This is a genomic window from Nostoc sp. NOS(2021) (assembly GCF_017115025.1).
Classification (GTDB): domain Bacteria; phylum Cyanobacteriota; class Cyanobacteriia; order Cyanobacteriales; family Nostocaceae; genus Nostoc.
On record NZ_JABXKM010000033.1, the window covers coordinates 1 to 57,018 of the forward strand.

Sequence of the window (57,018 nt, forward strand, 5' to 3'; positions counted from 1 at the left end):
TAATTGTTTTTCCTAATTTATTAGTCTATCTTGATCAAGAGACATTGATATTTTATTTTGAGTGCAGGTTTTGCCCGTCCAAACTTGCATCAAAAACAGTCCTTAAGCATTGCCTACATTGCTTTGAGGTTGAGTGCAGAAATACCAGAACCCCACCTCGGAAATGCTAGAACCCCGTCCCAAAAACACTAGCACCCATACCCCAATGAATTTTTGTAAGACTTATCAGGTGGGAATTACAGGCTTTGAGTACTATTCTAATGAATTTAATAATCTTAACAGGGCTGGGGTAAACTGTTTTGTGGAGAGCGGCTGATATAAATCGTATAGGATTTACGCAGAGATTCCCCTCTACCCCCCAACATTCCTGAGCGAAAGCTTAGTGAACTAGGGGGGACTTCTTAATCTCTTTTTTGAGAGTAGAATGAAACCACATTCTTTGAATCTGAGTGCATTATTTCTGACTGATTAATCCTACATTTTGTGAAAAGCTTGGTAACTTTTTAGTTGTCAGTGGTCAGTGGTAATTAGAAAAACAACTAACAACTAACGATTGTGAAAATTACCGATTACACATATTTTAATATCAAAACTGTTTGAGAAGTAGAAATATATAGCTACTTTAGATAAACAGCAAAAGATATTTTCTTACTGGGTGCATACTACCTAGCAAGGGAGAGCCAAGATGAAAACCAAACTTTTAAATGTTCTTACAGTTTGCGTAGTTACCTTAGCAGTGCTTTCTCCAGAACTAGTAGTATTTGGCATAGTTTGGGAGCGACATCTGGAGTTAGTAAAATCCCAGAATTTAGCCTGCGAAGTAAACAAGACTAGTACAGATGCTCCCGCCTTGGCTCCCCAGACAGAAGGTACACATTCCTCTCAGACTAGCATCCAATCCTCTGACCGTAATGTGATTCATCAAATGCTGACTGTTGCTGAACAATATAAATTTGCCACTATCCTGCAATGGTTCTTCTTGTTAACCCCTATTTGTGTTGGGTTAGGGATTCTCTTTTACGACAGATATCTTGTTCATCGTGCGGCTGTTTTAAAAGAACAAGTTGAAATGTTGGAAAGGCTGTGGCAGCAAAGTATCGAACAGTAACCAATTCCCAATTTACTCACTCAAATCAACAAATTTACCATGACAGAACAACGCGAACAGCTGTATTTTAATCTGATTGATGAGTTACTTAAATGCCCTAATGGTCAAGAACCAGAAATTTTGGAATCTAAGCCAGAATTGATTGATTCTGGTTTAGTACAAACAATGTTACAAGTAGCAACTATGTTTGCCCATGAAGGCAATCAAGATGGTGCCCAATTTTTATTTTTTGTGGCGCGTGAGCTAGCTAAAGAATTAGGTTTATACCCAGAAGTTCCCAATACTGAAGTTGCAAATCCTGAAGCTGCAAATAAGGAGTAAAAATGCTGTTGACTTCAACGGATGCGGGACAAATAGCTTTAGAACTGCTCATGGCAGACTGGAATATCTCAGAAGAAAACAGAGAGTGGTTCACAATCTTTAACTCTCGTCTGATTGGCGAGAGTTGGTACACTGTGGAACTAGGTGTAGAAGGATTTCCCGATAGGTGGTTTATTCAAGTATATGACAATGGAGTGTGTGACCCAAATTATACATTTATTTCACCAATCCTTGGCTCTGAAGGATTTGCGGACTTTGGAAATGTGCCAGATATCATCGCAGAGGTCTTAGTTTGTGAACGCAATGCTCGATAATAATAATTAAAATTTCAAAAGTTAGAATTCAATGTTGAGATATGCTAGTTAAATGCATTCTATTTGAATTCATAATTTTCAACATCATAGTATTTGGGAGCATCTCACCTTTGCAAATATATCTGGTGATTAGAAATCACGGCTACACAAACTCTCGTCCGCCGGCGCGGACTCTAGAAATTTTAAACCCACGGAGGTGGGTTTGGTCTGTATAGCTGCGAATTCTATTCGCCAAGGCTAGGGGTATTCAAACCAATACTTTGATATAGCGGTTCTCGCTTGGATGCAGTACAGTTTTGACCTCACTTCCATTCCTCTCTCCTAAAAGGAGAGAGGCTTTGAGTCTTACTCCTCTTCCCTTATAGGGCAATACGGTTCAGTTAAGGCTAAAATCCTTTGTCAAGGTCAATTTTTTTTTACGAACCACAGAGGCGCAGAGAACACAGAGAGAAGAAAAAAATGCTTAACTGAACTGTATTGCCTTATAGGGGAGCCAGTGCGTTGGGCGGCTCCGCCGACTTGAAGCACCTGGCGTAAGGGGTTGGGGGTTAGGTCTGTATTGGACTCAGCTGCAAACTGCTATATTTCATTCTATATAAACAGGACTTACGCAAATCCGAGGTGATACCAAATAAGGTACACCTCTTTTTTTGTGTAATATTTAATATTTTATTTAAGTCTAGTCAGCTATTTTGTCATATTTAACTGACAAATTTATGTTATATTAAATAGCGTGATGGACGCTACAGAAATATCAGTTCCAATGATTGCTGAAGATATCTTAGCCAAAGAATTCACAAGAGTCCTCAACCACTACTATCCGCAAGTTGGGGAATTACTAGATGGGTGTTATGTGAAAGTCATCACCTGTTTTTGGGGACGACCTGCTAGACGTTTGCAATATATAGGAATTTATTGCTCTGACGAAATGATTTCCTGTGTGCAAGCTCAAAAAGAAATACTCAGAGAAGTAGCAGGTAATATGGGTCTAATCCAGGTTGTCTGCATGAATGCCAAGCGATTGTTGCGCGATCCGATGTCGAAGCTTAAACAGAACAACCCACGCCTGTGGTTGGAGTTGCAGTGGGTTGCAACTTAGTGATTAATCGCATTAATTGAGAGGGCAAAATGTGTTTGTTGTAAGCACTAAAGTGCTTAAATATTTGAGGACTAAAGTCCTCACTACAAACCTATCAAATGCAATAGACCACTAGAATAGCCAGCATCTACGGTGAGTACAAAGTATCAACGCAAATAATGAAAACTGGAATTTTCTGCAATTACGATAATTTTCACCAAGATGCTCATCGTGCCATCTTTGAGCAAGTCGCGCTGGTAAAACAGGCAGAAAGCTTAGGTTTTGAGTCAGCCTGGGTGAGTGAGCATCATTTTAGTGAATCGAATCTCAGCCCGTCCATGTTGGTGTTAATGGCACACTTGGCGGGATTGACTTCAACTATCCAATTAGGCACTGCGGCGGTGTTACTGCCATTCCATAACCCGATTAGGGTAGCGGAAGATATTGCCACTTTGGATAACCTGTGCAATGGACGATTATTATTTGGAGTTGCCAAAGGCGGCCCCTTTCCCCAACAAAACAAGCATTTTGCGACACTACCAAGTGAATCCCGTCCCAAGATGCTAGAGGCGATCGCATTGATTCAAAAGCTTTTATATGAAACTGATGTATCATTTAATGGGCAATATTTTCAATGCGATCGCCTGACAATTTACCCCAAACCATTGCAGAGTAAAATACCAGTGTATGTTGCTACTGGCGGTGATGACGGTATCGAGTTTGCTGCAAAACATTCCTTCAGCTTGATGGGTGGGCCGCCATTTTCCCTAGAGAGATTGAAGGATACTGTTGCCAAATATCGAGCCTTAAATTCTAGTGGTGCGGAAAACTTCGTGCTAGCACGCTTCTTTTTTGTTGGCAAAACATTTGATGAGGCTGTGAGTGAAGCGTTACCTTTCGTTCGCCAATTTAGCCAGAAAATGAAAGCTAATTCGGCTGAAGTATTACAGAATAGTGCGAATCCCAACCAAAAACCATTTGATCGCACAAACATTTGTTTTGACGAAGACTATTTGATTGAGAATTCAATTATCGGTGATGTGGAGACTTGTCGAGACAAAATCAAGAAATTTCAGGACGAATTAAATTTAGGTACGCTAGCACTCAAACCCTCGTCTGCGGATATGCAAAAAAACCTGGACAGTTTGACGCGCTACAACCAAGAGGTGCGAAATTATGTCTTCTAAACTATACTTGCTTCCTCCCGATGATTTACCTCCCACTGAGGTAACGAAACAGGATGGAATGCTGCAAATGGAGCTAGAACAGTCTACTGGCAGATGCTTTTATCTAGCTTGCGATCGCATTACGCGAGTACTGTTATCTAATTGTCAGTGGTATCTCACAACAAATGCTAGCATCCTAACATTAATTATTGACTGCCCTGACATATTATCTTACTGGCATATCGTCAGCAATATTCCCCAATTGGGTAATAGGTTAGAGCGGTTTGCTAAGAATGGCAAAATTCGCGTTTATCCGCCATTTGGCAAAGGGATGCCGTTTGAAATCAGCGTAAATGAAATATCAGCTTATCGAGATTGGCTTTGAGGGAAATAGAAACTGGGAATCACACAAAATATAGCTTATTCATCCTTATCGCTGTCTTACACCCTGTACTGTTAAAGTGCAGGGTGTTGCAATTTTGAGCAAAATCACCTCCCAAAATAACAGTTTTAGTGAATAGAATTCACTATAGGAATCTGATTTGATTCCTGAACTTACTTATGAGAAAGGTAATAGGACAGAAGGGAATTGACCGTGACTACATCCTGGCACTGGAAGCTTATTTTCGCAACCAATTAGACAAATAAATCACTTGTGGGCTGTTCAATAGACATCTTGCATAAATACTTAAATTGTCATCTTGAACGGAGCGAAACATCTGGTGAAATTCTTCTCTCTCCTGCGTTCCGCTCAAAATGACATTCCTGATTTTTTGACTTTTGCAAGAGGTCTAATAATCCTCACAGCTTATAGCCGTGGGGAATGTCAAAACCGAGTCCACTGCGTAGGGTAAAAGCCTGATTGACTTTGTAAAGTGCTTTGCACAAATTGATTATTTGAAATAATCAGAATCGACAAACTTCCAGCATTTCTATTAATTCCTTTTGGTACATCAACCCACTGACCTATTACTGCATTGCCTATGATAGTTCCTTGAAAGACATTAGTGTATATCCCAGCACTTTCACCGTACCACCATAGTTGATTGTTTATCTGTCTGACATAATAAACACCACCATCGTTACTCCGCCAAACACCGTTTAGATCGAAATTGACTTGCGAAATAAGAAATGTTTGCTTCAGGTAGCTTGGGGAAATACTGCTTTCAGATAAAACTTTATGATTCTCTGATTTTTGTAAAGAAGTTATCGAAGCTGTATTGTCAACCCCTGTTAAACTTTTAGCATTTGCTTCTTTGCTGATTGGAAAGTTCAAAAACAAACTTGTTAATGTAATTGAAACAATTAGTTTTAACATGATTTAATGGCTCCCACCAAAATATCATTTATCCTCGTACTATCTGTATCATTTATGTTCTAGACTAGACTAAGAACGTAAATGACTTTTTATAGGATTTGGATGCTAAGTAGGTTGATTTGAATAAATCCAAATTTATAAGGAAGTGTAAAGTTATAGGTTGTCCATATAGCCTATGTTTCGCTATACTTTACCAAAGTTTATATACTTGGCTTTAATCCTACCGACATACTTACTACTGTGCAAAATATATAGAAAACCTTGAAAAAGTAAAAGTTATTGATACAATTCTTAAAAAACCTTCAATGTTTTATACAGTACTTGGAATACCCAGATTTCTCACAAACCCTGAGAAAAGAAGAGTCAAAAACTGCCAAAATATCTACTGCACATGATTTTCAGCAGTTTTAAGCACGATCCCTCTTAATTTGCGAGTTATCAGACAACGATACAGTTAGCCACGCATACCAATTTTCTAACCCAGTACCAGTAGTTGCAGAAACCTGAAAAATCTTAATTTGGGGATTTACCTGCGTAGCATATTCTATGCACTTTTGAACATCAAAATCTACATAAGGCAGCAAATCAATTTTAGTGAGAATCATTATGTCACTAGCACGGAATATATGCGGGTATTTTAGCGGCTTATCTTCTCCCTCCGTGACTGAGAGAATTACTACTTTTGCCTGTTCTCCCAAATCAAATAAGGCTGGACAAACTAAATTTCCCACATTTTCAATCATCACAACTGAGTTCATCGGCGGATTCAATTGTTGTAAACCTCTGTCTATCATTGATGCATCTAAATGACAGCCTGTTCCGGTGTTGATTTGGATGACTTTAGAGCCTGTTTCTTTAATTTTTTTGGCATCGTTAGCAGTTTCTTGGTCGCCTTCAATGACACTAATTGATAATTGATGCTTTAAATCATTAATGGTTAGCGTCAAAAGAGTTGTTTTCCCAGCACCGGGAGAACTCATTAAATTTAGGGCGAGAATATTTCGACCTTTAAACCATCCTCGATTTTGGGCAGCTATTAAATTATTTTTTGCTAATATATCCTGTTCTAAGGATATCGTTGTGTTGTGTATTTTGGTATGAATTTGAGATGCTTCTATATGAGTGTCGTGACTATGGGAATGAGTGATGACAGTACCATCTGATAAAGTGTGATGATGGTTATGTTCAGCTTCACCTGTTTCTAGATTGGTAATTTTAGTTTCGCCATCATTAGAACAACCGCAGGTTACACACATAATTCCTCTATTTCTATTTCTTTAATTTTCAGTTCTTCACCAGTGATTAAATCTAATTGCACGCTACCGCAGTTACAGATTCCAAATGGTTTATCTAAAGCAATTTCTGCACCACATTGCCGACATTTTGCTAAACCTGGAATTTCTAAAATTTCTAATGTCGCCCCTGCTAAAACTGTATCTTGAGTGCAAATATCAAAACAAAATCGGATAGCGTCGGGCATAATGGCTGAAAGTTTGCCGATTTCTAATAAAACGCGCTGCACTTTTGCGCCTTTGGCGTGTTCAGCTACAATTGCTACAATATTTTTGGTAATTCCAAGTTCGTGCATACTATAAAATCTATTAACAAATTCGTGGCAATTGGTCGCCTACCAACATATCAACAATCCTTTCAGCACCAAAAACTGTTTTTAACAATACAATACCTGGTGGTGAAGAAATAACTTCGCCAATAATACAAGCATCTTTACCTGCGGGGTGAGATTTCATAGCAGATAAAACAGTTTCTACATATTTACCTGCAACCACTACAACTAATTTACCTTCATTAGCTAAATATAAGGGGTCTAAACCGAGAATTTCACAAACTCCGTTGACTTCTTGACGTACAGGAATAGATTCTTCAAAGAGACGAATTCCCACATTGGAACTGAGGGCAAATTCATTTAATACTGTAGCTAAACCACCGCGTGTAGCATCTCGCATAGCATGAACTTGGGGACATACATGGAGAATAGTTTCTACTAAGCTATGCAATGGTTGACAGTCGCTTTCAATATTAGTTTCTAAGGCTAATTCCCCACGGGCAATTAAAATTGCTGCCCCATGATTGCCTATTTCACCATTAATTATTACTGTATCTCCAGGTTGAATATTATGAGCGGAAATACTAACTCCTCGTGGGATGATACCAATACCAGCAGTATTAATAAAGAGTTTATCGGCAGCACCACGATGTACAACTTTTGTGTCACCAGTGACAATTTGAACACCAGCTTTTTTCGCGGCTGTTTTCATACTGGCTGCGACACGCCGTAAGGTTTCTACAGGTAATCCTTCTTCTAAAATTACGCTACAAGTTAAATATAAGGGTTTAGCACCGCTCATAGCTAAATCATTAACTGTGCCGTTGATAGCTAATTCTCCTATATCACTACCGGGAAAAAATAAGGGGTCTACAACATAAGAATCTGTAGTAAAAGCTAGTCTGTCTCCTTGTTGGAGGAGAGGGGCTAAGTTGAAGCTGGCTTGGTCTTCTAGTTGGGAGAGAATTGGGTTATCAAAATTGCTGACAAAGATATCATCAATTAAATCACGCATGGCTTTACCACCGCTGCCATGTGCGAGAGTGATATGAGTGTCTCGCACTTTACCTTGGCGGCGGCGGACTTGTTCCATTTTTTGAAATAGGGGATTTTGTATTGAGTTTGTGGGAGAAATATTCATATTAAAATTGAGGATTAATTTTAAAACGTGTCCGAAGAGAAGCCGCAAGCGGGGAGAGGTTCTTGAGTTATAGTTAATTTTGGTTTTTCAGCGATTGTTCTTTTGGCTATTGTAGAGAGTCGCCCATATTTGTAATAGGCTGCACAAGCACCTTCGGAAGATACCATACAAGTACCAATGGGTGTTTCTGGTGTGCAAGCTGTACCGAATACTTTGCACTCCCAAGGCTTTAAGACTCCTTTGAGAATTTCTCCACATTTACAAGCTTTATGGTCGGCTATTTTCAGATTAGGAATGGTAAATTTAAGTTCGGCATCAAATTGAGCATATTCAGGTTGAATTTTTAATCCTGAATAGGGGATGTCACCCAAGCCGCGCCAATCAAAACTATCTCGCACAGCGAAAACTTTATTTATAGCTTGCAGCGCTACTGTATTCCCACTTTTTTGGACAATTCGGTTATATTGGTTTTCAACTTCACAACGATTTTCTACTAACTGTTGCAACAGCATCCAAATTGATTGGAGAATATCTAAGGGTTCAAATCCTGAGACAACAATCGGCTTATTATATTGTTGGGAAATAAATTCATAAGGGTTAGTGCCAATTACCATGCTGACATGACCAGGCCCAACAAATCCATCGAGTTGCAAGTCGGGATTATCTAATAATGCTTTGAGGGCGGGAATCACAAGGACGTGATTGCAAAACATACTAAAGTTATGAATTTCTTCGGCTGCGGCTTGCAGGATGGTGAAGGCGGTGCTGGGGGCTGTGGTTTCAAAGCCTAATGCGAAGAAGACTACTTGTTTGTCGGGGTTATCTTTGGCAATTTGCAGGCTGTCTAGAGGAGAGTACACCATACGGATGTCTGCACCTTGTGCCCTGGCTTGCAGTAAAGTGGTTTTGGAACCGGGAACTCGCATTGCGTCGCCAAAGGTGGCAAAAATGACGTTATGATTTTGGGAGATTGCGATCGCATCATCTAATCTCCCTTTTGGCATAACGCATACTGGACAACCAGGCCCATGAATTAGTTCAATGGCTTCGGGTAATATTTCTTCAATACCATATTTAAAAATTGAGTGGGTATGTCCGCCGCATACTTCCATGATTTTGATGGGTTTTTCTAGCTGATTGCATAATTTGGCGATTTCACGGCGTATAACTTCAGCTTTTTCTGGTTCGCGGAATTCATCAACATATTTCATAGGATGTGTATCAGTTAATTTCGCTTTTGTGGTATGGAGTTTTTTTTAACGAACCGCAAAGGACGCAAAGGGCGCGAAGAAAGAAAGAAAGAAAGAAAGAAAGAAAGAAAGAAAGAAAGAAAGAAAGAAAGGCATGAGTTTTAAACTTTTTCTCTGTGCCTTTGGGTGAGACGAAAACAGTCTATTATTTAACCGAGTACCGTGGGTCTAAATCCCCGTCACAAAACTTAATTACGAATTACGAATTACGAATTATGAATTATTTAAGTACTAATCCCTGCTTGTGCTACTACTAATTCTTGGAATAGTTGTAATGTTTCCGCCGCTTCTTGTTCGTTAATTCGATTCATGGCAAAGCCAACATGCACTAATACCCAATCCCCAATACAAGCTTCGGGGGGATGTTGTTCATCTATAATACAAGCAATATTTACTTCGCGCTTAACACCACCAATGTTAACTATGGCTAATTTATGGTTAACGTTGGTAACTTCTATAATTTGTCCGGGAATTCCTAAGCACATTTTTATTTTTTAAGATAAACGTAGACGCGAAAGCGGCTTGCCGCAGGCTACCACTGAGGCGCAGAGAATGCAGAGAGAATTATTTCTGAGAACAAGTTTGCCAAATATCAACACTCCTCTATTAATTGTGCGGCTGCAATAACTGCTTGCCCTAAAGATAACCCGCCGTCATTAGCTGGAACTAAGCTGTGAGTCAGTACTTTTATTCCCAATGTTTGTAATCGTTTGCTAACTTGCTCTAACAATATACAATTTTGAAATACTCCTCCTGTTAGGGCTACCTGATTAATCAGATTTTCTTGACAAAGATGCTTAACCATTTCCAAAATTGCATTCGCTAAACCTTTGTGAAATTTGGCAGCCATAACTGGTTGTGCAATCTGCTGCTGTAAGTCATTGAGCAAGGCTTTCCACATTGGACGCGGGTCTATACAATAAATACTATCTGAAAAACTAAAACTAAAAGGATATATTAGCGTTTCTTTATCATTATTTAAGCTGCTAACATCTACTATAGCTTCCATTGCGATCGCAGCTTGTCCTTCATAGCTACATTCTTCAGGGCAAATACCGATAGCCGCCGCCACTGCATCGAACAATCGCCCCACTGAGGAAGCTGGAGGTGAGTTAATCCTTTTCTCAATAAGTTGATTGAGTAGTTTAAGGGGTTTTTTATTCAGAAATTTTACGATTTCTAAATCAGTATATTGTTGTTGGCAATCATCCCAAAGGTTAGCAGCTATTAATTGGGCGTAGGTATTACGCCAAGGATGATAAATTGCTTGTTCACCACCAATCATTGCTACTGGTTTAAATGTTGCTAGTCGTTTAAATTTCCGGTAATCTGCTAAAAGAAATTCTCCGCCCCAGAGTGTACCATCGTCGCCGTAACCTAAACCATCTAAAGCAATACCTAATACTGGAGGTGAATCTAGAGGAATACCATTTTCTGCCATGCAAGCGGCGATATGCGCGTGATGATGTTGAATTGGGTAAATTTTGATTTGATTTGTATCCGCGAGTTCTTTAGCAAGTTTGCTGGAGAGGTATTCGGGGTGTTTATCGATGGCAATTACTTCTGGTTGATGTTCAAATAAATTTAAGTATAAATTCAAAGTCTCTTGGTAAGCATTAAAAGCCCCAGCATTTTCTAAATCTCCTAGATGTTGAGAGAGAATTGCTTCTCCTTGACGCAATAAGCAAAAGGTATTTTTTAACTCACTGCCCATTGCTAAAATTTGTGGCAAGTTATGAAATCCCAGTGGTAAACTAATCGGTGCTGGTGCATATCCTCTAGCACGGCGAATTGTTTGAACTTTATCGCCGATAACTCTCACCACCGAATCATCTACTCGATTAATAATCTCTCGATTGTGAAAGAGAAAATAATCAGCGATTGTCTCTAATTTTCCTCTTGCTTCATCATTATCAATACATTGTGGTTCATCAGCCAGATTGCCGCTTGTTAAAACAATTGGGCGATTCATCCGCCGCAGAATTAAATGATGTAATGGCGTATAAGGTAGCATGAAACCGAGGGTATTTTGCCCTACTGCAACTGGCGATGCTAGTTGTTTTTTACCTGACGCTTGTAATAAAACAATTGGTGCGGCAGAACTTGTCAATAATTCTTTTTCTTTGGCGTTGATAGTGCAATATTCTTCAATTACCTCAATATCTCGCGCCATTAAAGCAAAGGGTTTGTGATAGCGCCTTTTGCGCTGACGCAGTTTTTGTACAGCAGTTTCCTGAGTTGCATCGCAAGCCAGATGAATACCACTTAACCCTTTAATTGCCACAATCTCACCCTTTTGCAACAGGGTACAAACGGCATCGACATCATCCAACATGGAGAACATCGAAGCAGTAACCGATTTACCATCGGCGCGTTCTAACCAAGCTGTGGGGCCGCAAGCATGACAAGCTACAGGTTGGGCGTGAAAACGGCGGTTTTCAACATCGTGGTATTCCTTTGCACATTTGGGACATATCACAAACGCAGACATACTGGTATTGCGTCTGTCGTAAGGAATGGCACGAATAATACTCAGGCGGGGGCCGCAATGAGTACAGTTAGTGAAAGGGTAGCGATAAAAGCGGCTAAATGGGTCGAATATTTCTTGTTGACACTGTGGACAAGTAGCTGCGTCAGGGACAATTTCTGTTTTAATGGCACTATTAACACTACTAGAAATCACAAAATTATCAAAATTAAATTCCCCTTCATAAATAATTCTTGTTAGTTGATTAATTCTTGCCAACGGTGGACATTCTGTTTGCAATCTGGCAACAAATTCGGTTAAAGCTTCTTCACTACCAGATACCCTAATTAAAACACCTTGACCATCATTACAAACATCTCCACGCAAACCACAGGCTTTAGCCAGCCGATATACAGTAGGACGAAATCCTACGCCTTGAACAGTACCACGAACTCTAATTTCTTCAGTCGGCATAGTTAAACTGCCACAGTAATATTCGGTTATTTCCAGAATCAGCTATTACTGCTGTTTTGCCACAAATTTTTATGCCGTAACACCAATTTAAGCTATCTCGTTTAGGTAGTCCGAAATTACGATTTTCACCTTTACTTTGAAAATTTATTTGTGCTGCCAAACCATCTGCCACTAAACCTTGCAGTGATAAAATTGATTCTGGCTTTCTCCATCCTAATAACCGAGAATTAGCAGTATCTGCAACTACTAACCAATCCCCAGCCACCCCGACACCATAAGGCATACTCAAACTACTAGCACTAGGATAATAAACTCCTTGATTCATTTCCACAAAATCAAAGCTTTTTTGTCCTAAGACTACTGCACAAGGGGTATTATTTTCTGTTGGTATTCCCTGCCAAATCATTATTCGGTGATTACCTGCATCGCTGACAACCAAATTCCCTCCCCAAAAGGTGATATCGTGACACCAACGCATACTCGCTGCCGTTGGTGAAGCACCACCATTTTCATTGCGAGATATCATATCCGGTTGTCCCAAAACTAAATCAGCAGGTTGACTATTTTGTGTTGGTAATTGATGCCAAATCAATACCCTTCGATTACCAGTGTCAGCAATAAATAGCCGCCCTTGATGATAGAAAACACCATAGGGCCAGTGCATTGTACTAGCAGATGCTGCTTGATTTCCTCGATTTGGTTCATTATCGGTAAAATTAACTTGTCCTAACACCAAATCTGCTGGAACATTGTTATCTTCTGGTAAGTTTTTCCAAATCAAAACCCGATGATTCCAAGCATCTGCTACAGCTAACCCTTTGCCGCAAGCACAAATCCCTGTTGGTACACTTAGGGTTGCCCTTCCCGGTGTACTTTTAGCATTTTGTCCCTCATGATAAAAGTCAGGTTGTCCAATTACCCAATCAGCAGGTTGACTATCTCTTGTGGGTAATTTCTGCCATCCCAATAATCGATGATGTCCCGTATCTGATACCCATAATGGGCCTGTTTCTGATAATAAACAAGCAGCACGAGGTCCGAACATTGTTGTGGGACTGGGTGCTACAGGTATTACTAATTGTTGTGGTTCAATAATGTTACCTAAAATTACCTCTGCACCTTGAGGTGATAGAGGTAAATATTGAGAAATTTCTGTTGCTTCTGGCGGTAATTGTGATATGGGATTAATTGTGATTGGGATATCCATGAACCGCAGATAGACGCTGATAATTATTTAAAAACATTAATGTTGATTAGCATGTAACAAGAGTAACAATTTTGTATTATGTTTTTATTTTCATTTCAATTAAGTTAAAATCTTTATAGCAATGCTGTGTCCTTACGAGTGGTCTGTATTCCATGCAATTGAGAAGCTCTATAAAAAACTTCCGTATTAATCAATCTTAAAAAATTCTGGCAAAGCTTCAGTAGCTTTTGCTAAACAGCAATATTTGTCATGAGTGCGCGATGTACTGAAATGAGAAAGCAATCAAGCATTTTGAGAAAGCAATATGCCTTTTTGCTTGCTAAATCTACCGAAATGAGAAAGCAATCAGGCATTTTGATAAAGCATTTAGCCATTTTGCTTTCTCAAAGCACTAAAATGAATAACTGAATTACACAAATGAGAGACAATTCAGGTATATTGATAAAGCATTCAGGCATTTTGCTTGCACAAAACACTAAAATGAATGCACGAACTACTGAAATGAAAAAGCAAAGTAGCCGTGATTTGCTAATCGCCAAGCATATTTGTTGATATGTTAGCTTCGCATCATAATTTTTGCAGTTTCACAAAAACCTTATCGTCTTTAATGTTTACTGGATACGACTGAAGGGAAACATCAGGTGCTGTTAAGCATTCACCTGTCTCTAACTTATACTGAAATCCGTGGGAAGGACAGGTAATAATACCATTTTCAACCTTACCCTCTTTTAATGGAGATCCTAGATGAGTGCAAGCATTATGATAACATGTTACTCTAACACCTTGACGATGTAAAATTAGGGAATTACCAGCAAGTTGTACTGCCAATACACTAAATTCAGGAACTTGATCAATGGTTGCCACTTTGATCCAAGTAGAAGTTATTTTTGAAGAAAATGGACTGATTAAACCGGAATTCGTGTTGTTAACAGTAGGGTTGTTATTGACCGCAACTACTTTGGTAATTTCGGGACAATGGTTTTTGATTGCCTGTTCTACTCCCTGAGATAAAGTCAAAGTAGAAGCTGGACAACTGCTACAAGTTCCGATTAATCTGACTTCTACTGTATCTGGTGGCTTAATTGCAACTAGTTCTACATCCCCATGATGGCTGTTTAAACCTGGGCGAACTTCTTCAAAAGCTGTCTGAATGCGTTGTGCTAATGGTGGTTTTGGTGGTTTGACTAGTTCGTGATATAGTAGCACTGCATACACTACTTCATCAGCAACAGCATGACGCAAAGCTGACATTGATTCTTGTTTTAGGCTTTTAATCAAGCTAGTCAATGCAGCTTTATGCAAAGCTTCAATTGCTCTTTTTAGACCCACTGCTACACACCGTTGGCTTTCATCCCACTCTGATATAATTGCCTCAAAGCGGTTAATTTCCTGAACTAATTCTTCAAGGTTGGACATGGGGGAGAAGAATTTTAGATTTTGGATTTTGGATTTTGGATTAAACAATCTAAAATTGCAAATCCAAAATTGGGTATGGGCATCAGGCATTAGTAACTGTAGGGTGTGTTACTGCGTTAGCGTAACGCATCATTTTACGTTTTCGGTGCGTTACGAAAGCCGTAACACACCCTACTAATTCTACCTACTTAGGCATTAGTCATTAATTATTCACAAAGAATAATTTACTTCACTTCATTTTGAAATCCTTGAGGAGAAATGGCATAATCATGCCCGTCACTAAACTAGATAATATTATTGGTAAGTAGAAGGGAATTGGGGCTTGTGCGAGTAACACTAGTAGTGAGAAACCTACAACAATACCAATAGTAGTTTGCTTGACAAAATACATTGGGTCGCGTAGTAGCTTTCCTTTAAAAAATAACTTGGCAGAAAACCACCCTATCTCTAACATGTTTTCTCCTAATAATTTGTCAATAAATTTAAGACAGCCAGCCCTAAAAGGATGGCAGGAATTACACCGGCAGGGGCAAATAATGCACCAAGCATTGCTGAAAACTGATAGCCTATATCTTTTCCAGCTAACAGCATTCCACCAATTGCACCGCCGACCATAGACAATGCTGTTGCTATGATTATCCACACGAATTCTGTTGCTATATTTAAGTCACCATCTGCTAAACTTGTGAGAAAATCTCTCACATTTGGGTTTATTAGAATATCTCTCATGCTATTTTTTCCTCCTTATTAGAGTTAGGAGTTAGGAGTTAGGAACTAAATTATAACCTTAACTCATAACTCCTAATCCTTCATTTCAACTTCCACATCTTGTAGCGCTTGGGCTACTACCTCTGCTTGTCCAACTTGTTGGTATTTCGTAAATATTTCTAAAGCGTCTTGATAGTAGATACGCGCTTGCAAAAGATTTTTAGGATTACCAACTTCTGGTTTTTCCTGGTCGTCTGGTAAATTGAATAGGGCGTTGGCTTTGTTAGAAATTGTGTTAGCGTACTCTAGAGGTGTATCTTTGGAATTACGCACTTTTAGCGCTTCATTGTAAGCTGCGATCGCACGCAAATTATTCTCTAAAGGATGGGAACTTACTAAATATTGCAAAGCGTTACCCAAGTTGTTTTGCAACATCGCATATTCTCTAGGATGATCAATCAGATTAATATGCTTTAGTGCTACCTCAAATGATTGCACTGCTAACCCTTGACGCAAGTATTCCCGTTCAGATGCTAGGGGCATGGAAAGGTAAGCGATCGCAATATTGTTGTATAAAATAGCATATTCCTGCGGGTAATTTTCCCAACTAAACACCCGCAAAGCCTCATGATAAGCTTGGATGCTGTCAGTTATCCGTGCCAAATTGAATGGTACAAGCGACTGCAACACTAGCCCAAAATTCATCTGCGTCTCTGCCACTTCCTCTGGCGAAGCTAATTGTTGTAAAATCGGTAGCGCCTCTTCATAACCTGCTTTCGCTTGCAGCAGCAGTTGGTACTCAGCATCCGGTATTGCCTGTAACGTCCCTGCCATGCCCACTTGGGCCCTGGCTTTCAGTAGGGGATACTCCTCACCACACATCTCATAGGCCCGGTAATATAAGCCAACTGCATTTCGCAAATCTTGGGCAGCTTTGGGCTTTTTTTGAAAACCCTGCGCTATCTCGATCAGCATCTGGATTTTTTCCTCTGCTGAGGCTGACTCCGATGCAACAGCTGCGATCGCAGCCTTCACTGCTGAATCTGTAATGCTGGGGGTCATAACTCTGCCGTACTCTAGCCAATTGGGAATTGAATCTGTTAACGCCCACGAATGATAGAGATACACTTTCGCATCTCATCACGGGCCATACTGATTTACGCAGGCTTCGAGTCCTTTAGGCGGAATTTCCCCTTTTTTGTCTGAGACTAGCGATTAGTGACTGGGGATTAGGGAAGAGTTTTCCCACTACCCAGTACCCAATCCCCAATCACTAAAATATAAAACACCCTATTTCTAAAATTCTAGGGGGAAATTGCCAATATTAATGTCAGCTTTAAACACCTTACATTTTTATAAGGTGTTTTGTATCATCATCTGACACAATTCAAATATTCTTTATTGAATTGTTGACATAGATATATGCAGTATCTTACCAGCCAATTTTTATGTACTCCAAAGAGTCACCACGGGATCGTCAAAGTGTAAAATATGTTCATCAACTGTAAAACAAGCTCCCTTGAAAACAGACAGTATCTTTTATCGCATATTCCAAAGTATTCCCAGCACTTTCTTTGAACTGATTAACCAACCGCCACAACTAGCTAGTGCTTATCAATTTTCTTCAGTCGAAGTCAAACAACTGGCGTTTAGAATCGATGGTGTATTCCTGCCAAATGCAGCAGAACTACCCATCTATTTTGCCGAAGTTCAATTTCAGCCAGATAGAAAATTCTACTCACGTTTATTCACCGAAATCTTTAACTATCTCGACAAAACTGAATTAACCAACAATTGGCGTGGTGTTGTCATCTTCCCGAATCGCAGCGTTGATACTGGAGATACCGAAAGATATACAGAATTACTCAACTCACAACGAGTGACTCGCGTCTATCTTAATGAATTAAGCTCAATTGAGACATCATCAATCGGCATAGAGACAGTTAAACTAATCATCGAACCCGAATCAACTGCGACAACAAAAGCTTTAGAGATAGTCAACAGTGTCCGACAGCAAATTCCAGATGTCGCTACTACAAGAGAAATTATACAATTGATAGAGACGATATTAATCTACAAGTTGCCGCGATTGAACCAAGAGGAGATCGGAAAAATGTTTGGAGCAAATGAGTTAAAGCAAACTAGATTCTACCAAGATGTTTTTGAAGAAGGGAGACAAGAAGGTAAGTTAGAAACGATACCCCAGTTATTAGCGCTGGGGTTGAGTATTGAGCAGATAGCTCAAGCGTTAGGTTTGGACGAACAGGTTGTTAGGCAAGCTGCACAACCGAAATCCTAAAACAATAGGGTGCGCGAAGGCTTAACAGTGCCTTTAATAGAGACGATATTAATCTACAAGTTGCCGCGATTGAGCCAAGAGGAGATCGGAAAAATGTTTGAATTAAATGACTTGAGGCAAACTAGATTTTTCCAAGATGTTTTTGAAGAAGGTAAAAAACAAGGTAAGCAAGAAGTTTTTGAAGAAGCTAAGTTAGAAGCGATACCTCAGTTATTAGCGTTTGGGTTGAGTATTGAGCAGATAGCTCAAGGCTTAGGCTTGGACGAACAAGTTGTTAGGCAAGCTGCACAACCGAAATCCTAAAACAATTAATATATAGCTGACGGGGCGCAAGACTTTGCACCCCGATATTTCGCTGTATTTGACTCAGTTATTATATTAAAATCTGACGGCTTAAAATACTCATAACCTCACCTGTATTAGTGGTTGCTAGTAGTGGACTCCAGTCTTTAATTGGATAGCCAATTAACCTCACCTCGATAAAGCTGTGCTTTATCTCCCCTCTCCTTAGCAAGGAGAGGGGCTGGGGGTGAGGTTTTGATATGATCTACTTCATACACCTGGGAACCGCTATTAACGTCAGGAGTTAAAAACAAAAGGCAATTTAATTTATACTATTCTTTTATTTGTTAAATGTGTTACATACATAACAGACATAACTTTTTAAATTAATCTTGCTCGGATTTCAGTTATTGTTAATCATTAATTCTTTTTTAATGAGAGTGAATTAAATAGAAAAATATCTTAGAATTGAAAAATAAATATTGATAAACAGGTGAGACTTTACAAGCATTATCACCTACATCATGCATGGTAAACAATAGAAAAACGCATAGCCAATGACTAACGTACTATGGCTACAAGGTGGTGCTTGTTCAGGCAACACCATGTCATTTCTCAACGCTGAAGAACCGACAGTCTGCGATTTGATTGCAGACTTTGGTATCAACTTACTTTGGCATCCCTCCTTGGGATTGGAACTAGGCAACAATTTGCAAACACTGCTGCGGGATTGTATTTCTGGCACAATTCCTTTAGATATCTTGGTATTTGAAGGCAGCGTTGTCAACGGTCCCAACGGTACAGGCGAATGGAATCGGTTTGCCGATCGCGCCATGAAAGATTGGTTAGCAGACCTCGCCAAAGTTGCTAAATTTATCGTCGCCGTGGGAGATTGTGCTACATGGGGAGGAATTCCCGCTATGTCACCCAATCCCAGCGAGTCGGAAGGTTTGCAATTTCTCAAGCGTCAAGAAGGCGGCTTTTTAGGGAAAGACTTCTTGTCGCAAGCCGGATTACCTGTAATTAATATACCTGGATGTCCCGCCCATCCCGACTGGATTACGCAGATATTAGTTGCGATCGCTACTGGGCGCATAGCAGACATTGCTTTCGACGAACTAAATCGTCCGCAAACCTTCTTCAACAGCTATACCCAAACCGGTTGTACCCGTAACATTCACTTTGCCTACAAAGCCTCAACCGCCGAATTTGGTCAGCGTAAAGGCTGCCTATTTTATGACTTGGGTTGTCGCGGTCCCATGACCCATTCTTCCTGCAACCGCATCTTATGGAACCGCGTCTCCTCCAAAACTCGCGCCGGAATGCCTTGTTTAGGTTGCACCGAACCAGAATTTCCTTTCTTTGACCTCAAACCCGGAACCGTATTTAAAACCCAAACAGTGATGGGAGTTCCCAAAGAATTACCGCCAGGGGTGAACAAAAAAGACTACGCCTTACTCACAATGGTTGCCAAAGATGCCGCACCACCTTGGGCAGAAGAAGACTTTTTTACAGTTTAGTCATTGGGCATTGGGCAATTAAATTTTGGATTTTGGATTTCCGATTTTGGATTAAATTTCAATCTAAAATCTAAAATCTAAAATCTAAAATTCTTACTCCCCTTAACAATTAAAGGAGAAAAGAATGGGAATTCAATCATTAGATATATCACCCGTCGGTAGAGTTGAAGGCGATTTAGATGTCCGAGTCGATATCGAAAATGGGCGGGTAGTCAACGCTTGGACACACGCCGAATTATTTCGCGGATTTGAAGTTATCCTACGCGGCAAAGACCCTCAAGCCGGATTAATTGTCACGCCTCGCATTTGCGGCATTTGCGGCGGTTCTCACCTAACTTGTGCATCTTGGGCATTAGATACAGCTTGGGAAACAGAAGTTCCCCGCAATGCAATTTTAGCCAGAAATATCGGTCAAATTGTCGAAACAATTCAAAGTATACCCCGCTATTTTTACGGACTCTTTGCGATTGATTTAACTAATAAAAAATACCGCCATAGTCGCTTTTATGACGAAGCTGTTAGACGCTTTGCGGCTTTCACTGGTAAATCTTACGAAGTAGGCATCACAATTTCCGCTAAACCTGTAGAAATTTATGCCCTATTAGGCGGACAATGGCCTCATTCCAGCTACATGGTTCCCGGTGGCGTGATGTGCGCCCCTACTTTAACAGACATTACCCGCGCTTGGGCAATTCTAGAATATTTCCGCACCAATTGGTTAGAACCAGCATGGTTGGGTTGTTCTTTAGAACGCTATGAAGAAATCCAGACTTATGATCACTTCATGGACTGGTTAGATGAAGACCGAAATCATCGAGATTCTGACTTAGGTTTTTATTGGCGCATGGGTTTAGATATCGGTCTAGATAGATATGGTGCTGGTGTTGGTAAATATGTCACTTGGGGATATTTAGCCCATGAAGATAAATACCAAAAGCCAACTATCGAAGGACGAAATGCGGCAATGATTATGAAAAGTGGAGTGTATGACAGCTTTGCAGACACTCACACCTTAATGGATCAGTCATTTACCCGCGAGAATACAACTCACTCCTGGTACGATGAAGGAACAGCAGACATTCATCCTAGCGATCGCATCACTAAACCTACAGCAAATAATACCAAAGACTTCGATAACGCCTACTCTTGGTCGAGTGCAGTCCTTCACAAAGACTTCGGACGTTTGGAAGTTGGCCCCTTAGCGCGTCAGTTAGTTGCAGGTGGTAAACATGGCGAATCTTGGCAACACTACGACGGCTTAATTCTCGATGTCTTCAAACAAATGGGTGGTGCTAGTATTCATGTGCGTCAGCTAGCACGAGTTCACGAACTTGTCAAGTTATATCGTCAAGCTGAACACTGTTTACGCGAATTCAAGTTAAACGACCGCTGGTATATCAAACCCAAAGAAAAAGATGGCAAGGGTTGGGGTGCAACAGAAGCGGCGCGGGGTTCCTTATCTCACTGGGTAGAAGTTGAGGGCGGTAAAATTAAGAATTACCAAGTGATTGCCCCAGGTACTTGGAATATCGGACCTCGTGACGGTGAAGGTATTCGCGGTCCCATTGAAGAAGCTTTAATTGGGACACCCATTTACGATTCTAGCGATCCGGTGGAAGTTGGGCATGTGGCGCGATCGTTTGATTCATGTTTGGTGTGTACAGTTCATGCTCATGATGCTAAGACTGGTGAAGAGTTAGCGCGTTTTCGGACAGCTTAATTCTCAAATATCAGATTGTCTACCACAACACACATTGAGTTACACTGGCTCTACAAGTGGTTGCGATTTTGGTAGACATACTTTGTATGGCTGAAATTATTGAGATACCTGTTGAACTGACTCACTTTCAACTTCCTGAAGCTGTGCTAGAGCGTCTGCAATTTCTGCTGGATCGCCAAGATGCAGGAGAAGCACTTACCCAAGCAGAACGACGAGAAGCAGAAGGGCTGGTTGAGTTGGCAGAATTTTTATCTCTGCTGCATTTGCGATCGCAGCGTGTCATGCAGCAGGAATAAATGGTAACGATTTCAAGGGAAACCGTAAATATTCATCAAGCTATAGCGTTTCTCTTAAAGCTTTTGTCATATCATGTCCGGTTAAACACTTGTCAATTGCGAACGAAGCGTTAGCGTAGTGAAGCAATCCCAAAACCTTTGCGATTGCTTCGCTTCACTTCTCTACGAGACGCAAGCGCGAACGTTGCGCTCGCAATGACATATCGTAAGTGATTTAGCGGACATGATATCATGCGTAGAACAGATAATCGCACTCCCCCGACAACTGGCGACAGAGAACAGGGGGGAACAGGGCGATCGCACGCACGAAATTTCTGAAGCTCCTGCTGGATAAGGATTTTGAGCAAAAAATAGGCGAATTTATCAAATACTCAAACCCTTGCTATTCAAGAATTCTTATACTTTAGATGCCTTTGCCCTAGATTTTCTTTGGCTTCCTTGAGAAGAACCAACTCTGTTGCTGCTGAGTGCAACACCCAACATGCCAACTACCAGGGTTCCCAAAACAGTTGTCGGTTCAGGAACCGCAGATGCTTTAATCCGATTCGTACTCGAATCGAGCAATTGACTATAGTCTGCTGTAATATTTTGATAAAGATAAGAAGTCGCTCCCGGAGAGATGAAGATAAAACCGGGAGCCTCAACATTGCTGAGAAAAACATCACCTATGCCACTACCAGTACCAACATCAAAAGCCCCAAACAAATTGCCTGTAGTCGTGTCAAAGTTAAAATTGAAATACTGATTGCTTGATACACCATTAACAACTTCGTTGTTAGTTCCAATCAACTCCTGTGATGGATTGAAAAAAGAAACAGATAATGATTGTAAGGCTTTTGTAGCTCCCGCACCGCTTTCGGAAATTATGCCTGGGGTAGTGGTTTCATCGTAGCTGAACGAGCCAAAAGCCGAATAACCAGCATCACCCTTCCAGTTAAATGTTAAATCAGCAGCTTGAGCCAGATTAGTAGAAGCAATGATCGAAGTCGCACAGAGTGCCAAACTAGGCGCTACCTGCGCTGCGGCTAGCGCGAAAAAGCTTTTCATTGATTAAATACCCTCCTATTGACAAATATACTGTAAATGAGTGTACTAGCGTGCCACGGCAGTAAGAGCCGAATTTATGAGCAAGAAATCAAAAACTGCCAAAATCGTAGATTTCATCAAAATTGCAGCAGTTAAAGAACATAATCCTTCATCAATAGATTTTATACCAGAATATGGTATTCTCATTGAGAAGTTGCGGTCAAAAATTCCTGTTATAGCGCCGCTAATGTAATAACTGGTTGATGTACTCCAGAAGATTTACTTCAGCTTTGAACCACTCGCCAGCCAGTCTAATTTCACTGAACTGTTTATGCAGTGATTGTTCTAGCTCTTGAGCTTCTTCACTTCCTTTAACTTGTACTATCTTAATTAGCTTCAACTCGGCTGGACTGGATGTTTGAAGTGATTTCACTCTCTTTGCCACATCTTTTGCCCGACCTATTTTGATAGCATTGCTGTCTTGATTGAGAATAAAAGTACGACATTTCCCTACTTTGGGCAGCCAAATCGTGAGATTTTAACATTTGATTTCTGGTTACAGCTATTTTCAGGTAAATAGACCACACGGTAGGGGCACAGCAATGCTGTGCCCCTACGACAGATGTGGTTCAAAGACATGATTTCTGCTGTAAGTGTTAGACCTCAGCACTACTCCAGGATTTCTTCAATCGTCAAACCAATATCACTCGCAATCTGCCGTAGTAACCTTGGTGAGATGTCACGCCCTTTGTGAAATGGGACTGTTGTTCCTCGTCCATCTTCGTGTCGAAACTATTTGTGTGAGCCTTTCTGACGTACCTCCACAAACCCAAGGCTCTCCAATATTCGTACAACTTCTTGGGGTTTCAGAACAGGAATATTACTCATGGTCTACTGAACCACAATCTGTTGTATACCTACAAACTCTGTCTCGAACACCAGATCCTCATCCTCTAGAAGCATCTCAATAACTTCACGCAAATTTTTCTGCAATTCATCCAAGGTTTCACCTTGAGAATGCGCTCCAGGAAAGCCAGGAACATAGCCAACATAGAACTTAGTATCAGGATCTCTTTCAACGATCGCAGTAAAAGTTTTCATATCACAATCATGGACAACCCACTTACAGCTTACTGGAGCAGTTATCTACCTGTGCGACTCCATTAGTTACTTCGGCGACTCCATTAGTTACTTCGGCGACTCCATTTGTTATTTCGGCGACTCCATTAGTTACTTCGGCGACTCCATTAGTTACTTCGGCGACTCCATTTGTTATTTCGGCGACTCCATTTGTTATTTCGGCGACTCCATTTGTGACATCGGCGACTCCATTTGTGACATCGGCGACTCCATTTGTGACATCACCGATGCCGAAGGCGGGCTTCGCCAACGCATTTGCTATATCGGCGACTCCATTTGTGACATCGGCGATCGCTCCATCAACTCTTTTAACCTCTAGTAAACTCTCAGCAGTGAAGCAATTGAGATTCTTGCTTCACAGGGAGTCCAATGCCCAATGCCCAATGCCCTTTTATTCAAAACTCGTAGCGTAACACACTAAAACTTATAGAAACAGTGCGTTAGGCTTACCTTAATTCACTTCAACAAAATAGAAATTTACAGGGTAAGCTTGTGTCTGATTTAGCGCTACACGAATATCTGCCTCGCGTTCCCGATGCAGCATTGCAAGAATACATAGAATGGTGTGTTTTAGAGCAGGCAAAAGCCGCAGAATGTAACTTTACTCCAGATAGAAGTAAGTTAGATAATTTGCCACCAGAAGACTACGTTCCTAAACTTGTCGAGCAGTTCATGAAAGTTAAACCAGACCCAATTAAAGCTGGTTTGGTAGCTGCGATCGCTGGTAAGGAAGCTGACAAACACGCTTTATCCGGTTTAGCGATCGCTGCTGATTTTGTATCTCTTTATGTCAAGTATTTAATTCCTAAAGAGGGAAGTACTAAAGAACAGGCTGAAGAACTCTTGACTAAAGCATCACAACATCAGTGTGAGAAACTTACTGAAATTGCCAAGAAACATGGTGTAGAGTTCTAGTTTACTGCTGATAACTTATTCAGAGGCTTTGTCTGTCTCATCAGTCAGAGCCTCATATTTTTCAGATTAGGGCAAAAAATCGAAATAATCACAATCAGCAGAAGCTTGATGATGAGTTGTTCTTAGTCTTATACCTTTACTATGACCTTAAACTTCAAAGTATGTTTCACTGCATTTATAGATACAGTGTGACTTGTTATTTTATAATTTAGGAAACATATTATTAGTTTATAGTTATATGGACACAATCGTAGTTAACTCTCACATTCATTTCGGGAAACCTTGCATAGCAGGCACACGCATCACTGTACAAAGCATTCTTGAACTACTCAATGACGGACTTTCATTTAAATAAATTATCCGAGACTACTATCCAGACCTACAAATTGAGGATATTCGTGCTTGCCTACAATATGCGATCGCTCTAGTAGCAGCTGAAGACATTCGCCTAGTATCTATTTGAGCATGAGATTTTTACTGGATCAAGATGTATATGCTGTGACAGCAAGATTTCTAGTTGATGCCGGACATGACGTAGTTCTTGATGCCCACTGTGGTATTGCTAGAATATACTTACTATAATTTTGTGACTCTATGCCCGCTAGGGATTTCTACCATAATGCTGTAAAAGCAGCTCTCATCAAAGACGGTTGGATGATTACAGCTGACCCTTACATCATCAAGTATGAAGATACTAAGCTATTTGCTGACCTAGCAGCTGAGAGAACACTTGCAGCTGAACGCAACGGAAGTAAAATTATTGTTGAAGTTAAAAGCTTCCTGGGAAAATCGCCAATAAATGACTTTGAAAATGCTTTAGGTCAATATATTCTTTATCGGAATCTGATTAAGGTTACAGAACCTCAATATCAACTTTATTTAGCAATCAAGCAAAGTACTTATGAAAATTTTTTCCAGCTAAAAGCAATTACATTAGTAGTTCAGCAGAATCAACTCTTATTAATGGTTGTAAATGTAGAAAATGAGGTGATAGTTAAATGGATAAACTAAGCCACTATAAAAACATCATTAAAAATATTCTCATAGAATATGACCGCCTCTGCAATAGCTCACCTGATGACGACGTAGAGAGCCTTTTAGCACTCGATGATCAACGCAATCAATATCTATGGTTTCAGATTGGCTGGCAAAAAAATCGCCGAATTAAAGGCATTACTGTACATATTAGGATTAAAAATAACAAAATTTGGATCGAAGAAGATTGGACTGAAGAAGGTATTGCCACTGAATTATTAAACGCAGGGGTTCCCCAAAATGATATTGTATTAGCTTTTCATCCTCCAAGCGATCGCGCTTTAACTGAATTTGCAACTGCTTAAACAATTAAATCTCATCCGATGCTAACAATCATTGGTTGCGGTAATCTAAATCGCAATGACGACGCAGTAGGCGTAATCATTGCCCAACACTTACAAAAATATCTAGCTGAAAACCCTAATTCTCATGTGCGAGTATATGACTGTGGCACCGCAGGGATGGAAGTAATGTTTCAAGCTAGAGGTAGTAGACAATTAATAATTATTGATGCAAGTTCAACTGGTTCTGAACCTGGTGCTGTGTTTAAAGTTCCAGGAAAAGAACTGGAAGCTTTACCGGAACCTAGTTATAACTTGCACAATTTTCGTTGGGATAATGCTTTAGCCGCCGGACGGAAAATCTTTCAAAATGACTTTCCCAAAGAAGTGACAGTTTATTTAATTGAGGCAGCAAATCTTGATTTTGGACTGGAATTAAGTCCTGTTGTCAAACATTCTGCTGATTTGGTCTTTGAAGAAATAACCGCACTTATCAGCCAGAATATCAACTTTTAATTAACAATCCAAAATCTAAAATCCAAAATCCAAAATCGAATTACGCCCAATCCCGATAAACAGAAAGTTCATCTACCCTCATTTCAAAAGGTACGCCTTGACTCTCTGGTGGACAAACACGGATTTTAGCACTGGTGATAATTCCATATAGTAATGTCCCCATTGGCACAATTTTTTGCAAAATACGCCAATTAGTAACTTGATCGGGACATTCAATTACCAATGTTAGAGCATTGGCATGGGTTGTGACATACCACCGACAATTAGATAGAAGATTTTGAATCGTGCGATCGCAAGCGTCATAAAAGTATCTGCTAATAGAATACTCTAGTTGCTGCCGCAGTATAATATCTGCCGATGTCGGTTGCATAGGATGCGAGTCATCACCATTAAAGTAATACGTCTTTCTAGCCATCTCTCTTTAGCTTCCTGCTTATATTCCAATTACCATTCCATAAAGTACATCTTTATTTGTTTCTAATAATTTCTGGGTTTCTTCATCATAATAAGCACCTATTCCACTACATTCAATCCCCAAATAATTACTAGTTAAATAAAGTCTCTGCCCTAGAAAACCAGCTATTTGCATAGCAGTTTGATAATTTAAATAATCTGACACAAAAAATAAAGTTACAGCGCTATCTTTAGCAATAGCCTGATTAATACATAAGTAACCCGTCTTTTCACTAAAATTACCCGTCTTAACCAGATACGTACCTTTATATAACCCAGGTGTCATTCCCTGTACTCGATGCACCACTGAGTAAATTTCTATTTCCTCATAGTTTTCTGTCGGTATTGACTGCTGAAGTTGCTGTACTATATATAAATAATCTTCTTGAGAAATAGACTCTTTCCGGAAACGTCTAATAGAACGTCTATTCCAAACTGTTTGATAAAATTTATCCTTGTCAAAGTCAAATTGAGGATACTCTAATTTCTGCTGGCGACTCTTTTGTAGAGTAGTTGCTTGATAAGCATCTTCAATAAATTGATTAGATTCAAAATAATCAGTACCACACACAAAAGGAACTTTCAGCCTTAAATGTCTGATTTTCTTGTCTTGTACTTCTCCTGACACCGCACAACCAGTAATAAACTCCTTATTCTCAAAACCCAAATCTGAATTGAGTGCAAGTTTATCAAAGTCAAAAACTAGTTGTATATCTCGGTTGTGGAGAAAAGCTGAAGCTGCGATCGCACCTAAATGATGCCCGCTATCTAATAAGCAATATCTCATGCTTCTATTTTGATATTTCCAGCTAGACCTATAATAAACACAACTAATTAAAAAGATGAATCCGTTGATACTTTTTCCCGGTATAATATAACTCTCTAACCCATCATCAATTAATTCATAGATGAGAGTTAGACAATTATTCTCAACTTCTAGATGATATATACCATCTACTATTCCCTCAATACCGCGAACCTGTACGTAAACTTCTGTAGGGTACAAAGCGCCTGCTGATGGATTTACTCGCAGTTTATAGGGGCCATCTTTATACACCTTTTCTAGGGTTATTGTACTGGTTAACGAGATAAAACGATGAACAGGATTATTGAGATTTAATTTTACTCTCCGATAAAATTTTGGATAAACTTTAAATGGAGATGGCTGTGTTGAAGCATCTACATAATTTGGATCAAGTTGTACCGATAAGTAAGAATGCTTGGTAGCTTCATGATAAGCTTTGCCCGATATCTTACTTGGTGGCATTTTTAAGTATCCTTAAAACTTCTACGTTACTCGCAAAATCAATAGCTTTATAGTCGTCTAAGTTTTTCAAATCTAAGTTAGGATGATGTTGTAAAAGTAACTTGACGACTTCTGTCTTTCCGGCTGATGCTGCATACATTAAAACAGTTGCACCGTTATCATTTTGGTTGTCAATGTTAATGTTGACAGCCAGGAGTAAACTAATTAAATCGTAGTGATTACCAAAACAAGCAAACCATAAAGCATTGTTGCAATCGCTATTTCGAGCATTGATATCTGCACCTGCATCAATCAGTTCTTTGACGACTGCATAAACTCCCTCTCTTGTAGCTTTCATTAAAGCTGTATCGCCATTTTCACCTGGCTGATTTAAATCCCCAGAACTATAGCCTTTTCCTCTTAACCATTGGATTGTTGCTTCACTCAAATCTTGCTTGCTTACTTGACTCATAATTGTTCTTTAAATGTCACAAAACTAAGTTATTTCCAAGCAAGTTTATGCTGGGAAAACATAATGGTGAGCATTGCCCACCATTATTTAAAAATGCTATAGGAGTAGCTGAAGTCTAGTAGTTTAACAAACCAACTTTGCTAGGTATTCAAAAGTTTGGTAAAACGAAAAAATCTTTACCCACTCCCTACTCCCCGCCCTCACCCAGCAATTTTGAGTTGGTCAAGTACTAAGTTGACTAGCAACAATTTAGCTTAGTTATATATTATCACTTTGATAATTTATAATTATGAATCATTTATAAAGATCCCCAGATATATCTAAGAAACAATCTTGAAATACATTGAAAATGCAGCATACCTCGTTCCCAGTCGGAGACTGGGAATGCCCCTTATTAGGGCTGCCGCCTCCCTTACTCGCGGCAGAGCCGCAATCAATGAGCAGCATTTCCAGCCTCTGGCTGTAAACGAGGTTTTAAAAGGGTTTTAGCTTAAGTTTAGACGTATGATCAATGTTCCCTACAACAAATGCAGTTCAAATAAATTAAAACTGGTGTAAGTTACCTACTTTCAATAAAATAATTCGATTATTTGTCAGTTGTTGATGTTACTAAATACTAACTATATCTAAAACGTGAAACACCTACCCTATTCACCATCAATACTTGAAAATGCTTAAATTTGACGTAACATTTCCATTGAATCTTGTGTTTAATAAAACAGAGATATGACGCTGAGATTTCTTTTATATCTCTGACAGCTATTAAGAAATATTAAATAATTTACTTTTTAAACCAAAATATGCTTTTAAACGTGCTAGTTTATTTAAGTATAAGTAAAACAGAGACGAAAAATGGAAATTAGCGCTCGGAATTCTCTCAAAGGTACTGTAAAAAAAGTTGTGCATGGTTCAGTTAATACTGAGATAACTTTAGAAATAGCACCAGGAGTAGAGTTAGTGTCAATCATCACAAAGTCATCTGCGGAAAAGCTGCGACTTGCAGAAGGTAAGCAGGCTCATGCCGTGATTAAATCATCAGATGTGATAATTGCTGTTGATTAAAAAATAGGCAACTTGCCTTTTCTTGCAAGCGGCTCTATCTCTAATACCAAATTGCATTCATCTCTAGAAATTGAGTGACCTTACTCCTGGAATTAATTAGCAAAGGAGTGAGGTCAAGATTATATTATATAGATGTTACTTAATTCAATTATTAATAATGCGGATATAAATAGCGCGAATACTTTCCATATCTAGTGCTAAAGATGTGTTTCCTACTTTAATAATTAATGAGGGAAAGTGTTGTTCTAAAGTGATAGTAGTTCCTGGTGTTACGCCCATTGATATAAGTTTTTTCAAGATTGTTTCATCCTGACTTTTACAGAAAGTGACGATTCCTTGTTCTCCCGTTCTCAATAATTCTAATGAACAACCAGTCACACTAAAGCGGGTAAACATTTGAATTATAAATTAGGAATTGTGAAGGGAAGAAGGAAGTATATTTTCATCCTTCATCCTTCATCTTTTATTTGGTCGCCAAAGGCAGCCACCAAAGTAATAGTTTAGACGAGATAGGGTTCTTGATGTGTCTTAATTGTGCAATTAGAACGAGGATAAGTTACACAAAGTAGAGCGAATCCTTTAGAAATCTGCTCGTCATCCAGGAAATTTTGATCTTCTTGATTAATTTCACCTTCAACGACCTTGCCAACACAGCTAGAGCAAGAACCTGCTTGACAAGAGGCTGGCAACTCAATACCATTTTCTTCTGCTGCATCTAAAATGGTAGTCTCTTCATCAACTTCAATTGTGGTGTCGAGGTCTTCTTTTTTGTTGATTAATCTAACTTGGTACGTAGCCATTTTCCGATTCTCCTCAAACGTTATACAGTTGGTCTAATTTCCGAAGTTTTTGAGCAACCGATCCTACTCTTTGCTTCCCTTCTTCTTACGCAGAAGCTACGCTTTAGCTAGTTTCTCTATAGGGGTAAGGGATGCAACGCGAACGAAAAGCCACCTGAAGGGCATTGAAACTCTGCGGAGTGCGTCTATGGGAAGCCTGTACAATCAGACTTGGCGCTAACGGAATGATGTTAGCTGCAAGGTACACCAGTAGGCGTACAGTCGCCTGCTTTAAAGGACTTTCCACAACCGCAGTTATCAGTTGCATTGGGGTTGATGAACTTAAAACCGCTTTCCATCACTCCCTCAACGAAGTCAACCACAACTCCTTCTAATAACGGCGCACTTTTGGCATCAACGTAAACCAGCACTTTGCCTTGCTGGGTTACTAAATCATCTGGTTGGGGCTTGCTGGTGATATCCATCGCATATTCATAGCCACTGCAACCACCATCTTTTACAGAGATGCGGATACCTTTAGTTGCGCCATTAGCGTCGGGTGCGGAACCTCGGAGCAATGCCCGCAGATGAAATTCTGCTTTTTCTGATAAAGTAACGGTCATCAGGTCTCCTGATTTGTAGCGATTAGTTGTTCTGATTTCAGATGTGGGTTGTCATTTGTCATTTGTCAGTTGTCAGTTGTCCTTTATTTTTTGTCAATTGTTATTCACTAATGACCAATGACTAATGACTAATGACTATTTTGTACAATACCCGTGGGTTCCATCGAATTGGATTGCGCGTGTCTCCAAGGCGCACTATTACCGCATACTGGACAAGAGCGATCGCGGTGAGAACGGCGTTTAGCAAATTCCATCCGATTCAGGTCGATTGTCAGCAATTGCGACAATAGAGGCTGACTAAACCCAGTGATCAGCTTGATCGCCTCCAGTGCTGTTAGACAAGCTAGTGTCCCAGAGACAGCGCCTATAACTGAAAAGCCGCGCTGATCCCAATCAGGCTTTTCTGGAAACAGACAAGACAAACAAGGAGTCACACCAGGAATAATCGTCGTGAGATAAGCCTCCATCCCATTCATTGCGGCTTCTACCATTGGCTTACGCCAACGCACACAGGCTTCATTTAACAAATTGCGCTCTGTAAAATTGTGGGCGCAATCAAGAGCCATATCAGCAGATTGCACTAACGAATCTACATTTTCCGGGGTGATGTAATCATGAACAGCTTCCACTTCAACATCAGGATTAATTGCATCCAGAGTTTCTTTAGCTTTGAATACCCTTGGCTTACCTACCCAATCATCAGTCATGAGAACCTGACGATTCATATCATCTAGCCGCAAGTCACCACCCCGGACTAAGATTAGCCGCCCAACGCCTGCTACTGCTAGGTAAAGCGCCGCCGTACCGCCTAATCCCCCCACACCTGTAACCAGAACTGTCGCTGACTTCAGGCGCTTCTGTGCTGTTTCGCCAAAATTCGGAAGCATCATTTGGCGACGATAGCGTTCTAATTCGGTAGGCATCAGGTTAACCAATTTATACCTCCTAATCAGAAGTGATTTCTGTCAGTGTGACTACATTTTTCGGCTTGTCGTTAAACACTTTGAACAGCTTTTGTTCGTGGGGTGTTGATTCGATGAATACCTGATAGGCTTTTTGCAAAGCCAAAGAATATTGATTTAATTTCTCTTCTTGACTCAAGTCAGGAGAATTATCATCAATTTCCTTCATATATTGAGAAAACTTTTTCAGAATATGTAGACGATTGACATTCACAACTTCTAAATCGTAGGACATGTTAAAGAATTGAAAAAATTCTTCGGCATCTACGAGCTGCTTGAATTGATCAATAGTTCCAGTCATTTAGCATTCTCCAAATTTTTCAGATGTTGCTTAAGTTCATCTAACTGGCGATAGATTTCATAAGTTGCGGCGGCAACATCCAGAAGTTGTTTGTAATCTGTTGGCAGACCTTCAGCTAAATCATGCAGATCCATTTTCATTTGACCCGCTTTGCTGTTAAGCCGTCTGATTTGTCCTTGTAGTTCCTCAATTGTCATTTGTCCTTCGTCCTTTGTCCTTTGTCATTAGTCATTTGTCTTTTACTAATGACCAATGACCAATGACTAATTAAACTTTGCCAACTTCAGGAAAGCGCTTCGCCAAATCAATGCCTTTTTTGACGTAGTTTTCTCCCTCTTCTGCTAATTTATCCAGGGAGTCAAAGCCAAAGCGTTGAGCATCTCGCAAAGTTTTCACAGTTAGCAAAAGACGGCCCGAAAAAACTAGCGCCCAACCAAATCCTTCATGGCTCAAATCAACCACAACCTGGGATATCAAACCTGTTTCTTGTTCAATCCCAGCAGCTACGGCTCGAAAAAATGCCATAATCCGAGCTTGAGTTATCGGATCAACTTCGCCCTCAACGGAGATTTCCCGTTTCTTTTGTTTAGTGACAATAAAGGGTTTGAGAATCAACTCATCCGACCAACTCCGATAAACTCCATAACTGTCTTGACCACGGATTTGTTTAATTAATACCTTCAGGAAAGGTGAGTTCAAGACTTCTGTCGTAGCAGTTCCGTTAACACTATTATTTGTGGTCATACTGTTGCTTCATTTTCAACTTCATCGGCAAAATTTGTGGGTTTTTGCTGTAAAGCTTTACGCAACCAAGGTGGAGGATTACCTTTGAGGGTTTTCACAAGCTTGTTTAGCACTTCACTAATTTCTTCTTCTTCCGATCGCGCCTTCACTGGAGTAACACCTTTCTTGATTAATCGAGCGGCGGCGCTACCACCAATTGCTATTACATAAATAATTGTGCAGTCCTCTAGAGCCGCAAGTTTTGGTGCCAGTCTACTCTCATTACTCTCTTCTTGAAGCTGGTCATCAAATTTAAGAGTCTCTAGGAATCTATATCCTTCATCCGAGACTTCATAAACATCAATTTCATCTGCCGCTCCAAAATGAGCATTAATGTGAACTCGGTCACTCGTCGTGAAGGCAATTTTCATTGTAATTCTCCTCTCTAAAGTTTTGAATTTTGAAGTGTTACAGCTATTTTCAGGTAAATAGACCACGCGGTAGGGGCAATTCATGAATTGCCCCTACGACAGATGTGGTTCAAATACATGAAAACTGCTGTAATTCAAAACTCTGCGCTCACAATTCCTAACTCTTGAAACTGCTTAACTCTCGCTTCTTCTGCCTCTAAAAACAGGTTGCCCATGCCAAACACAAGTTCCATTGTGCCTCGATAGCTAACTTTGGTAAATTGACCATTACCTAAGCGGTCATAAATAGGCAATCCTAGACGATAAAGAGGAATCGAGAGTCGTTTTGCGATCGCACCGACATTCGAGTTACCAATCAGCAAATCAGAACCGTCTGCTAAACTCTCAAAGTCTTCCAAATCGCCGATCGTGACGTTTTTAACCGGGAGTTTTTCTAAGAGGTGCGATCGCGTGGTTGTCACCGCCCCATGAATTTGCGCTCCCATCGATTGCAGAAAATGCACTGTTGACCACAGCAAATCTGGTTCCAGCGCTAGGGAAACTCGTTTTGCACCGAAGTAAAAGTGAGTGTCCAGCATCGCATCTTGCAACTGACGGCGTTGGCGGCGGTATTTTTCGGGTACGCTGTTACCACTCAGAATCGCCAATGCTTGGATAAACTCATCCACCGGTTCTAATCCCGTCAGTTCGCCAAACACCTCATAAGGTGTGCCAAAGCGTTCTTCCAGAATCTTTGCAGCCCCCCGCATACTTTCACCCAACGCTAGGGTAAAAGCAGAACTACCTACTTCTCGTAGCTGTTTTAAGGTAGTCCCACTGACTGTAACCGCACTATAAGTATCCTCTAAGTGTCCATCAAGAGAAGCGCCAAGATCAGGTACAAAGATCGGCACTAATCCAAAGGACGTAACTATCTCTTTGATTTCCTGTACATCCCCAGGTGTGAAGGCAGAACCCGCCAAAATTGTCACTTGTTCAGTTCTGATTCCACCTGGTTGAGGAATTTCCTGAACTATGCTTTCCACAGCAACGGCAAAGCCATCTTGTAACGCACCTTTAAAATCTGGGGTAGGTGCAAAAACGATCGCCAAATCATTCAATTCTGGATGGCGATCGCGGATTGCCTTAAGAAAACCCTCAATGTCATCTCCTCTAGTTTCAGTCAACCCAGTGCTACATAAACCAATAATTTCTGGATTAGCCTTTTCTACCAAAGTCAGAATTGCTTGTTCCACATTCTCTTCACCACCCAAAATAGTGGTGACTTCCGTCATCGCTGTGGTAGCAAGGGGAATCGCTTCCCGGAAATGCCGTACTAAGACAACTTTGGCGAAAGCAGTACAACCTTGAGAACCGTGAAATAAGGGCATCGTCCCTTTCAATCCCAAAAAGGCTAAGGTTGCACCCAAAGCTTGACTTTGCTTAAGGGGATTAACAGTCAGTGCTTTATTAGAAATGGAAACGATCGCCATTAAACTACCTCCTCATTCCACAGGGCAGACTTTCTCGTTCCCTGGCTCCGCCGGAGAATGCTGACAGTGAGGCTCCGCCTCATCTGCTTTAAAAGGAAGGGCAGCAGCCCTCCCGGAATGCGTTCCCAGCCCGAGTCTGGGAACGAGGGTATAAGAGCCATTAAACTGCTTCCTCGTCCCAAGGAGCGGGTTTGCGTATTTGTTCCCAAATCGGGCTATACAGAGCTTCGTACAGTTCCCGCGCCATCTCAATCATTCCCACATAACCTGCATAGGGATGGTGACGTTCTTGGTTGATATCAAGGAAAGGAATTCGAGCTTTCAAAGCGGTGTATTGGTTACGACCACCAGCAATCAGCATATCTGCGCGAGTGTCTTTAACCACTTGTAGCAATTCTTTAGCGTTGCCCTTCTCCAACATAATGCCATCGTTGCCGAGCAACTTCTTGATTTTGGCTTTATCTTCCTCAGTACTTTTGCGAGTACTGGTAGCAACAACCTCAATACCCAAGTCCCTAGCAGCCGAGATAATTGACCAACTCTTGACACCACCAGTATACAAAACAACTCGCTTACCTTTGAGTCGAGCGCGATAGGGAGCCAGTGCCAAATCTAAAGCAGCCGTTTCTTCTGCAATTAGCTTTTCTGTACGCTCCTGTAAATCAGCGGACGCTCGAGGACTCGCTAACGCTTCGCTATCACCTAATTTAGCAGCGATATTTCGCAGACAACGATTCATATCATCGATGCCGTAGAAAGACTCTTCAATGTAAGGGATGTTGTAACGCTCCTCCATCTTTCTCGCCATATTGAGCAGCGCTCGTGAGCAGATCATCACATTGAGCTTGGCGCGGTGGGCGTAGCGAATTTCATTGTAGCGAGCATCGCCCGTAATTTTAGACAAAATACGAATGCCTAATTTTTCTAACAGTGGTGTTACTCCCCACATTTCCCCGGCGATGTTGTATTCACCGATTAAGTTAATATCATAAGGCGTTGTATGTTCCGGTTCTGCTGTGCCGACAACATATTCTAATAAAGCTTCACCGCCAAAACGGTTGCCCAGATTTTTACTACCAATAAATCCTGGGGCAATGACGGGAATAACAGGAGTACCAATTTTTTCAGCCGCCGCTTTGCAGACAGCATCAATATCATCACCAATTAAAGCAGTAACGCAAGTAGCGTACACGAATACAGCTGCTGGTTGGTAGCGCTGGTGAAGTTCCAGAATCGCTTTGTAAAGCTTCTTTTCGCCACCAAAGATGACATCATTTTCACCCAAGTCAGTCGTAAAGCCCATCTTGTAGAGTTGAGGGCCAGAGGAAAGACTACCACGACTGCCCCAGGAATTACCAGCACAAGCGATCGGCCCGTGGATTAGATGCGCTGCATCTGCGATCGGCACTAGGGCAATCATTGCACCATCAAAGGCACAGCCCCCTTGAGCCGCGCCAGGTTGTGCCTGTTGGGCGCAAGACTTGTTTTTCTTTTCCGTTTGTTTGTGCTGATTATGCTCGCATCCTGTCTCAGTCAGCAGTTCGTTGATTTTGCCTTGGGTGATTTTCATCTCTCTTCTCGTACTTAATTGTTAATTGTCATTTGTCCTTTGTCATTTGTCCTTTGAATAACTAATGACCAATGACTAACAAATATATTTCGTGACATCCTCTCCACATACATCGGCAAGGTAAGATAGAGCGCGGAAACGCAATCCTACAAATTCGTCATATAAAGGATTGAGTTTACATAGTGGTGGGATATCAATAGACTTCCCAAATAATTTAATTTGTCGCTCAAAGGGACAACAACAAGGAATTGTTTGGCAAATTAGATGAGCAATGCGATTATTTTTAACCTGAATTCCATCCACTATACGGCGCAACGGATTGAGAAGATTGTTGAACTTCCCTGGTTTTTTATAGTTAGGTGGATGGTAATTAGGATGAGCGTGAGTGTGTTCGTGAGTATGATTGATGGTTTCCATTTATAGATACCTTGGGTAAATGCTAGATTGGGTACTGGGTATTGGGTACTGGGTATTGGGTACTGGGTATTGGGAAAATTCTTTCTTAATTCCCAGTCCCCAGTCCCCAGTCCCCAGTCACCAGTCCCTAGTAACCTGGGTTTCTACGCAATTTCTAACGAATCAAGTCGTAGGAAATATCTGTCTTAGAAGGAATGTTGGTGTTGCGATCGATTTCTTCAAACAGGGTATTTACAACCCAATTGAGCAGGTTGATTATACCTTGATAACCAATGGTGGAGTAGCGGTGTAAGTGGTGACGATCCATAATGGGGTAGCCAATTCTCACTAAGGGAGTTTTGGTATCGCGCCACAGGTACTTACCGTAGGTGTTACCAACCAGGAAGTCTACGGGTTCGGTGAACATCAAAGAACGCAGATGCCACAAGTCTTTACCAGGCCAAACAGTTGCATTCTTACCGAATGGGCTAGAAGCAAGCAGTTCTTTCATTTCTGCTTCAAATACTTCGTTGCTGTTGTGAACCAAGATATGCACAGGTTCAGCACCCATTTCCAGCATAAAGCCAACTACGCTGTATACTAAATCTGGTTCGCCGTAGATAGCGAAGCGCTTGCCGTGAATCCATGAATGGGAGTCGGTCATGGCATCAACTGCGCGACCGCGTTCAATTTCCAATTCTTGAGGAATGGGTATACCACTCAGTTCGCTGAGTTTCATCAATAACTCATCAGTACCCTTAATACCCCAAGGACGGAAAACTGAGGTTGGTTGCTTCCATTCTTTTTCGATGTACTCGCGGGTTTTGAGGGTAGAGTGTGATTGCAGAGCGATCGTCGCTTTAGCATTAATTGAATCTGCGGCATCTTCCAGCTTTGTACCACCTGGATACATATCGAACTCACCTGTGTTAGGTGAATCTAGGTAGTCGCTGTTGTCGGCTAGAATGGTGTACTCAAAGCCGAACAAAGAAGCAATGCGCTTGATTTCGCGGTTGTTACCTACGTAGGTGTCAAAACCTGGGATGAAGTTGATTTTACCATTGCTGGTTTCTTTCTTATGACCTGCGGTCAAGTTAGAAAGAATTCCCTTCATCATGTTGTCGTAACCAGTGATGTGGGAACCGACAAAGCTAGGGGTGTGAGCGTAAGGTACTGGGAAATCTTGAGGAACTGAACCAGCTTCTTTGGCGTTGTTGATGAAAGACTGCAAGTCATCACCAATTACTTCTGCCATACAGGTGGTGCAGACAGCAATCATCTTGGGCTTGTAGAGTTGGTAAGAGTTCGCCAAGCCGTCAATCATGTTTTGCAGACCACCAAACACGGCTGCATCTTCAGTCATTGAAGAAGATACACCAGAGAATGGTTCTTTGTAGTGACGGGTTAAGTGGGTGCGGAAGTAAGCAACGCAACCTTGAGAACCTTGAACAAAAGGTAGAGTACCTTCAAAACCAACAGCAGCAAAGATTGCTCCCAATGGTTGACAACCTTTAGCAGGGTTAACGGTTAAAGCTTCACGAGCGAAGTTCTTTTCACGATAATCCCAACCCTTTGTCCACTCTGCAACCCGTGTTACTTCTTCGGGATCGTGACCGTTTTCAAACTGCTTTTTGTTTTCAAATAGCTGTTGGTACTCCGGTTGGTGGAATAACTCTACGTGATCTTGAATTTTTTCTGGATTCTGAGGCATTTCTGGATCTCCAAGCTTACTGAATTCTTTACTGATTGAGGAATGAGGATTTGAGGCGGAAGAGACGCGATTAATCGCGTCTGTGCAAGGGAGATGGGAATATGATTCAAAATTCAAAATGCAAAAATCAAAAGAAATTTTTAATTTTTCAGTTTTGAATTTTGGATTCCCAACTCCCCTCCTGGGGTTTTAGCCCCAGGCTTATCCCTACTTATCTAGCTCCCATTTCCCTAGACGGTAGCCTTAGCCTTAGCTTCAGCCTTCTTAGCCTGAGCTTTTTCATTCCAAGGAGCGCCAATTAATCCCCAGGTTGGGCTGTTGAGTGCCAAGTCCATATCGCGAGCGAAGATGGCGAAGCCGTCATAACCGTGGTAAGGGCCGGAGTAATCCTTTTTGTGGTTTAATTCTTTTCACCAGCCTAATGTTTGCAGTAAACAGTGTCTGTGCTAAACATTGTTCGCTGATAACACATTTATTTTTAGGCTAAATATAGGCTAAAAACACAGCGATGCATAATCAGGTTCAGGACTCACGCATCATCTAAATGTTGTCCTAAGCCAGGGCGATTAGAAATCGCGGCTACACAAACATAGACGCTTTGCGGCTTCCCGCAGGGTAGTCCGCCTACGCGGACTAGGGAAAAATTTAGAGTTTGTGGGCGTAGCAGTAACGTAGGTTAACGTGAGTTCGATCAACCTCTCCCTCCCAGCCTCCCTCTCCGAAACGGAAAGGGAGGAGCAACGAAAAATTAAGCTTTTTGCTCCCCTCTCCGCGTCGGAGAGGGGCTGGGGGAGAGGTCAAATAAGACTTGTCGAACTCACGTTAGGTTAACCTGCGTAGGTAAGCTTTTGCTTGTGTAGCTCTGCGATTTCTATCCGCCCAGTGTTTATGTTTATCTCTGCAATCACAGCAACAAAGAGCGCACGATGAAAACGAAAGTACTTTTGGAATTAGAGAAAGTTAATCTGCGTTTGAAGTCTGCAAAGGCAAAGGTGACAATTAGAGAATCAAACGGAAGTTTGCAATTACGGGCGACGTTACCAATTAAACCGGGAGACAAGGACAGCAGTGGTACTGGCAGAAAGCAATATAATCTCAGTTTGAATATTCCTGCTAACTTGGATGGACTCAAGACGGCTGAGGAAGAAGCTTATGAATTAGGAAAGTTAATTGCTCGTAAGACGTTTGAATGGAATGATAAATATTTAGGAAATGAGGCAATTAGAAAAGATTTTCAAACAATAGGAGAATTACTCGAAGAATTTGAAACTGAGTATTTTAAAACTCACAAACGAACTACCAAAAGCGAACATACGTTTTTTTATTATTTTTCTCGAACAAAGAGATTTACGAATCCTAAAGATTTAGCGATCGCTGAAAATTTGATCAGTTCAATTGAACAAATAGATAAGGAATGGGCTAAGTATAATGCAGCCAGAGCTATATCTGCTTTTTGCCTGACATTCAACATCGAAATCGATTTATCTAAATATTCCAAAATGCCTGAGAGTAATTCCCGAAATATACCGAGTGATGCGGAAATATCTGAGGGAATTATTAAGTTTGAAAATTATCTTTATACCAGAGGTAATCAAGTTAATCAAAATGTTCAAGATAGCTGGCAGCTTTGGCGCTGGACTTATGGAATGTTAGCAGTTTTTGGTTTACGTCCACGGGAACTTTTTATAAATCCTGATATTAATTGGTGGTTGAGTCAAGAAAATTTAGATTTAACATGGAAAGTCCATAAGGATTGTAAGACTGGGGAAAGAGAAGCATTACCATTATATCGGCAATGGATTGAGAATTTTGATTTAAGAAATCCTAAATATTTAGAGATGTTAAGGAGTGCGATCGCTAAAAAAGATAACATTAATCATGCTGAGATAACGGCGTTAACACAGCGAGTTAGCTGGTGGTTTCGTAAGATAGGATTGGATTTCAAACCTTATGATTTGCGTCATGCTTGGGCAATTAGGGCGCATATTTTAGGGGTACCAATTAAAGCTGCGGCGGATAATTTGGGGCATAGTGTGCAAGTTCATACTCAAACTTATCAGCGTTGGTTTTCGCTAGATATGCGGAAGTTGGCGATTAATCAGGCGTTGAGTAAGAGGAATGAAGTTGACTTGATTAGGGAGGAGAATGCTAAGTTGAGGATGGAGAATGATAAGTTGAGATTGGAGATTGAGAAGTTGAAAATGGAAATGGTTTATAAACAAAGTTAAGCTTGCCCAAATACTGATAATATAATAGCTAGGAGGTCACTTATGGAAAGTATTAAGATTAGAACATATATTGGTGATGATGGAATTCTGCAAATCCAGCTTCCGCCGGAAATTACCAACCAAGAATTAGATGTAGTGATTGTCTTTCAACCTGTTATACAAAAATCTTCACAGTCTCCAACCAAAACGCCGGAAGAACTAGGATACTCTCGTAAGTTTGTTGAAGAAGTAATAGGTAGTTGGGAAGGTAATCTGTTGGAACGTCTAGAACAGCTTCCTTTTGAGGAACATTAAAAAGTATGACAATAGAAACTTTGAACCAAATACTTAAGCAGCTTGAGACACTTGAAATAAAAGAGCTTCAGCAGCTTAATCAGACAATTCAAAAGTATCTTGCTGATAATGAAGAAACTGTTAAGCAAGCAGCATTTCATCAAGCCCTGATCGATTCTGGGTTAGTGAAACAGATCAAGCATCCTATTTACGAGCCAATAACTGAGCGACGACTAATTCATGCTGAGGGAAAGCCTGTTTCTGAAAGTATCATTGAGGAACGCCGTTAGATGGCAGTTTATTTTCTAGACAGTAGCGCATTAGTTAAGCGTTATATTAGCGAAATTGGATCAGTTTGGGTTTTGGGGCTATTTGATCCGACTCTCAACAATGAGGCATTTATTGCTGCAATAACTGGTGTGGAAATTATAGCGGCAATTACCAGGCGATCGCGCAGTGGAAGTATTAGCATTACAGATGCGACAATAACACGCAATCAGTTCAAACGTGATTTACAGAAAGACTATCAAATTGTTGAAATCACAGAAAATATCATTAATTCTGGAATGGTATTATCTGAAACTTATGGTTTAAGAGGTTATGATGCTATCCAACTAGCAGTAGGTCGTGTAGTCAACACCATTTGCATTGCTAATGGATTACCTCCTATTACCTTTGTGTCCGCAGATAATGAGTTGAATGCAGCAGTTGTAAGTGAGGGATTAATGATTGAAAACCCTAATAGTCACCCATAATGCAGACTCACTTATGATATTTACTACTGAGATTGATGTAGTGCGTTGCACTATACGGCAATAATACTGACTACTTAGTAAAGACAAGTATTAATATTACATCAATAAATGGATTGAAGATTTTGATTTGAGAAATCCTAAATATTTAGAGATGTTAAGGAGTGCGATCGCTAAAAAAGATAACATTAATCATGCTGAGATAACGGCGTTAACACAGCGAGTTAGCTGGTGGTTTCGTAAGATAGGATTGGATTTCAAACCTTATGATTTGCGTCATGCTTGGGCAATTAGGGCGCATATTTTAGGGGTACCAATTAAAGCTGCGGCGGATAATTTGGGGCATAGTGTGCAAGTTCATACTCAAACTTATCAGCGTTGGTTTTCGCTAGATATGCGGAAGTTGGCGATTAATCAGGCGTTGAGTAAGAGGAATGAAGTTGACTTGATTAGGGAGGAAAATGCAAAATTGAGGATGGAGAATGATAAGTTGAAGTTGGAGATTGAGAAGTTGAAAATGGAAATGGTTTATAAACAAAGTTAAATTTACTGATGAATCATACCAATTTTAGATAATTTGCTATGATTTATATAAGTCAAATTCGATTATTTATAAAAGGATGTTAGCAATCAAATGCTAGAAAAGGTAATACTTCATAATTTCAAAAGCCATAAACATACGGAACTTAGTTTTGATAGTTCACGATTACACGGACTAGTAGGAAAAAATAGTGCTGGCAAAACAACCGTCTTACAAGCATTACATAATCTAAGTAGGCTGGCTGATTCATCATTTGCACAGATATTTCAGTATGAAAAATCACCTCAATTCATTACAACAATTGGGGAAAAAGATATTTCTGTTACTGCAAGTGGTTTTTGGGGATATACCAATCGCCAGAATTGGCAAGCTTCCTATAGTTGGAAGCAGGAAAATAATGATTCTTGGTATCCGACAGCATCATGGAACATAGATGTAAAACGTGGAAAATTGGTAGGATGGTCAAGTTCTTTAAGTGAATCTCCATATCCAATTCCTCAATCTCTGAAATATGCTGTTTACCTGAAGTTAGTTGCAAGTAATCTTGCGAAAGCAGCTTACAGTGAAGAAATTACGCCGAGGGTTGAGTTCGACGGTTCAGGATTAGCACCCACTTTAGATTTTTTGCGTAATGAGGCCCCAGACAAATTTAAATTAATAGAGGAAATGTTAAGTCGGATTGTACCAAATGTGCAAAAAATTGGCATAAAACGAGCAAAAGTTCCAGTTATTCGCAAACGTTTAATCGAAGTTGATGGTAAGTCCATTTCCTATGAAGAAAGTCAGGAAATGACAGGACAAGAAGTGATATTAGACATGAATACAGGTAATCGTATTCCAGCCCATGCAATTAGCGAAGGAACAATGCTAACTTTAGGTTTACTAACTGTGTTGATGAAGCCTAATCAACCTAATTTAGTTTTTCTAGATGATGTGGAACAAGGACTTCACCCAAAAGCACAACGTCAGTTGATGACTGTTTTTAAGGAAATAATTCAATATAATACGAATCTGCAAATTATTTTCTCTACTCACTCTCCTTATATTATTGATGAGCTTGTTCCTTCTCAAGTACATATATTAAATAACAGTCCTCATTCAGGCTTCACAATCTCCAAGCGTTTGGATGAACATCCTGATGTAGAATGGGCAAAAAAAACTTTGACAACTGGTGAGTTTTGGGATGCTGAGGGTGAAGATTGGGTTGTTGTAGGAGAAGTCAGTGAGTGAGTTCATTGTAATAGTGGAAAGTGGTGCAGATGCACGAACAGCTACTAAATTAGCCGAGCGCGTTTTGATGGAGCAAATCGATTGGTTAGAGCCTGATATAATAAAATATATATTTAACTGGAGTGGCTTACAGGCAGGAACAGAACATTCCTGCTGGAGTGACGTTGATAAAATCATTGATGATGCAAAAGAAAAACTAATATATAAATCTCCAAGATTTCTGGGTCATTCTAATAAAGGTGTACCGTTTAAAGCTGATGGAGCAATATCTATTAAGGTTCTTAAGTTAGTAGATTTTCTTCAAAGAACACGACAGATTAAAGCAATTATCTTTATCCGTGATTTAGACAATCAACCAGAGCGTAGAGAAGGGCTTGAGCAAGCACGCTCAGAACATATCAATCGACAGCCTCAACTAAAAATTGTTATTGGTACAGCTAACCCAAAACGTGAAGCATGGGTTCTCAATGGGTTTATTGCGTCTAATCAAGAAGAACAAATTCTAGAAGAAATCAAGACTCTATTGAATTTCGACCCTTGCATAGAGTCACACAGACTACGCTCTACCTCACAGAAAGAACCTGATAGAATTAGAAATCCAAAAGTAATTGTTGAGCAGCTAACAAGCAAAGATATGAAACGTGAACAGCAGTGCTGGGAAAATACAAGTTTGAACCTTCTACGTCAAAGAGGTGTTCATACAGGTTTAACAGCCTATATCCAAGAAATTGAGCAACACTTGACTCCAATTATTTTGTCTGAGTAAAAAATCAAGATAATTATAAGTGCGATCGCATGAGTGATTTACAGAAAGACTATCAACTGGGAATGCGAATGAATTCAGCATTTGCTAAAGCCTTACGGCAAGCTATTGCTGCCGCTATTCGGTAAGAAAGTTGTCTGGAATCAACCTCGTGATGACTTCCATCGTACACGATAATTTTCATAGATGTTAGGGTAATATTTGTCTTATGAAAATATTCAATTATGGCATCGATAATTCCTTCAAAAATTATCGGAATATAATCAACTGGAATAATTTTCTCATCGCTAATTTGCCAGATAATTTGAATAGTCTGGTCTTCAATTTTCGGTTCGATATGGAATACTACATGGCCATAATGTGCTCGACTGGAAGTAGTGCGAATAAATTTACCTTCTGCTATTAATGGTTTGGCGATAGAATAAAGTTTAGATTCAACTTCTTTCCATAAATTTAATTCGATCATTCTCTCAAAATTATCCCAGATATTTGCGACCCAATGCCACTCTTCAACATATTGACAAATGTCATCCCAATTGTAATTACGCACACCTTTGTAAAATTTAAGTAAATTGTATAATTCGCTTATTATCTTTTGATGTTGGTTTTTCTATCTCCATTAATTTAATTAGCTTTTTTCCTACTTCTATCGTCTCATTTGTAAACAGTTCTCCTGCTTCTTCAGATTCATATTTTCCTCGTTCCGGGTGTTGATGCAACAACTCAATAGTGCGATGTAACCATCGCATATCTTTTCTTGCCTCGTAAGTATAATATTGGGCATAGCCTAGTTTTTTGTCATTCATATAGATTAATCCGAACTTCTCTCTTAAGCTTAATACAATAAATATGTTTTGCTGAAAGTGCGTAGGCACTATGCACTTTTCCCTTAGATCCCATTCCCCAATGTAGGGTGCGTTGTCGCAAAGCGCAATGCACCGTTGTCTCAAAGCCGCTTAATTCCTACGCAGTTGCACATAAACTTGGTCAACAACTGGAAATTTGTGGAAAGATAGAAATGTTGATTCATCTCCAGCATGACAATTATGAATGCCGTAGAGCTATTTCCTACCCTGCGAAATTTAACTCGTGCAGAGAAACTGAAAGTGATGCAGTTTCTAGTTTCAGAATTATCTAGGGATGAAGAGCCATCATTAGAGCAAGGAGCAACTTACCCTATTTGGTCGCCACTTAATTCCCACGCAGCTGCACATCAACTTGCTCAACTGCTAGAGTCGGACGAGTAAATGCACAATGGTTAATCCTCAAAGATTTTCCTTTACAGAGGGATACGATACATTTGGTGTTCCCGATTCGCTGGAGGAGACAGTCAAAACTCTGTTGCAGTCATTGGGGAAGGTAAATCGGCCTTATCTTACTGCTGTGGAAGAAAAACTTTTGAGCGTTTTGGAGTCTGAATACGGCAGAGAGATAACACCCTAAACAAATTTGGCAATTTGCCTCCAATGTCTTTGGGTTCCAGTTTCAATGGAGTTAGCAACGCAACGGGACAGCAAAGAAGTTGTACGAGGGATAAGATAAAACTTTCCGCTTCTGGTGTTCCGTGCTACGCCAGTTGTCAAATGAGTGCTGTACAAATGCTCTACATGATTGATACAGCGCTCAACAGAGTTCAGTTCCCGCTCTACAACTGGCTAGAAATGAACAAAACTAAATAGAACTTCAGAAGATGTAGATAGCTGGCATTTTTCTACGAGCGATCGCTCGAAAGCAACTGAGACACTGGAGTACACTAAGCCTCAACAAATACAGCACGGGTCAGTAACTAAGTGAAGCAACTGCTGGTGTATAGGTTGCGGGGAAGATCGAATGTAGCAAAGGGTTTCTAGAGGGGCATGAGTTCAGTTGCCATCTATGCCGTTACTAGAACTTACTTTAGTGCTGAAGTTTAGACTTGTTCTCGGTGCAGAAGCAATATCATCTAGCGACGCACAAAGCAAGCGTCTTTGACTATTTATGTAAATTTGTAGTTAATTATACAAAAATTGTGCTTAGTAATTATTCTTCATTAATTGTTTTAAATATTTCTACTATCTGTTTAACTGTCTTAAATGTCTTAACTGTCTGTTTAACTGTCTTAACTGTCCGTTTAACTGTCTTAACTGTCCGTTTAACTGTTTTAACTGTCCGTTTAACTGTCTTAGCTGCTGTTGCATTTTATTTATAAAACTGAGATTATCTATGGTAATAAATTAATTGCAAAAAATAATAAATGAAATAAAATTTTAGTTTTTAACTAGCCTAAATAAATTTTCCTGTTATTAGTAATATTTAACTAACAATATGTTGATTACAATGGACGAAATCGTTAAAAAGCTTGCTGGGCTGGGACTTCCTGGTGTCATTCTCGTGATTCTAACGGTTACATCAGGAGGTAGTTCTGCCGCTGTTGCAGCTACCCTTACAGCGTTAGGAGGTCCGTTTGGTATCGTCGGAGGTATAGCCCTGCTTGGCTTAATCACTGTTGCAGGAGATGCTGTAGCCGGATATGGAATTGAAGCCATTGTTACAGCCATATATAAAGAACGTAGCAAAACCGAATCTGTTCAAGTTCTCCTCAAAGAAATTAAAGATTTACCAATTACAGAGGAGCTAAAACTCAAACTGAGAAATGAACTTAGATCAGAAGTCTATACTGATGCCCAAAAGGCTGAGATTCCGAAAACAGTCGAAATTGTTGAGGAATAATTTTGATGGCTAGTTGCTATCTAAGCCAACTGATTGGACTAATTACATAGGTAATTTTAATTAGCAAAGAGCGGACTTGAAGAAGGATATAAAAATTAATGCAGTTAGGTAATTATAGTCAACTTTTAACAAATTCAAATAATAAAAGTTTCGTATGTAGAGAAATAGAAGTTGCTATTCGTTCGAGTTTAACTGTTGACGATTGTGTAGTAATAGAAAGGCAGACAGAAAAGTTAAAACAATATTTAATTGCTTATGTAGTTCCATTAGTGTTATTTTCATCAGAGCAATTGCTATCTTACTTGCAAACAATTATAGCTAGCGAATCGATCCCCAAGGCTATTATGCCAGTATCAACTCTACCGTTAACAGATACAGGAGAGTTAGACGAAGTGGCTCTAGCCAATTTAGAAGTTATTAACTTTGACTTAATGCGTCACATAGAAGAGCAATTAGAGTCATTGTCAGAAATTGAGCGTGCTGCGGTAGTTGTCGAACCAAGAGTTATAAGTATCCCTGCTGTGCATTTAGAAGATTTGCTAGGGGAGGCTCAAGCATTTGCTCCTGAAGATAGTCAGAAAAATGTACAAGCAAAAGCACCTAGCCAAGAGATAGAAGATACAAACCCTGACTCGTCAAAAAAGCTGGCTATTATTAACGGTGAACCTTTACAATTCCCCCAAGACGCTCCCAAAACTTTAAGAGAATTACTGCAACGAACCGCTCAAAATTCAACTAAAGGTATCACCTATATTCAATCTGATGGCAACGAGAAAGTTCAGTCTTATGGAGAATTATGGCAGGATGCCCAACGGATTTTAGCTGGATTCAGAAAGCTAGGACTAAAGCCCCAAGATAAAGTAATTTTTCAACTAGAGGACAACCAAGATTTCTTATGTGCTTTTTGGGGTTGTGTGCTGGGGGGCTTTGTTCCAGTGCCAATATCCATCGCCCCGACATACGAACTAGCTAATACTATCGCCAGCAAACTTCAAAACACTTGGCAGATGCTGGGGAAACCCCTTGTACTAACCAATGCTTCTTTAGCTTCCAATATTGATGACTTATCAAAGTTTCTGAATTTAGAAAACTTTCAAATTGCAACTATTGAAAAATTGCGTGAGTGCGAACCGGATTTCAACTTGCATCAAAGTCAGCCAGAAGATTTAGCGATTTTGTTTTTGACTTCTGGCAGCACTGGTATACCCAAATGTGTGATGTTAAATCATCGCAATTTATTGAGTATGACGGGTGGCTTAGTTTTGTTGGGCAATTTTTCCAATCAGGAAAGCATTTTAAACTGGATGCCTCTGGATCATGTGGGTGCGCTAGTTTCGTTGAGCATTATGGCTGTTGACTTAGGTTGTCAGCAAATCCATGTACCCACCAACTTGATTGTGCAAAATCCGTTGTTGTGGCTAGATTTGATTGATAAACACCAAGCTACGATTAGTTGGGCACCTAATTTTGCCTTTTCGCTAATCTGCGATGCCCTTGGCGACCTGCGGTATCGCGCAACCGAAATTAACCAAAAACATTGGGATTTATCATCAATGCGTTTTATAATCAACGCTGGAGAACCCATTGTCACTAAGATAGCCAGGAGTTTTTTAAGGCTGCTTCGCCGTTATGGTTTATCAACGAATGCGATTCATCCAGCCTTTGGGATGAGCGAAACTTCTTCTGGTATTACTTACTCTGATAGCTTTTCTCTAGAAACCTCATCAGATGACGCTTTATTTGTAGAACTAGGGTCTGCAATTGCTGGCGCTTCACTGCGGATTGTTGATGAAAATGAACAGATAGTGACAGAAAATACGATTGGTCGTTTACAAGTAAAAGGTGCATCTGTCACTAGCGGTTACTATCAGAATCCACAGGCAAACCAAGAAGTTTTTACCCCCGATGGTTGGTTTAATACAGGAGATTTAGGATTTCTCCATCAAGGGCGTTTAACTATTACTGGACGGCAGAAAGATGTAATTATCATCAATGGACTCAACTACTACTGTCACGAAATCGAAGCCGCTATTGAAGAAGTTAAAGGAGTAGAAGTTTCTTATACAGCTGCCTGTGCAGTGAGACAACCAGGAATCAATACTGATAAACTAGCTATCTTTTTCAATACTTCCCTTGATGATGCCAGCTTAGTAGCTCTGCTTAAAGAAATTCGCACATCTGTTGTCAACAAGGTGGGAATAAACCCAGATTATCTAATTCCAGTAAATCAGGAAATTATTCCTAAAACCGCGATTGGTAAAATCCAGCGATCGCAACTGAGTCAGCGCTTCAATACAGGTGAATTTCAATCCATTATTAAACGAATTGATATATTACTGGGTAACGCCAATACCATTCCCGACTGGTTTTACCGTCAAGTATGGCAGCCCAAAAATCCCATTACTTTTAATTCTTGTTTAACTGTTATTAATTCCACTCTAATATTTATAGATTCATTCGGCTTAGGGGCGTATTTATGTCAGATATTATCAGAGCATAACCTGCCATATATAACTGTTGCACCCGGAGAAGATTTTCGTAAAATTAATCGCTCAAGCTACACAATCACTCCAGGACAATCCAAGGACTATCAACTATTACTCCAATCCTTGGCGGCAGATAACATAATCATCGGACAAATACTTCACCTATGGACTTATGACCGATATAGCGGCGAAGTCAAAACCTTGGATGCTCTCGAACAAGCACAAGAAAATGGAATACTTAGTCTATTGTTCTTGGTTCAAGCTTTAGCCAAGGTTCAAGGTTTTGACCATTCGGTGCAATTATCATTTATTTCCAGTCATATCCAGTCCATTTCCTCATCTGACCCAATAGCTTACGAGAAATCAGCAGTATTAGGGCTTATAAAAACCATTCCTCAAGAATTACCTTGGTTGAACTGTTGTCACATTGATTTGCCTTTCACTGAAGTTGAAACCAATGGAGCTTATATCTTACAAGAGATGCAAGTTTCCTCTAAAGAACGAGAGGTAGCATACAGGAATGGGCAGCGTTTACTTCCTCGCCTAGAAAAAGTTGATTGGACTAACCAACCTAAATCTCCAGTCAGCTTCAAGCGAGGAGGAACTTATTTAATTAGCGGAGGACTCGGTGGTATAGGTATTGAAATTGCGCGGTATTTGCTGAAACATTACCAAGCTCGGTTACTGTTGGTCGGCAAAACTCCTCTACCAGATAAAAGTACTTGGAAGGTTAATCAAGAGAAAACAAACACTATTGCACAACGCTTGAAAGCTTATCATGAATTAGAACAGCTTGGGGGAGAAGTCATTTACGAAGCTGTTGATATCTGTGACTTGAAACAATTGCAGATAGTAGTTGAAAAAGCTAAATCTCAATGGGGTAAGGATCTAGATGGAATAATCCATTTAGCTGGAACTTTCCACGAGCAACTTGTACTTGAAGAGACTCAGAAGAACTTAGCAGCAGTCCTGCGTCCTAAGATGTTGGGTGCTTGGGCGTTGCATCAATTGCTCAAAGACAATAAGGGCAGCATTTTTATCAACTTTTCTTCTGTAAACAGTTTTTTTGGAGGCACGGCTGTCGGGGCTTATGCTGCTGCCAATAGTTTTCTCGATCGCTTTTCTGATTACCAAAATTCCCAGAGTGAATTAACGAGCTATTGTTTTGCTTGGAGTATGTGGGATGAGACAGGGATGAGTCAAGGATATCAGATGAAGAATTTCATCCGTGCCAAAGGTTTCTATGTGATGTCTTCTTCTCAAGGAATATCTTCAATGCTTGCCAGCTTACAACATCAGCAAACGAATCTATTAATAGGTTTGGATGGCAGCAACCAAAACATTCAACGTTGGCAATCGTCAGCTTTTAATTTGCAGAAGTTAACTGCTTATTTCACTGCCAGTAGTAACGAGGTTGTACAATTACCAGATTTGCGAGTGCAAGACTGCTTTGGAACTTCCAGCACCTACAACTTAGTACGACTGCCCCAAATGCCTTGGCTCGAAAATGGCGAAATCGATCGCGCCAGTCTAATTGGGGGAATTAACACTCAGGAAATTAGGGAGCGGATAGAACCACGCAACGAGATAGAGCTAAAAATTGCTCAATGTTGGCAGGAGGTACTGAAATTACCACCTTTAAGCATTCACGACAACTTTTTTGAGTTAGGGGGCAATTCTCTCCTAGCTGGCCAAGTGATTTCTCGGTTACGCGAAGATTTCTCTCTAGAGTTGTCTCTACAGCGTTTGTTTAAAACGCCTACGATCGCCAGTTTAGCCCAAAGTATTGAGGCGATTATAGGGATAACTCAGGACAAGAGTGGATCTATTGAGGCGATCGCAGAAGAATATGAGGAAGTAAGGATATGATCACAGAACAGTTTTTAGCTAACCTGCAAACAAAAGGCGTAAAAATCTGGATTGACGGAGATCAACTTGGCTGTCGCGCTCCTAAAGGAGTAATGACAGCAGACATACAGCAGGAACTTAAAGAACGGAAAACAGAAATCCTTGCTTTTCTCAAAGAAGCTCAAACAGCTACACAATCTAACTCTTTCCCCTTAGTGCCAGTTTCTAGGGATGAAGAGATACCTTTATCTTTTGCACAGCAGAGGATGTGGTTTCTTTATCAACTAGATAAAGAAAGCCCCTTTTACAATGAAAGTTGCCAACTGCGGATTGTTGGAAAGCTCTCAGTCACAGCCTTAGAACAGAGTATCAACGAAATTATCCGCCGTCATGAAGCCTTACGAACTAGCTTTGCTGTGAGAGAGGGCATCCCTTTTCAGGCGATCGCACCCAGTTTCACCATAAATATACCTGTGATAGACTTGCAGGGTTTACCAGAAGCCTCAGTGCAACAAATAGTCACTCAGGAGGTTCGCAAACCCTTTGAGTTGGATAGTATTCCTTTGTTGCAAGCTACTCTACTACGCCAGGAAGTAGAATCTCACTTGTTAATTTTGACCATGCATCACATCATTACCGATGGCTGGTCAATGGGAATATTCTTCAAAGAGTTAGAAGTCCTTTATCATGCTTTTACTAAAGGGCAACCAAATCCCTTACCAGAGTTAACGATACAATACGCTGATTTTGCCCTTTGGCAACGCAAATGGTTAACTAAAGAAGTTCAAGAAAAGCAACTTGAGTATTGGAAACAACAGTTAGCTGACGCACCGCCCTTATTGGAGTTGCCAACAGATTATCCGCGGCCACCAGTCCAGACTTTCACTGGTGCTACCAAAAAATTTCAAATCGAAGAGCATTTAACCTCTCAATTAATAACTCTCAGCCAGAAGTCAGGTGTCACCTTGTTTATGACCCTGCTGGCAGCTTTTGGCATTTTACTCCATCGTTACAGTGGTCAAAATGATATTTGTATCGGTTCGCCTTTTGCTAACCGCGATCGCCAAGAAGTTGATCCACTAATCGGCTGTTTTGTCAATACTTTGGTGTTGCGTACTCAGATTGAAGATAATCCTAGTTTCTCTCAATTCCTCCAACAAGTTCGATCTGTTGTCTGGGATGCCCATGCACACCAAAATCTACCATTTGAGCAAGTGGTAGAAGCACTACAGCCAGAACGTTCTCTTAGCTACAACCCCTTGTTTCAAGTAGTGTTTGTTTTGGAAAATTTCTCCCTCGATACTTTAGAGTTACCTGATATTAGTCTGACTCCAGAGATGGTAGAGCGGGGTACATCTCAGTTCGATTTGAGTCTCTCGATTTGGCAGACACAAAAGGGATTAATTGGGTCGTGGGAATATAACAGTGATTTGTTTGAGGCGGATACAATCGCTAGGATGACAGGTCATTTCCAGACAATGCTCTCAACAATTGTTGCTCATCCCGACCAAAGAATTGGAGAATTGCCTTTGCTAACTGAGCCAGAACAGCATCAGTTATTAACGGAGTGGAATAATACCCAGGCGAATTATCCTCAAGATAAATGTATCCATCAATTGTTTGAGGAGCAGGTTGAACGCACACCAGATGCAGTGGCGGTGGTGTTTGACAACCAAAAGCTTACCTACTATGAATTGAACAGTCAGGCTAACCAGTTGGCTCATTACTTGCAGTCTTTAGGTGTGGGAGCAGATGTGCTGGTTGGATTGTGTGTAGAACGTTCGTCGGAGACGTTGCCGGAGGCATCGCTCTCTATGATTGTGGGAATTTTAGGTATTCTCAAAGCAGGTGGGGCTTATGTGCCACTTGACCCAGAGTATCCCCAAGAGCGTTTAAACTTTATGCTCGAAGATACTGGGCTATCAGTTGTCTTGACTCAAGAAAAACTAGGCGATCGCCTCCGGCGCGGCTTTACCGATTCTCCAGAGGAGACGCTACGCGATCGCAAAGCTGATGTAATTTGCTTAGACTCAAACTGGGATATCATCAATCAACAAACAAAACATAACCCGACTACCAGCACCAAAGCTGATAACTTAGCTTATGTAATGTACACAAGCGGTTCTACAGGTCAACCCAAAGGAGTTGCTGTTGATCACCGAGCCGTGAACCGCTTGGTAATCAACACAAATTACATCGACATAAAACCAACAGATGTCATTGCACAAGCTTCAAATTACGCTTTCGACGCTGCGACTTTCGAGATTTGGGGTGCGCTACTTCACGGGGCGCGGTTAGTAGGGGTGAGCAAAGAATTGGCTCTTTCTCCACAAGATTTCGCTGCCTTTATGCGATCGCAAGGTATCAGCGTATTATTCTTGACAACTGCCTTGTTCAATCAAATTGCTCAGGAAGTCCCTTCTGCTTTCAATTCACTACGGCATCTTCTATTTGGCGGCGAAGCGGTTGATCCTAAATGGGTAAAAGAAGTACTGAAAAATGGTGCGCCACAGCGACTACTTCATGTTTATGGGCCGACAGAGAATACCACATTTAGTTCCTGGTACTTAGTGCAGGATGTCCCGGAAGACGCTACAACTATTCCTATTGGTCGTGCGATCGCTAATACCCAAGTTTATATATTAGATAAAAATCTCCAACCAGTACCTGTAGGTTTACCAGGAGAATTGCACATCGGTGGTGCTGGATTAGCACAAGGCTATCTCCATCGTCCTGAAACTACCGCCGAAAAATTTATTGAAATTGAATTATTCGATCGAGTTGAGCGAGTTTACAAAACTGGGGATTTAGTACGCTCTTTACCAGATGGCAATATTGAATACATAGAACGCATTGATAATCAAGTAAAAATTCGGGGTTTCCGCATCGAATTGGGCGAAATCGAAACAGTTCTGAGCCAATATCCCCATGTGCAGGCATCTTGTGCGATCGCCCGTGAGGACATTCCTGGGGACAAACGCCTAGTCGCTTACATTGTGCCTCAAAAAGAGCAGACACTTACAGTAAGCGTTCTGCGTAGCTTCCTAAAGGAAAAGTTACCAGAGTATATGGTGCCAAGTGCAATAGTGATCTTAGAAGGTCTACCGCTTACCTCCAACGGGAAACTAGACCGCCGCGCACTGCCCGCACCTGATTTACACAGCCAATTATCGGACAAATATGTTGCCCCACGTAACTCAATCGAAGAAATTCTTTCAGGAATTTGGGCGCAAGTCCTTAAAGTAGAGCGAGTAGGCATACATGATAACTTCTTTGAACTTGGGGGACACTCGCTACTAGCTACCCAAATAATTTCTCGCATACCAGAAGCCTTTGGGACTTCGTTACCGTTGCGTTCTTTATTTAAATCACCAACAGTAGCTCAGTTAAGTGAAGTCATCGCATCTGAACTTCAAACTGGTTCGAGTCTGGTGCTTCCGGCAATTTTACCCGTTTCCACAAGACTTGACATACCTTTATCTTGGGCGCAGGAGCGCCTGTGGTTTCTCCATCATTTAGAAGGCGAGAGTGGTGCCTACACAATACCTTTTGCTGTACGCCTAGAGGGGAATCTCAATGTCAAAGCATTGTCAGGGGCAATTGAGGCGATCGTGCGGCGGCATGAAGTTCTGCGTACTCGGTTTGAAATTAAGGATGACAAGCCAGTACAAGTTATAGATCCTAATATAAACATAATGTTACCAGTGGTGGATCTACAAAATGTGGCAGACCCCTGGAAACAAGTAGAGCAACTAGCGATAAAGGAAGCATACAAACCATTCGATCTGGCTAGAGATCCGATGTTGCGGGTGAAGATGTGGCAAGTTGCTCAACAGGAGTATGTACTGCTATTAGTTATTCACCATATTGCTGCTGATGGTTGGTCAATAGGCGTTTTGATCCACGAACTGTCTGCCCATTATCGAGCTATTTCCACAGGTAGTTCTGTTGAATTACCAGAGTTATCTGTACAGTATGCCGACTTTACCGTTTGGCAGCGCCAATGGCTAACAAATCAGGTACTAGAGCGTCAGTTAAGCTATTGGAAGCAAGAGTTAGCGGGAGCGCCACCTTTGTTGGAATTGCCTACAGACCGCCCCCGCCCAGCTATCCAGACTTTTCAAGGAGGAATCGAGCGATTTCAACTAAATGCCTCGCTGACTTCTGCGCTTAGACAGATTAGCCAAGAGTCAGGAAGCACTCTGTTTATGACACTGCTGGCGGGTTTTGTCGTGTTAATGTCTCGCTACAGTGGACAAAAGGATCTTGTAGTTGGCTCTCCAATTGCTAATCGCAACCGCAAAGAAATCGAAGAGTTAATTGGATTTTTTGTCAACATCTTACCACTGAGGTTCGATTTATCAAGAGAACTGACCTTTGCAGATTTATTGACGCAGGTACGACAGGTAACTCAAAATGCCTACGAGCATCAGGATTTGCCTTTCGAGATATTAGTCGAACAGTTGCAACCAGAGCGAAAATTGAATCGTAATCCACTGGTACAGGTGGTGTTTGTCCTCCAGAATGCCCCCTCCTCTGGTTGGGATCTGCCTGGCTTAAGCGTCGAGAAAATGCCTTGGGGTCTTGATGCAGCGCGGTTTGACATTGAACTAAACTTTTGGGAAACCCAGTCAGGACTTGAGGGCTATTGCTGTTACAGTAGCGATTTATTTGATGAGGCAACTATTGCCCGCATGATGCAGCATTTCCAGAATTTGCTAGAAGCGATATGCTTACAGCACACTAGTGGGATCGCGGCAAATTCACAGCAGCCAGTGTCCTTGCTCCCCTTGCTCACACAGCAGGAGCGTCATCAACTGTTGATGGAATGGAACAATACTCAGGTGAATTATCCCCAAGAGAAATGTATTCATCAGTTGTTTGAGGAGCAGGTAAAGCGTACTCCAAATGCCGTGGCCATAGTGTATGGAAATCAACATCTTACATACCGCGAATTAAACTGCCGTGCCAACCAATTGGCGCATTACTTGCGCTCATTAGGTGTGGGAGCAGATGTGCTAATTGGGTTGTGTGTGGAGCGATCGCTCTCAATGGTAGTAGGACTACTAGGTATTCTCAAGGCAGGTGGTGCTTATGTACCTCTTGACCCAGAGTATCCCCAAGACCGCTTGAGCTTTATGTTAGAAGATGCTCAAGTATCGTTACTTTTAACCCAACAGCAATTAGTAGAATCTCTGCCTAAACATCAAGCGCGTGTCGTTTGCTTAGATATCGATTGGGAAAAAATAGCTCAAAACAATGAGTCAAATCTGGAAAAGACCACAAAACCCGATAACCTAGCATACATAATTTATACTTCTGGTTCTACAGGTAAGCCCAAGGGCGTTTTAGTCAATCACTCAAATGTAGCTCGTCTGTTTGCAGCAACAGACTCTTGGTATAACTTCAATCAAGATGATGTGTG

General features: G+C 40.7%; 61 protein-coding genes and 3 pseudogenes (1 of these 64 only partly in view). 30 read left to right on the forward strand and 34 right to left on the reverse strand.

Features of this window, described 5'->3' with window-relative positions:
* Positions 1-685 precede the first annotated feature (685 nt).
* From HWQ41_RS03285 to HWQ41_RS03310, 6 genes are all read left to right on the forward strand, one after another.
* Positions 686-1,108 (forward strand): hypothetical protein, encoded by a 423-nt coding sequence (locus HWQ41_RS03285; protein WP_292759913.1) that lies wholly within the window; start codon positions 686-688, stop codon positions 1,106-1,108.
* Between the two features lie 39 nt (positions 1,109-1,147).
* Positions 1,148-1,429 carry a hypothetical protein gene (locus tag HWQ41_RS03290; protein ID WP_292759915.1) on the forward strand — a complete coding sequence of 94 codons (282 nt, stop codon included), beginning with the start codon at positions 1,148-1,150 and terminating at the stop codon, positions 1,427-1,429.
* Between the two features lie 2 nt (positions 1,430-1,431).
* Positions 1,432-1,743 carry a hypothetical protein gene (locus HWQ41_RS03295; protein ID WP_292759917.1) on the forward strand — a complete coding sequence of 104 codons (312 nt, stop codon included), beginning with the start codon at positions 1,432-1,434 and terminating at the stop codon, positions 1,741-1,743.
* Between the two features lie 736 nt (positions 1,744-2,479).
* Positions 2,480-2,842 (forward strand): hypothetical protein, encoded by a 363-nt coding sequence (locus HWQ41_RS03300; protein WP_292759919.1) that lies wholly within the window; start codon positions 2,480-2,482, stop codon positions 2,840-2,842.
* 158 nt (positions 2,843-3,000) lie between these two features.
* Positions 3,001-4,008 carry an LLM class flavin-dependent oxidoreductase gene (locus tag HWQ41_RS03305; protein ID WP_292759920.1) on the forward strand — a complete coding sequence of 336 codons (1,008 nt, stop codon included), beginning with the start codon at positions 3,001-3,003 and terminating at the stop codon, positions 4,006-4,008.
* Entirely contained in the window at positions 3,998-4,372 is a 375-nt protein-coding gene (locus tag HWQ41_RS03310) for a hypothetical protein (RefSeq protein ID WP_292759922.1), read from the forward strand. The genes HWQ41_RS03305 and HWQ41_RS03310 overlap by 11 nt, the downstream gene beginning before the upstream one ends.
* Positions 4,373-4,813: 441 nt before the next feature.
* Here the strand turns inward: HWQ41_RS03310 and HWQ41_RS03315 are convergent, their stop codons facing one another.
* The 12 genes from HWQ41_RS03315 to HWQ41_RS03370 all read right to left on the reverse strand — a co-directional run bounded on the left by HWQ41_RS03315 (position 4,814) and on the right by HWQ41_RS03370 (position 16,594).
* The gene (locus tag HWQ41_RS03315; RefSeq protein WP_292759924.1) at positions 4,814-5,305 is read right to left on the reverse strand and encodes a hypothetical protein; all 492 of its coding nucleotides are present in this window, start codon (positions 5,303-5,305) and stop codon (positions 4,814-4,816) included.
* 407 nt (positions 5,306-5,712) lie between these two features.
* Positions 5,713-6,561: a hydrogenase nickel incorporation protein HypB gene (gene hypB / locus HWQ41_RS03320; protein ID WP_292759926.1), complete on the reverse strand. Its 849-nt coding sequence runs from the start codon at positions 6,559-6,561 to the stop codon at positions 5,713-5,715.
* On the reverse strand, positions 6,552-6,893 hold the full coding sequence (hypA, locus tag HWQ41_RS03325) for a hydrogenase maturation nickel metallochaperone HypA (protein ID WP_292759928.1): 342 nt from the start codon (positions 6,891-6,893) through the stop codon (positions 6,552-6,554). Before hypA ends, hypB begins: the two co-directional genes overlap by 10 nt.
* Before the next feature lie 13 nt (positions 6,894-6,906).
* Positions 6,907-8,010, reverse strand: a complete 1,104-nt coding sequence (hypE, locus tag HWQ41_RS03330; RefSeq protein ID WP_292759929.1) for a hydrogenase expression/formation protein HypE — start codon at positions 8,008-8,010, stop codon at positions 6,907-6,909.
* Positions 8,011-8,030: 20 nt separating this feature from the next.
* A complete protein-coding gene (gene hypD / locus HWQ41_RS03335; RefSeq protein ID WP_292759930.1) occupies positions 8,031-9,221 on the reverse strand; it encodes a hydrogenase formation protein HypD in 1,191 nt (396 codons plus the stop codon).
* Positions 9,222-9,484: 263 nt separating this feature from the next.
* Positions 9,485-9,745 (reverse strand): HypC/HybG/HupF family hydrogenase formation chaperone, encoded by a 261-nt coding sequence (locus tag HWQ41_RS03340; protein ID WP_292759932.1) that lies wholly within the window; start codon positions 9,743-9,745, stop codon positions 9,485-9,487.
* Between the two features lie 107 nt (positions 9,746-9,852).
* The gene (gene hypF, locus HWQ41_RS03345; RefSeq protein ID WP_292759933.1) at positions 9,853-12,201 is read right to left on the reverse strand and encodes a carbamoyltransferase HypF; all 2,349 of its coding nucleotides are present in this window, start codon (positions 12,199-12,201) and stop codon (positions 9,853-9,855) included.
* Positions 12,191-13,408 carry a hypothetical protein gene (locus tag HWQ41_RS03350; RefSeq protein WP_292759935.1) on the reverse strand — a complete coding sequence of 406 codons (1,218 nt, stop codon included), beginning with the start codon at positions 13,406-13,408 and terminating at the stop codon, positions 12,191-12,193. Before HWQ41_RS03350 ends, hypF begins: the two co-directional genes overlap by 11 nt.
* A gap of 567 nt (positions 13,409-13,975) precedes the next feature.
* Positions 13,976-14,824 carry a NifU family protein gene (locus tag HWQ41_RS03355; protein ID WP_292759937.1) on the reverse strand — a complete coding sequence of 283 codons (849 nt, stop codon included), beginning with the start codon at positions 14,822-14,824 and terminating at the stop codon, positions 13,976-13,978.
* A gap of 229 nt (positions 14,825-15,053) precedes the next feature.
* On the reverse strand, positions 15,054-15,278 hold the full coding sequence (locus tag HWQ41_RS03360) for a hypothetical protein (protein ID WP_292759939.1): 225 nt from the start codon (positions 15,276-15,278) through the stop codon (positions 15,054-15,056).
* Between the two features lie 8 nt (positions 15,279-15,286).
* Positions 15,287-15,553 carry a hypothetical protein gene (locus tag HWQ41_RS03365; protein ID WP_292759941.1) on the reverse strand — a complete coding sequence of 89 codons (267 nt, stop codon included), beginning with the start codon at positions 15,551-15,553 and terminating at the stop codon, positions 15,287-15,289.
* A gap of 72 nt (positions 15,554-15,625) precedes the next feature.
* Positions 15,626-16,594, reverse strand: coding sequence for a hypothetical protein (locus HWQ41_RS03370; protein ID WP_292760031.1), 969 nt, complete (start codon positions 16,592-16,594; stop codon positions 15,626-15,628).
* A 457-nt stretch (positions 16,595-17,051) separates the two neighbouring features.
* On the opposite strand from HWQ41_RS03370, the gene HWQ41_RS03375 reads away from it, so the two are divergent.
* The 5 genes from HWQ41_RS03375 to HWQ41_RS03395 all read left to right on the forward strand — a co-directional run bounded on the left by HWQ41_RS03375 (position 17,052) and on the right by HWQ41_RS03395 (position 21,649).
* A complete protein-coding gene (locus tag HWQ41_RS03375) occupies positions 17,052-17,831 on the forward strand; it encodes an Rpn family recombination-promoting nuclease/putative transposase (protein WP_292759943.1) in 780 nt (259 codons plus the stop codon).
* 93 nt (positions 17,832-17,924) lie between these two features.
* Positions 17,925-18,134 (forward strand): hypothetical protein, encoded by a 210-nt coding sequence (locus HWQ41_RS03380; RefSeq protein WP_292759945.1) that lies wholly within the window; start codon positions 17,925-17,927, stop codon positions 18,132-18,134.
* A gap of 536 nt (positions 18,135-18,670) precedes the next feature.
* Positions 18,671-19,633: a hydrogenase small subunit gene (locus HWQ41_RS03385; RefSeq protein ID WP_292759947.1), complete on the forward strand. Its 963-nt coding sequence runs from the start codon at positions 18,671-18,673 to the stop codon at positions 19,631-19,633.
* Between the two features lie 124 nt (positions 19,634-19,757).
* Complete coding sequence (locus HWQ41_RS03390; RefSeq protein WP_292759949.1) at positions 19,758-21,353, forward strand: nickel-dependent hydrogenase large subunit; 1,596 nt, start codon at positions 19,758-19,760, stop codon at positions 21,351-21,353.
* Positions 21,354-21,439: 86 nt separating this feature from the next.
* The gene (locus HWQ41_RS03395; RefSeq protein ID WP_292759951.1) at positions 21,440-21,649 is read left to right on the forward strand and encodes a hypothetical protein; all 210 of its coding nucleotides are present in this window, start codon (positions 21,440-21,442) and stop codon (positions 21,647-21,649) included.
* A 396-nt stretch (positions 21,650-22,045) separates the two neighbouring features.
* Here the strand turns inward: HWQ41_RS03395 and HWQ41_RS03400 are convergent, their stop codons facing one another.
* Positions 22,046-22,696: a PEP-CTERM sorting domain-containing protein gene (locus HWQ41_RS03400; RefSeq protein WP_292759953.1), complete on the reverse strand. Its 651-nt coding sequence runs from the start codon at positions 22,694-22,696 to the stop codon at positions 22,046-22,048.
* A 76-nt stretch (positions 22,697-22,772) separates the two neighbouring features.
* Between HWQ41_RS03400 and HWQ41_RS03405 the strand changes: the two genes are divergently transcribed.
* Positions 22,773-22,928 carry a hypothetical protein gene (locus HWQ41_RS03405; protein ID WP_292759955.1) on the forward strand — a complete coding sequence of 52 codons (156 nt, stop codon included), beginning with the start codon at positions 22,773-22,775 and terminating at the stop codon, positions 22,926-22,928.
* On the opposite strand, the gene HWQ41_RS03410 is transcribed toward HWQ41_RS03405, so the two are convergent.
* The 4 genes and pseudogenes from HWQ41_RS03410 to HWQ41_RS03425 all read right to left on the reverse strand — a co-directional run bounded on the left by HWQ41_RS03410 (position 22,920) and on the right by HWQ41_RS03425 (position 24,065).
* Positions 22,920-23,204 carry a GIY-YIG nuclease family protein gene (locus HWQ41_RS03410; protein ID WP_366931629.1) on the reverse strand — a complete coding sequence of 95 codons (285 nt, stop codon included), beginning with the start codon at positions 23,202-23,204 and terminating at the stop codon, positions 22,920-22,922. The two genes, HWQ41_RS03405 and HWQ41_RS03410, sit on opposite strands and share 9 nt — an antisense overlap.
* A 140-nt stretch (positions 23,205-23,344) precedes the next feature.
* Positions 23,345-23,563: pseudogene (locus tag HWQ41_RS03415) on the reverse strand (type II toxin-antitoxin system HicA family toxin).
* Positions 23,564-23,566: 3 nt separating this feature from the next.
* Positions 23,567-23,776, reverse strand: a complete 210-nt coding sequence (locus HWQ41_RS03420; protein ID WP_292759957.1) for a type II toxin-antitoxin system HicB family antitoxin — start codon at positions 23,774-23,776, stop codon at positions 23,567-23,569.
* A 22-nt stretch (positions 23,777-23,798) separates the two neighbouring features.
* The gene (locus HWQ41_RS03425; protein ID WP_292759959.1) at positions 23,799-24,065 is read right to left on the reverse strand and encodes a hypothetical protein; all 267 of its coding nucleotides are present in this window, start codon (positions 24,063-24,065) and stop codon (positions 23,799-23,801) included.
* Positions 24,066-24,307: 242 nt separating this feature from the next.
* On the opposite strand from HWQ41_RS03425, the gene HWQ41_RS03430 reads away from it, so the two are divergent.
* The 5 genes from HWQ41_RS03430 (at position 24,308) to HWQ41_RS03445 (ending at position 26,562) form a co-directional block, all read left to right on the forward strand.
* Positions 24,308-24,730: a hypothetical protein gene (locus HWQ41_RS03430; protein WP_292759961.1), complete on the forward strand. Its 423-nt coding sequence runs from the start codon at positions 24,308-24,310 to the stop codon at positions 24,728-24,730.
* 238 nt (positions 24,731-24,968) lie between these two features.
* Positions 24,969-25,085, forward strand: a complete 117-nt coding sequence (locus tag HWQ41_RS34230; RefSeq protein WP_366931628.1) for a DUF433 domain-containing protein — start codon at positions 24,969-24,971, stop codon at positions 25,083-25,085.
* 239 nt (positions 25,086-25,324) lie between these two features.
* A complete protein-coding gene (locus tag HWQ41_RS03435) occupies positions 25,325-25,741 on the forward strand; it encodes a XisH family protein (protein WP_292759963.1) in 417 nt (138 codons plus the stop codon).
* Positions 25,729-26,070: a XisI protein gene (locus tag HWQ41_RS03440; RefSeq protein WP_292759964.1), complete on the forward strand. Its 342-nt coding sequence runs from the start codon at positions 25,729-25,731 to the stop codon at positions 26,068-26,070. The genes HWQ41_RS03435 and HWQ41_RS03440 overlap by 13 nt, the downstream gene beginning before the upstream one ends.
* Positions 26,071-26,088: 18 nt before the next feature.
* The gene (locus HWQ41_RS03445) at positions 26,089-26,562 is read left to right on the forward strand and encodes a hydrogenase maturation protease (protein WP_292759966.1); all 474 of its coding nucleotides are present in this window, start codon (positions 26,089-26,091) and stop codon (positions 26,560-26,562) included.
* A gap of 40 nt (positions 26,563-26,602) precedes the next feature.
* Here HWQ41_RS03445 and HWQ41_RS03450 read toward each other — a convergent pair whose 3' ends face one another.
* Genes HWQ41_RS03450 through HWQ41_RS03460 form a run of 3 tightly spaced genes read right to left on the reverse strand, consistent with a single transcriptional unit; the run spans position 26,603 to position 28,733 of the window.
* Positions 26,603-26,977, reverse strand: coding sequence for a hypothetical protein (locus tag HWQ41_RS03450; RefSeq protein ID WP_292759968.1), 375 nt, complete (start codon positions 26,975-26,977; stop codon positions 26,603-26,605).
* A gap of 18 nt (positions 26,978-26,995) precedes the next feature.
* Positions 26,996-28,282 carry a nitroreductase family protein gene (locus HWQ41_RS03455; RefSeq protein WP_292759970.1) on the reverse strand — a complete coding sequence of 429 codons (1,287 nt, stop codon included), beginning with the start codon at positions 28,280-28,282 and terminating at the stop codon, positions 26,996-26,998.
* A complete protein-coding gene (locus HWQ41_RS03460; RefSeq protein WP_292759972.1) occupies positions 28,269-28,733 on the reverse strand; it encodes an ankyrin repeat domain-containing protein in 465 nt (154 codons plus the stop codon). The genes HWQ41_RS03455 and HWQ41_RS03460 overlap by 14 nt, the downstream gene beginning before the upstream one ends.
* A gap of 852 nt (positions 28,734-29,585) precedes the next feature.
* Between HWQ41_RS03460 and HWQ41_RS03465 the strand changes: the two genes are divergently transcribed.
* Positions 29,586-29,795 carry a molybdopterin-binding protein gene (locus tag HWQ41_RS03465; protein ID WP_292759974.1) on the forward strand — a complete coding sequence of 70 codons (210 nt, stop codon included), beginning with the start codon at positions 29,586-29,588 and terminating at the stop codon, positions 29,793-29,795.
* Between the two features lie 144 nt (positions 29,796-29,939).
* Here the strand turns inward: HWQ41_RS03465 and HWQ41_RS03470 are convergent, their stop codons facing one another.
* The 12 genes from HWQ41_RS03470 to nifK all read right to left on the reverse strand — a co-directional run bounded on the left by HWQ41_RS03470 (position 29,940) and on the right by nifK (position 38,763).
* Positions 29,940-30,191, reverse strand: coding sequence for a FeoA family protein (locus tag HWQ41_RS03470; RefSeq protein WP_292759976.1), 252 nt, complete (start codon positions 30,189-30,191; stop codon positions 29,940-29,942).
* 104 nt (positions 30,192-30,295) lie between these two features.
* A complete protein-coding gene (locus tag HWQ41_RS03475) occupies positions 30,296-30,595 on the reverse strand; it encodes a 2Fe-2S iron-sulfur cluster-binding protein (protein WP_292759978.1) in 300 nt (99 codons plus the stop codon).
* Positions 30,596-30,825: 230 nt separating this feature from the next.
* The gene (locus tag HWQ41_RS03480; protein ID WP_292759980.1) at positions 30,826-31,197 is read right to left on the reverse strand and encodes an iron-sulfur cluster assembly accessory protein; all 372 of its coding nucleotides are present in this window, start codon (positions 31,195-31,197) and stop codon (positions 30,826-30,828) included.
* A gap of 128 nt (positions 31,198-31,325) precedes the next feature.
* Positions 31,326-32,132, reverse strand: coding sequence for a HesA/MoeB/ThiF family protein (locus HWQ41_RS03485; protein WP_292759982.1), 807 nt, complete (start codon positions 32,130-32,132; stop codon positions 31,326-31,328).
* Between the two features lie 10 nt (positions 32,133-32,142).
* Positions 32,143-32,460, reverse strand: coding sequence for a nitrogenase-stabilizing/protective protein NifW (nifW, locus tag HWQ41_RS03490; RefSeq protein ID WP_292759984.1), 318 nt, complete (start codon positions 32,458-32,460; stop codon positions 32,143-32,145).
* On the reverse strand, positions 32,457-32,657 hold the full coding sequence (locus HWQ41_RS03495; RefSeq protein WP_292759986.1) for a CCE_0567 family metalloprotein: 201 nt from the start codon (positions 32,655-32,657) through the stop codon (positions 32,457-32,459). Before HWQ41_RS03495 ends, nifW begins: the two co-directional genes overlap by 4 nt.
* Before the next feature lie 70 nt (positions 32,658-32,727).
* Entirely contained in the window at positions 32,728-33,204 is a 477-nt protein-coding gene (locus HWQ41_RS03500; protein ID WP_292759988.1) for a NifX-associated nitrogen fixation protein, read from the reverse strand.
* Positions 33,201-33,614 carry a nitrogen fixation protein NifX gene (gene nifX, locus HWQ41_RS03505; protein ID WP_292759990.1) on the reverse strand — a complete coding sequence of 138 codons (414 nt, stop codon included), beginning with the start codon at positions 33,612-33,614 and terminating at the stop codon, positions 33,201-33,203. The genes HWQ41_RS03500 and nifX overlap by 4 nt, the downstream gene beginning before the upstream one ends.
* Positions 33,615-33,748: 134 nt before the next feature.
* Complete coding sequence (gene nifN, locus HWQ41_RS03510) at positions 33,749-35,086, reverse strand: nitrogenase iron-molybdenum cofactor biosynthesis protein NifN (protein ID WP_292759992.1); 1,338 nt, start codon at positions 35,084-35,086, stop codon at positions 33,749-33,751.
* Positions 35,087-35,246: 160 nt separating this feature from the next.
* Entirely contained in the window at positions 35,247-36,656 is a 1,410-nt protein-coding gene (gene nifE / locus HWQ41_RS03515) for a nitrogenase iron-molybdenum cofactor biosynthesis protein NifE (RefSeq protein WP_292759994.1), read from the reverse strand.
* 75 nt (positions 36,657-36,731) lie between these two features.
* Positions 36,732-37,073 carry a Mo-dependent nitrogenase C-terminal domain-containing protein gene (locus tag HWQ41_RS03520; protein WP_292759997.1) on the reverse strand — a complete coding sequence of 114 codons (342 nt, stop codon included), beginning with the start codon at positions 37,071-37,073 and terminating at the stop codon, positions 36,732-36,734.
* A 154-nt stretch (positions 37,074-37,227) separates the two neighbouring features.
* Positions 37,228-38,763: a nitrogenase molybdenum-iron protein subunit beta gene (gene nifK, locus HWQ41_RS03525; protein WP_292759999.1), complete on the reverse strand. Its 1,536-nt coding sequence runs from the start codon at positions 38,761-38,763 to the stop codon at positions 37,228-37,230.
* Positions 38,764-39,658: 895 nt separating this feature from the next.
* Between nifK and HWQ41_RS03530 the strand changes: the two are divergent.
* The 7 genes and pseudogenes from HWQ41_RS03530 to HWQ41_RS03560 all read left to right on the forward strand — a co-directional run.
* Positions 39,659-40,991: pseudogene (locus tag HWQ41_RS03530) on the forward strand (site-specific integrase); the annotation flags it as partial.
* 42 nt (positions 40,992-41,033) lie between these two features.
* Entirely contained in the window at positions 41,034-41,285 is a 252-nt protein-coding gene (locus HWQ41_RS03535) for a hypothetical protein (RefSeq protein WP_292760003.1), read from the forward strand.
* Positions 41,286-41,290: 5 nt separating this feature from the next.
* Positions 41,291-41,554, forward strand: a complete 264-nt coding sequence (locus tag HWQ41_RS03540) for a hypothetical protein (protein WP_292760005.1) — start codon at positions 41,291-41,293, stop codon at positions 41,552-41,554.
* Entirely contained in the window at positions 41,555-42,019 is a 465-nt protein-coding gene (locus HWQ41_RS03545; protein ID WP_292760007.1) for a type II toxin-antitoxin system VapC family toxin, read from the forward strand. It begins immediately after the preceding gene.
* 106 nt (positions 42,020-42,125) lie between these two features.
* A pseudogene (locus HWQ41_RS03550) lies at positions 42,126-42,560 on the forward strand (site-specific integrase); the annotation flags it as partial.
* Positions 42,561-42,650: 90 nt separating this feature from the next.
* Entirely contained in the window at positions 42,651-43,787 is a 1,137-nt protein-coding gene (locus tag HWQ41_RS03555) for an AAA family ATPase (protein ID WP_292760009.1), read from the forward strand.
* Positions 43,780-44,553 carry a hypothetical protein gene (locus tag HWQ41_RS03560; RefSeq protein WP_292760011.1) on the forward strand — a complete coding sequence of 258 codons (774 nt, stop codon included), beginning with the start codon at positions 43,780-43,782 and terminating at the stop codon, positions 44,551-44,553. Before HWQ41_RS03555 ends, HWQ41_RS03560 begins: the two co-directional genes overlap by 8 nt.
* 52 nt (positions 44,554-44,605) lie before the next feature.
* Here HWQ41_RS03560 and HWQ41_RS03565 read toward each other — a convergent pair whose 3' ends face one another.
* Both HWQ41_RS03565 and HWQ41_RS03570 read right to left on the reverse strand, forming a co-directional pair.
* Positions 44,606-45,100 carry a hypothetical protein gene (locus HWQ41_RS03565; protein WP_292760013.1) on the reverse strand — a complete coding sequence of 165 codons (495 nt, stop codon included), beginning with the start codon at positions 45,098-45,100 and terminating at the stop codon, positions 44,606-44,608.
* Between the two features lie 13 nt (positions 45,101-45,113).
* Positions 45,114-45,356, reverse strand: a complete 243-nt coding sequence (locus tag HWQ41_RS03570) for a hypothetical protein (protein ID WP_292760015.1) — start codon at positions 45,354-45,356, stop codon at positions 45,114-45,116.
* 240 nt (positions 45,357-45,596) lie between these two features.
* On the opposite strand from HWQ41_RS03570, the gene HWQ41_RS03575 reads away from it, so the two are divergent.
* The 5 genes from HWQ41_RS03575 to HWQ41_RS03595 form a co-directional block, all read left to right on the forward strand.
* Entirely contained in the window at positions 45,597-45,797 is a 201-nt protein-coding gene (locus tag HWQ41_RS03575; RefSeq protein ID WP_292760035.1) for a hypothetical protein, read from the forward strand.
* A gap of 7 nt (positions 45,798-45,804) precedes the next feature.
* On the forward strand, positions 45,805-45,993 hold the full coding sequence (locus tag HWQ41_RS03580) for a hypothetical protein (protein ID WP_292760017.1): 189 nt from the start codon (positions 45,805-45,807) through the stop codon (positions 45,991-45,993).
* 873 nt (positions 45,994-46,866) lie between these two features.
* Complete coding sequence (locus HWQ41_RS03585; RefSeq protein ID WP_292760037.1) at positions 46,867-47,259, forward strand: hypothetical protein; 393 nt, start codon at positions 46,867-46,869, stop codon at positions 47,257-47,259.
* 98 nt (positions 47,260-47,357) lie between these two features.
* Positions 47,358-51,614, forward strand: a complete 4,257-nt coding sequence (locus tag HWQ41_RS03590) for an SDR family NAD(P)-dependent oxidoreductase (protein WP_292760018.1) — start codon at positions 47,358-47,360, stop codon at positions 51,612-51,614.
* Positions 51,611-57,018: the 5' portion of a non-ribosomal peptide synthetase gene (locus HWQ41_RS03595; protein WP_292760020.1), read on the forward strand. Its footprint extends 2,581 nt past the window's final position; only the first 5,408 of its 7,989 coding nucleotides appear in the window; its start codon is at positions 51,611-51,613; the stop codon falls past the right edge of the window. Before HWQ41_RS03590 ends, HWQ41_RS03595 begins: the two co-directional genes overlap by 4 nt.

Excerpts from the sequence above, each read along its gene's own strand:
- HWQ41_RS03380 (WP_292759945.1), top strand. The coding sequence starts at position 17,925 with ATGTTTGAATTAAATGACTTGAGGCAAACTAGATTTTTCCAAGATGTT.
- HWQ41_RS03390 (WP_292759949.1), top strand. The coding sequence starts at position 19,758 with ATGGGAATTCAATCATTAGATATATCACCCGTCGGTAGAGTTGAAGGC.
- HWQ41_RS03385 (WP_292759947.1), top strand. The coding sequence starts at position 18,671 with ATGACTAACGTACTATGGCTACAAGGTGGTGCTTGTTCAGGCAACACC.
- HWQ41_RS03365 (WP_292759941.1), bottom strand. The coding sequence starts at position 15,553 with ATGAGAGATATTCTAATAAACCCAAATGTGAGAGATTTTCTCACAAGT.
- HWQ41_RS03460 (WP_292759972.1), bottom strand. The coding sequence starts at position 28,733 with ATGAGTCAAGTAAGCAAGCAAGATTTGAGTGAAGCAACAATCCAATGG.
- nifW (WP_292759984.1), bottom strand. The coding sequence starts at position 32,460 with ATGACTGGAACTATTGATCAATTCAAGCAGCTCGTAGATGCCGAAGAA.
- HWQ41_RS03285 (WP_292759913.1), top strand. The coding sequence starts at position 686 with ATGAAAACCAAACTTTTAAATGTTCTTACAGTTTGCGTAGTTACCTTA.
- nifE (WP_292759994.1), bottom strand. The coding sequence starts at position 36,656 with ATGAAAATCACCCAAGGCAAAATCAACGAACTGCTGACTGAGACAGGA.
- HWQ41_RS03540 (WP_292760005.1), top strand. The coding sequence starts at position 41,291 with ATGACAATAGAAACTTTGAACCAAATACTTAAGCAGCTTGAGACACTT.
- HWQ41_RS03440 (WP_292759964.1), top strand. The coding sequence starts at position 25,729 with ATGGATAAACTAAGCCACTATAAAAACATCATTAAAAATATTCTCATA.
- HWQ41_RS03310 (WP_292759922.1), top strand. The coding sequence starts at position 3,998 with ATGTCTTCTAAACTATACTTGCTTCCTCCCGATGATTTACCTCCCACT.
- HWQ41_RS03400 (WP_292759953.1), bottom strand. The coding sequence starts at position 22,696 with ATGAAAAGCTTTTTCGCGCTAGCCGCAGCGCAGGTAGCGCCTAGTTTG.
- hypE (WP_292759929.1), bottom strand. The coding sequence starts at position 8,010 with ATGAATATTTCTCCCACAAACTCAATACAAAATCCCCTATTTCAAAAA.
- HWQ41_RS34230 (WP_366931628.1), top strand. The coding sequence starts at position 24,969 with ATGGACACAATCGTAGTTAACTCTCACATTCATTTCGGGAAACCTTGC.
- HWQ41_RS03420 (WP_292759957.1), bottom strand. The coding sequence starts at position 23,776 with ATGAAAACTTTTACTGCGATCGTTGAAAGAGATCCTGATACTAAGTTC.
- hypA (WP_292759928.1), bottom strand. The coding sequence starts at position 6,893 with ATGCACGAACTTGGAATTACCAAAAATATTGTAGCAATTGTAGCTGAA.
- HWQ41_RS03295 (WP_292759917.1), top strand. The coding sequence starts at position 1,432 with ATGCTGTTGACTTCAACGGATGCGGGACAAATAGCTTTAGAACTGCTC.
- hypB (WP_292759926.1), bottom strand. The coding sequence starts at position 6,561 with ATGTGTGTAACCTGCGGTTGTTCTAATGATGGCGAAACTAAAATTACC.
- HWQ41_RS03435 (WP_292759963.1), top strand. The coding sequence starts at position 25,325 with ATGCCCGCTAGGGATTTCTACCATAATGCTGTAAAAGCAGCTCTCATC.
- nifN (WP_292759992.1), bottom strand. The coding sequence starts at position 35,086 with ATGGCGATCGTTTCCATTTCTAATAAAGCACTGACTGTTAATCCCCTT.
- HWQ41_RS03405 (WP_292759955.1), top strand. The coding sequence starts at position 22,773 with ATGAGCAAGAAATCAAAAACTGCCAAAATCGTAGATTTCATCAAAATT.
- nifX (WP_292759990.1), bottom strand. The coding sequence starts at position 33,614 with ATGAAAATTGCCTTCACGACGAGTGACCGAGTTCACATTAATGCTCAT.
- HWQ41_RS03290 (WP_292759915.1), top strand. The coding sequence starts at position 1,148 with ATGACAGAACAACGCGAACAGCTGTATTTTAATCTGATTGATGAGTTA.
- hypD (WP_292759930.1), bottom strand. The coding sequence starts at position 9,221 with ATGAAATATGTTGATGAATTCCGCGAACCAGAAAAAGCTGAAGTTATA.
- HWQ41_RS03555 (WP_292760009.1), top strand. The coding sequence starts at position 42,651 with ATGCTAGAAAAGGTAATACTTCATAATTTCAAAAGCCATAAACATACG.
- HWQ41_RS03535 (WP_292760003.1), top strand. The coding sequence starts at position 41,034 with ATGGAAAGTATTAAGATTAGAACATATATTGGTGATGATGGAATTCTG.
- HWQ41_RS03495 (WP_292759986.1), bottom strand. The coding sequence starts at position 32,657 with ATGACAATTGAGGAACTACAAGGACAAATCAGACGGCTTAACAGCAAA.
- HWQ41_RS03470 (WP_292759976.1), bottom strand. The coding sequence starts at position 30,191 with ATGTTTACCCGCTTTAGTGTGACTGGTTGTTCATTAGAATTATTGAGA.
- HWQ41_RS03315 (WP_292759924.1), bottom strand. The coding sequence starts at position 5,305 with ATGTTAAAACTAATTGTTTCAATTACATTAACAAGTTTGTTTTTGAAC.
- HWQ41_RS03305 (WP_292759920.1), top strand. The coding sequence starts at position 3,001 with ATGAAAACTGGAATTTTCTGCAATTACGATAATTTTCACCAAGATGCT.
- HWQ41_RS03480 (WP_292759980.1), bottom strand. The coding sequence starts at position 31,197 with ATGACCGTTACTTTATCAGAAAAAGCAGAATTTCATCTGCGGGCATTG.
- HWQ41_RS03575 (WP_292760035.1), top strand. The coding sequence starts at position 45,597 with ATGAATGCCGTAGAGCTATTTCCTACCCTGCGAAATTTAACTCGTGCA.
- nifK (WP_292759999.1), bottom strand. The coding sequence starts at position 38,763 with ATGCCTCAGAATCCAGAAAAAATTCAAGATCACGTAGAGTTATTCCAC.
- HWQ41_RS03570 (WP_292760015.1), bottom strand. The coding sequence starts at position 45,356 with ATGAATGACAAAAAACTAGGCTATGCCCAATATTATACTTACGAGGCA.
- hypF (WP_292759933.1), bottom strand. The coding sequence starts at position 12,201 with ATGCCGACTGAAGAAATTAGAGTTCGTGGTACTGTTCAAGGCGTAGGA.
- HWQ41_RS03475 (WP_292759978.1), bottom strand. The coding sequence starts at position 30,595 with ATGGCTACGTACCAAGTTAGATTAATCAACAAAAAAGAAGACCTCGAC.
- HWQ41_RS03350 (WP_292759935.1), bottom strand. The coding sequence starts at position 13,408 with ATGGATATCCCAATCACAATTAATCCCATATCACAATTACCGCCAGAA.
- HWQ41_RS03370 (WP_292760031.1), bottom strand. The coding sequence starts at position 16,594 with ATGACCCCCAGCATTACAGATTCAGCAGTGAAGGCTGCGATCGCAGCT.
- HWQ41_RS03355 (WP_292759937.1), bottom strand. The coding sequence starts at position 14,824 with ATGTCCAACCTTGAAGAATTAGTTCAGGAAATTAACCGCTTTGAGGCA.
- HWQ41_RS03300 (WP_292759919.1), top strand. The coding sequence starts at position 2,480 with ATGGACGCTACAGAAATATCAGTTCCAATGATTGCTGAAGATATCTTA.
- HWQ41_RS03500 (WP_292759988.1), bottom strand. The coding sequence starts at position 33,204 with ATGACCACAAATAATAGTGTTAACGGAACTGCTACGACAGAAGTCTTG.
- HWQ41_RS03360 (WP_292759939.1), bottom strand. The coding sequence starts at position 15,278 with ATGTTAGAGATAGGGTGGTTTTCTGCCAAGTTATTTTTTAAAGGAAAG.
- HWQ41_RS03450 (WP_292759968.1), bottom strand. The coding sequence starts at position 26,977 with ATGGCTAGAAAGACGTATTACTTTAATGGTGATGACTCGCATCCTATG.
- HWQ41_RS03445 (WP_292759966.1), top strand. The coding sequence starts at position 26,089 with ATGCTAACAATCATTGGTTGCGGTAATCTAAATCGCAATGACGACGCA.
- HWQ41_RS03395 (WP_292759951.1), top strand. The coding sequence starts at position 21,440 with ATGGCTGAAATTATTGAGATACCTGTTGAACTGACTCACTTTCAACTT.
- HWQ41_RS03590 (WP_292760018.1), top strand. The coding sequence starts at position 47,358 with ATGCAGTTAGGTAATTATAGTCAACTTTTAACAAATTCAAATAATAAA.
- HWQ41_RS03580 (WP_292760017.1), top strand. The coding sequence starts at position 45,805 with ATGGTTAATCCTCAAAGATTTTCCTTTACAGAGGGATACGATACATTT.
- HWQ41_RS03455 (WP_292759970.1), bottom strand. The coding sequence starts at position 28,282 with ATGCCACCAAGTAAGATATCGGGCAAAGCTTATCATGAAGCTACCAAG.
- HWQ41_RS03520 (WP_292759997.1), bottom strand. The coding sequence starts at position 37,073 with ATGGAAACCATCAATCATACTCACGAACACACTCACGCTCATCCTAAT.
- HWQ41_RS03340 (WP_292759932.1), bottom strand. The coding sequence starts at position 9,745 with ATGTGCTTAGGAATTCCCGGACAAATTATAGAAGTTACCAACGTTAAC.
- HWQ41_RS03545 (WP_292760007.1), top strand. The coding sequence starts at position 41,555 with ATGGCAGTTTATTTTCTAGACAGTAGCGCATTAGTTAAGCGTTATATT.
- HWQ41_RS03465 (WP_292759974.1), top strand. The coding sequence starts at position 29,586 with ATGGAAATTAGCGCTCGGAATTCTCTCAAAGGTACTGTAAAAAAAGTT.
- HWQ41_RS03585 (WP_292760037.1), top strand. The coding sequence starts at position 46,867 with ATGGACGAAATCGTTAAAAAGCTTGCTGGGCTGGGACTTCCTGGTGTC.